Source organism: Kitasatospora sp. NPDC057940 (genome assembly GCF_042887425.1).
GTDB lineage: Bacteria > Actinomycetota > Actinomycetes > Streptomycetales > Streptomycetaceae > Kitasatospora.
The window spans coordinates 1-55,593 of the sequence record NZ_JBHVPH010000028.1; the positions used below are offsets into that span (position 1 = coordinate 1).

Sequence of the window (55,593 nt, forward strand, 5' to 3'; positions counted from 1 at the left end):
ACCTCCGCCGCGAACGGAGCGATCTTCGCCTCGGCCAGCGAACGCACCGCCTCACGGAGCATCTCGTGCTCCTCGGAGATACGGAAGAGATCGAAGTCAGCCGCCCCTGCGCTGCCCGCCATGATGCCCGCCTCGTCCAGTGATCGAAGTCAATCCGGGGTTAACTACCGTTCAGTAGAGATCCTAGGGCTCCGACCTGCGGCTGCCTAGCGTCCCCGGCGCACAGGCGATCGAGGTCGGATCCGTCAGGGCGGATAGCATCAGACGCACCCGTACAGGTCGAGTCCGCACAAAGGGGAACCCGTGACCCTCCGCATCTCCGTGATCGGCACCGGCTACCTCGGCGCCACGCACGCGGCCGCGATGGCCGAGTTCGGCTTCGAGGTGCTGGGCCTGGACATCGACCCCGACAAGATCGCCACGCTGACGGCCGGCCGCGTCCCGATGTACGAGCCGGGGCTGTCCGAGCTGCTGCTCAAGCACGTCGCCGGGCACGAGGGTTCGACCGGCCGGCTGCGCTTCACCAGCTCCGTCCAGGAGGCCGCGGAGTTCGGCGACGTGCACTTCGTCTGCGTCAACACCCCGCAGCGCAAGGGCGAGTTCGCCGCCGACATGTCGTACGTCGACGCCGCGATCGACGGCCTCGCCCCGTACCTGACCCGCCCGGTCCTGGTGGTCGGCAAGTCCACCGTGCCGGTCGGCTCGGCGAGCCGGCTCGCCGAGCGGCTGGCCGCGCTGGCACCCGTCGGCGCGGGCGCCGAACTCGCCTGGAACCCCGAGTTCCTGCGCGAGGGCTTCGCCGTCCAGGACACCCTGCGCCCGGACCGGATCGTCGTCGGCGCCCACAGCGAGCGCGCCGAGCAGCTGCTGCGCGAGGTGTACGCCGAGCCGATCGCGGCCGGGGTGCCGTTCCTGGTCACCGACTACGCGACCGCCGAGCTGGTGAAGGCCGCAGCCAACTCCTTCCTGGCCACCAAGATCTCCTTCATCAACGCGATGGCCGAGGTCTGCGAGGCGGCCGGCGCGGACGTCACGCTGCTCTCCACCGCGCTCGGGCACGACGAGCGGATCGGCCGCAAGTTCCTCAACTCCGGCCTGGGCTTCGGCGGCGGCTGCCTGCCCAAGGACATCCGGGCGTTCATGGCCCGGGCCGGCGAGCTCGGCGCCGACCAGGCGCTGACCTTCCTGCGCGAGGTCGACTCGATCAACATGCGCCGCCGCTCCCGGATGGTGGAGCTGGCCCGCGAGCAGTGCGGCGGCGGCTTCCTGGGCCGCCGGGTGGCCGTCCTCGGCGCCGCGTTCAAGCCCAACTCGGACGACATCCGGGACTCCCCCGCGCTCAACGTCGCCGCCCAGATCCAGCTCCAGGGCGCCCAGGTCACCGTCTACGACCCGAAGGCCGTCGACAACGCCCGCAAGATGTTCCCCTCGCTCGCCTACGCCGACTCGGCCCTGGAGGCCGCCGAGGGCGCCCACGTCGTCCTGCACCTCACCGAGTGGGCCGAGTTCCGCGAGCTGGACCCGGCCGTCCTCGGCGCCGTGGTCGCCGAGCGCCGCCTGCTCGACGGCCGCAACGTCCTGGACGCCGACGCCTGGCGCGCCGCCGGCTGGACCTACCGCGCCCTCGGCCGCCCCAGCTGACGCCCGAGGGAATCCGGCGCCCGTGGTCGTCGTTGGCACCGGCATGACGAGCTACGGCGACGACGCGACGGTTCGCGAGATCCTCACCGGCACCGGCGACACCTGGGCGGTGGTCGGCCTGTCCGACAACACCGCCCGGGCCGCCCACGGGGTGGCCGGGGTGCTCCAGCGGTACGGCAAGCGCGTCGTGCCGGTGCACCCGAAGGCCGAGACGGTCCTCGGCGAGCCCGGCTACGCCTCGCTCGCCGAGATCCCGTTCCCGGTCGACGTGGTGGACGTGTTCGTGAACAGCGCGCTGGCCGGGGAGGTGGCCGACCAGGCGGTGGCGGCCGGGGCGAAGGCCGTCTGGTTCCAGCTGGGCGTGGTCGACGAGGCCGCGTACGCGCGGACCAGGACGGCCGGGCTCGCCATGGTGATGGACAGGTGCCCGGCCATCGAGATCCCGCGGCTGGGCTGACCCAGCCCTTCGCGCCGTCCGATCTCAGCCCTTCACGCCGTCCAGCTGCGCGATGGTGGCGATGGACGGGCGGCGGCTTGCCCGCAGCCCGGCGGCGACGGACTCGGCGTCGCGCAGGACCCGGACGGCGTTGTGCCAGGTGAGCTTGGCGAGGTCGGCCTCGGACCAGCTGCGGCGCAGGAGTTCGGCGATCAGGTTGGGGTAGCCGGCCACCGAGCCCAGGCCGTCGGGCAGGAAGGCGGTGCCGTCGAAGTCGCCGCCGATGCCGATGTGGTCGATGCCGGCGACCTCGCGCAGGTGGTCGAGGTGGTCCGCGACGGTGGCCGGAGTGGCGATCGGGCGCGGGTTGGCGGCCTCGAAGGCGCGCTGGCGCTCCATCGCGGGCGGGGTGGTGTCGAGCGGGTGGAAGCCGTGGGCGCGCATGTTCTCGTCGGCGGCGAGGGTCCACTCGATGGCGGCGGGCAGGATGAACTTGGGCACGAAGGTGGCCATCGCCACGCCGCCGTTGGCGGGCAGCTGGGCGAGCACGTCGTCCGGGATGTTGCGCGGGTGGTCGCAGACGGCGCGGGCGGAGGAGTGCGAGAAGACGACCGGCGCCTCGGTGACCCGCAGGGCGTCGCGCATGGTGTCGGCGGAGACGTGCGAGAGGTCGACGAGCATGCCGAGCCGGTTCATCTCCCGGACGACCTCCTCGCCGAACCGGGTCAGCCCGCCGGCCGCCGGCTTGTCGGTGGCGGAGTCGGCCCACGGCACGTTGTCGTTGTGGGTGAGCGTCAGGTAGCGCACGCCGAGCTCGTGGAGAGCGCGCAGGGTGGCGAGCGAGCAGTCGATGGAGTGGCCGCCCTCGGCGCCCATCAGGGAGGCGATCCGACCCTCGGCGCGGGCGGCCTCCATGTCGTCGGCGGTGCGGGCGAGCCGGAGCCGGTCGGGGTAGCGCTCGACCAGGGCGTGGACGAAGTCGATCTGCTCCAGGGTGGCGCTCACCGCGTGGTCGCCGGCCAGCCGGGTCGGCACGTAGACGGACCAGAACTGCGCGCCGACCCCGCCCTCCGCGAGGCGGGCGAGGTCGGTGTGCAGGCGGTCGCTCTGGTCGGCGGCCAGGTCGACCGCGCCGAGGTCGTACCCGGCCTGCTCGCGCATCGCCCACGGGAGGTCGTTGTGGCCGTCGACCACGGGGGCGGTGCGCAGCAGGGCCTTGGCGCGGTCCAGCGGGGTGGGGGAGTCCAGCTCGGTAGTCATACCGGCTGTTCTACCCCACCGCCGGGGCTACTTGCCGAAGCCGAAGGAGGAGGATCCGGCCACCTTGGCGCGGAGCTTCTTGCCCTTCTCGGTGGCCTGGTTGTTCAGCTCGGCCTGGAAGTCGGCCATCCGCTCGGTCAGTTCGGGGTCGAACGCGGCCAGCATCCGCACGGCAAGCAGGCCGGCGTTGCGCGCGCCGGCCACCGAGACGGTCGCGACCGGGACGCCGGCCGGCATCTGGACGATGGACAGCAGGCTGTCCATGCCGTCCAGGTAGCGCAGCGGCACCGGCACGCCGATGACGGGCAGCGGGGTGACGGAGGCGAGCATGCCCGGCAGGTGGGCGGCGCCGCCGGCGCCCGCGATGATGGCCTTGAGGCCGCGCCGGTGGGCGTTCTCGCCGTACGCGACCATCTCGCGGGGCATCCGGTGCGCCGAGACGACGTCGACCTCGTAGGGGATCTCGAACTCGTCGAGGGCCTGGGCGGCGGCCTCCATGACGGGCCAGTCGGAGTCCGAGCCCATGACGATGCCGACGAGCGGGCTCGAAGGGGAGGAGGTCATTCGGTGATCGTTCCTCGCAGGTAGGCGGCCGCGTGGCGGGCGCGCTCGCGGACGTCGTCGAGGTCGTCCCCGAAGACGTTGACGTGGCCGACCTTGCGGCCGGGCTTCACGTCCTTCCCGTACATGTGGATCCGCAGGCCGGGGTCACGGGCCATGCAGTGCAGGAAGGCGTGGTACATGTCCGGGTAGTCGCCGCCGAGGACGTTGACCATGACGGTCCACTTGGCGCGCGGCCGGGGGTCGCCGAGCGGGAGGTCGAGGACGGCCCGCAGGTGGTTCTCGAACTGCGAGGTGACGGCGCCGTCCTGGGTCCAGTGCCCGGAGTTGTGGGGGCGCATGGCGAGCTCGTTGACGAGGATCCGGCCGTCCCTGGTCTGGAACAGCTCGACGGCGAGGTGGCCGGTGATGCCGAGGTCGCCGGCGATGCGCAGGGCCAGCTGCTGGGCCTCGTCGGAGAGGGCCGGGTCGAGGTCCGGCGCGGGGGCGGTGACCTCGGCGCAGACGCCGTTCTCCTGGACGCTCTCCACCACCGGGTAGGCGACGGCCTGGCCGCTGGGCGAGCGGACGACGTTGGCGGCGAGTTCGCGGACGAAGTCGACCTTCTCCTCGGCGAGCACCGGGACGCCGGCCAGGAACGGCGCGTGCGCGTCCTCCTCCCCGTCGACGACCCAGACGCCCTTGCCGTCGTAGCCGCCGCGGACGGTCTTCAGCACGACCGGGTAGCCGGAGCCCTCGTTCGCGAAGGCGGTGACGTCGGCCGGGTCGGCGACGATCCGGTGGCGGGGGCAGGGCACGCCGATGGAGTCGAGCTTGGCCCGCATGACGCCCTTGTCCTGGGCGTTGACCAGCGCGTCCGGGCCGGGCCGGACGGCGATGCCGTCGGCTTCCAGGGCCCGCAGGTGCTCGGTGGGGACGTGCTCGTGGTCGAAGGTGATCACGTCGCAGCCGGCCGCGAAGCGGCGCAGCGTGTCGAGGTCGCGGTAGTCACCGAGGACGACATCGGAGACCACCTGTGCGGCGGAGTCCTGGGGCGTGTCGGCGAGGAGTTTGAACCTGACCCCGAGCGGGATGCCCGCCTGGTGTGCCATGCGGGCCAACTGCCCGCCGCCGATCATGCCCACCACTGGAAAATTCACATTGCCCGGGGAAGTCACCCCGCCAGGATATCCGGGCCGGTCGGGGGCGGTGGAACCGCTGGGGTGGGCTGGGCGTCCCAGTCAACCCGGAGCCCTGGGGGCTGAGCCGTTCGGTGGAAGCGGGTAGCCTGGACGGCTAGGTCCTGGTCTGCGCAGTCCGATCATGTGCGTGCACGCAGGGCTCAAGGGGTGGACGCGTCCACGCGATCCGCTCTTCGACCCGCAGGCACATGGAGGCAGCCCGGTATGGCGACGTCCGCAGCTTCGAGCCCTTCGCTCTCGCAGAAACTGCGGGGGCTGTCAGGCGAAGTGGTGAAGTTCGGCCTGGTCGGCCTGAGCGGCGTGGTGGTCAACTTCGCCGTGTTCTGGGTGTGCCTCAACGGGCTGGGCCTGGCCTCGCTGCGGTCCAACATCGCGGCGACGCTGATCGCCATCGCCACCAACTACCTGGGCTACCGCTACTGGCTGTACCGGGACCGCGACGCCGCCTCGCGCAAGCGGGAGATCACGCTGTTCCTGGTGTACAGCGGCATCGGCATGCTGATCGAGACCGGGGTGCTCGGCTTCTCGGTGTACGTGCTCGGCCTCGACTCGCACTACGAGCAGCTGGGCGCCAAGGTGGCCGGCCTCGCGGTGGCCACCGTGTTCCGCTTCTTCTCGTACCGGACCTGGGTGTTCAAGGCGCTGCCCGAGCCGGTCGCACAGGAAGCGAGCAGCGCCGGCGACACCGGCGGCGCCAGCGGCCAGGAGCTGGCCGCCCAGGCCGAGCTGATGCTGGCCGCCGAGCAGATCCGCTACGCCAAGGCCGAGTAGCAGGCCCTCCGGGGCGCTCCCCGCGCGCCCCACCCGCCCCCGGCTCAGTCCGTGTGGCTGCGGCCGAGGAAGAGCGCGAACACCGCGGGCTTCAGCGAGAGCAGTTCGAGCCGCCCGCCGTCCGCCTCCGCGAGGTCACGGGCGACGGCCAGGCCGATGCCGGTGGAGTTGCGGCCGCTGACGGCGCGCTCGAACACCCGGTTGCCGAGGTCCGGCGGCACGCCGGCGCCCTGGTCCTGCACCTCCACCACCACCGAGGTGCCGGAGGGCCGGACCCGCAGGGTGATCGTCCCGGCCCCGTGCATCAGCGAGTTCTCGATCAGGGTGGCCAGCACCTGGGCGACGGTGCCCGGGGTGCCGACGGCGGTGACCCCGTGCAGGCCCTCCAGGGACAGCACCCGGCCGGTCTCGCGCAGCGACGGGCCCCACTCCTCGACCTGCTGCTTGATCACCTCGTCCAGGTCGAAGGCCACCGCGGTGGGGCTGCGCGGGTCGCGCTGGGTGGTGAGCAGCCGCTGGACGACGTCGGTGAGCCGTTCGACCTGCTGGAGGGCGATGGTCGCCTCCTCCTTGACGGTCTCCGGCTCCTCGGCAAGGGCGGTGATCTCCTCCAGCCGCATGGAGAGCGCGGTGAGCGGGGTGCGCAGCTGGTGCGAGGCGTCGGCGGCGAGCCGGCGTTCGGCGGTGAGCATCCGGGCGATCCGCTCGGCGCTGGTGTCCAGCACCTCGGCGACCCGGTCGAGTTCGGGCACCCCGTAGCGGCGGTCGCGGGGGCGCGGGTCGCCGGAGCCGAGCCGTTCGGCGGTCTCGGCCAGGTCGGTGAGCGGCCGGGCGAGCCGTTTGGCCTGCCAGACGGCGAGCGCCACGGCGGCCTGGACGGCCAGCAGGGCGACCACGCCGAGCAGCAGCAGCATGTTGGCGATCTCGTGGTCGACGTCCGCGCGGGACTGCTCGACGGTGACGACCTCGCCGCTGTTGCCGCGTTCGACGGCCTTCAGCAGGTGGCCGCCGGCCAGGCGTTCGCCGCTGGAGACGACGTCCTGGCCGGGGATCTGCACCTCGACGTAGCTGCCCTCGGTGACCTGGTTGTCGAAGGCCCGGCCGGTGACCGACTCACCCGCGGAGAGCCGGTTCTCGACCAGCGCGAGCACCCGGACGGCGGCCGCGTCCACCCGGTCCTGGGCCGAGTTGACGATGGTGCGCTTCTCGACCAGGGCGAGCGGCACGCAGAACACCACGACCACCACCAGGACGACGCCCAGCAGCGAGTTGATCATCCGGCGTTTCACGCTGCCGCTCCCCGAGGTGCTCCGCTTCATCGGCCGACTCCCGGCCGCGTTCTCCGTACGGGGCTAATTCTTCTCGAACCGGAACCCCACTCCGCGCACGGTGGCGATGTAGCGCGGGTTCGCCGCGTCGTCACCGAGCTTCTTGCGGAGCCAGGAGATGTGCATGTCCAGGGTCTTGGTGGAGGTCCACCAGGTGGTGTCCCAGACCTGCCGCATGATCTCCTCGCGGGTGACCACCCGGCCGGCGTCCCGGACGAGGACGCGCAGCAGCTCGAACTCCTTGGCGGAGAGGGTGAGCTCCTCCTCGCCGAGCCAGGCGCGGTGGGACTCGATGTCGATCTTCACCCCGTGCGCGCCGGTGGTGAGCTGGTCGACGTTGCCGCGCCGGAGCAGGGCGCGGACGCGGGCGAGCAGTTCGGCCAGGCGGAAGGGCTTGGTCACGTAGTCGTCGGCACCGGCGTCGAGGCCGACCACGGTGTCCACCTCGTCCGCGCGGGCGGTGAGCACCAGGACGGGGCAGCTCTTGCCGTCGGCGCGCAGGCGACGGCAGACCTCCAGGCCGTCCATCTCGGGCAGGCCGAGGTCGAGGACGACGAGGTCGACCTCCTCGGTCAGGCCCGCGGCCAGTGCGGTCGGACCGTCCTCCCGGACGAGCACCTCATAGCCCTCACGTCGCAGGGCTCGGGCGAGCGGTTCGGAGATCGCCGGATCGTCCTCGGCGAGCAGCACACAGGTCATGTGGTGATGGTAGTCCGCCCGGGTATGGCGGACTGCCTTGTGAGGTAGTTCACAGAGCGTGATCGTTACACAAGAGCACCTTCGGGCTCAACACGCCGTCGCAGACCGCTCGTTCGGCGAAGAATCCGGCCTTCAATCTTGAAATTGAAGGGAAATTTGCCTGTCTACCATGGATAGATCGGGCAGATCTGTCACGGACTTTGCCATTCCCATACCTGATTCGTGGCTTTTGTCATCTGATAACGCTAAATATCGCCACGTAGAGTGGTTCCGTCCACGTCCGCCGCCACCCCCCTTGGCGGACGCTGTCAGGCAAGGAACCCCTACTCATGGCGTCTACCACCCTGGAAGCCGGCCTCACCCCGGCCTCGCCCAGCGGCAAGACCTTCCTCGGTCACCCCCGAGGGCTCGCCACGCTCTTCCTGAGCGAGATGTGGGAGCGCTTCAGCTACTACGGCATGCGCGCCCTGCTGGTGCTCTACATGACCGCCTCCGTCACGGACGGCGGCCTCGGCATGAAGCTGGCGACCGCCGGCGCCGTGTACAGCGTCTACACGGCCATGGTCTACCTGCTGGCCCTCCCGGGCGGCTGGATCGCCGACCGCTTCCTCGGCGCCCGCAAGACGGTCGCGATCGGCGGCACGATCATCATGGCCGGCCACTTCCTGCTGGCCGTGCCGTTCACCGGCTCGTTCTTCGCCGGTCTGGTCTGCATCGCGGTGGGCTCGGGCCTGCTCAAGGCCAACATCTCCACGATGGTCGGCCACCTCTACGACGGCCCGAACGACCCGCGCCGCGACGGCGGCTTCACGATCTTCTACATGGGCGTCAACCTCGGCGCCTTCTTCGCCCCGCTGGTGGTCGGCACCGTCGGCCAGAAGGTCGACTGGCACCTGGGCTTCGCCCTGGCCGGCATCGGCATGGCGCTCGGCCTGCTCCAGTTCCTGCTGGGCACCCGCCACCTGAGCCCCACCAGCGACATCGTGACCTCGCCGATCGGCGCGGACGAGAAGCGCAAGATCTTCCGCAAGGCCGGCATCTGGCTGGCCGCGGCGGTCGTCTTCTACGGCATCGTCGTCTCCACCGGCCACTTCACCATCGACTGGGCGGTCTGGCCGCTGTCCATCGCCGGCCTGGCGATCCCGGTCTTCGTGTTCGCCAAGGTGAAGCGCGACAAGGACCTCAGCACGGACGAGCAGTCCAAGATGAGCGGCTACATCTGGTTCTTCGTCGCCGCCGCCGTGTTCTGGATGATCTACGACCAGTCCGGCTCGACGCTGAACGTCTTCGCCAAGGACCACACCGCCTCCACGCTGTTCGGGATCAACTTCCCGTCCAGCTGGTTCCAGTCGCTCAACCCGCTGTACATCATGGCGCTGGCCCCGGTCTTCGCCTGGCTCTGGGTCGCCCTGGCCCGCCGGTCGAAGAACCCCAGCACCACCATGAAGTTCGCCTTCGGCCTGCTGATGATCGGCGCGTCCTTCCTGGTCATGATGGCGGCGATGGGCGCCGCCTCCGGCGACGCCAAGGTCACCCCGCTGTGGCTGGCCACGGTCTACCTGGTCCAGACCGTCGGCGAGCTCGCCCTCTCCCCCGTCGGCCTGTCCGTCACCACCAAGCTGGCCCCCACCAAGTACGCCAGCCAGATGGTCGGCGTCTGGTTCCTCGCCGTCACCGCCGGCGACTGCGTGGCCGCCATCTTCCAGCTGGTGCTGGGCGACAAGGTGGTCGGCAGCACCTGGTACTTCGCGGTCCAGGGCGCCATGGCGATCGCCGCCGGCATCGCGCTGGCGATGTACCGCAAGCGGGTCGTCACGCTCATGGGCGACGTCCACTGACGCCCACGCCCGCCCGAGCCGGGGCCGCCGCGGATTCCTGAGGTCCGCGGCGGCCCCGGCCGTTTTCCGCTCGACAGCGCCGCTATGGCCGTGCCTATGGTGCCCGGCATGACGACCAACCCGTTACCGCGCCAGCTCGCCCGCACCCGGTGCTTCACCCTGGGCGCCCCCACCCACCCGGGCCTCACCGCCGACGGCGCCGCCGTCCTGTTCCTGCGCAGCCGCGGCGGCACCGACCCGCTCGCCTGCCTCTGGGCGCTCGACACCGCCACCGGCAGGGAACGGCTGATCGCCGACCCGGCCGCGCTGGGCGCCGTCCCCTCCACCGACGGCATCACCGGTTACAGCACCGACGCCACCGGCCGGCTCGCCGCCTTCGCGCTCGACGGCGCCCTCTGGCTCGCCGACACCGCCTCCGACACCGTCCGCGCCGTCCCCACCGCCACCGGCGTCCACGACCCGCGGCTCGACCCGACCGGCCGGCGGATCGCCTACGTCGGCGCCGGCGCCCTGCGCGTGGTCACCGTCAACGGCCCGGACGGCCCGGACAGCCCGGACGGCCCTGCCGACGGGAGCACCGCGGACGACCGGGCGCTCGCCGAGCCCGAGGCCGAGGACGTCGCGTACGGCGTCGCCGAGTACGTCGCCGCCGCGGAGATGCACCGCACCCGCGGCCACTGGTGGTCCCCCGACGGCACCGCGCTGCTCGTCACCCGCGTCGACGAGCGCCCCGTCCACCGCGTGCACCTCGCCGACCCGGCCGACCCGCAGCACCCGCCGCGCGTGATCCGCTACCCGCTGGCCGGCACCGCCAACGCCGAGGTCTCGCTCCTGCTGCTCGGCCTCGACGGCACCCGCACCGAGGTCCGCTGGGACCGCACCGCGTTCGAGTACGTCACCGCCGCCGGCTGGGACGCCCACGGCCCGTACGCCGCCGTGCAGAGCCGCGACCAGCGCACCGTCCGCACCCTGGCGATCGGCTCCGACGGCGCCACCCGGGTGCTCGCCGAACGCCGCGACGAGCACTGGGTCGAACTCCTCCCCGGCCTGCCCGCGCGCACCGCCGGCGGAGCCCTGGTCGACACCGCCGACCTCGGCGACACCCGGCACCTCACCGTCGACGGCGAGCCGGTGACGCCGCCCGGACTGCAGCTGTGGGAGGTGCTCGGCACGGACGGCGAACAGGTCCTGTTCACCGCCCTGGAGGACCCCACCGAGACCCACCTCTGGCAGTACGAACCGGGCCGCGGCATCCGGCGGCTGAGCAGCGGCCCCGGCGTCCACACGGGCATCCGGCGCGGTGCCGCCCTCGTCGTCACCACCCGCTCCGAGGGCTTCCCGGCCGGCCGCATCACCGTCCACCGCGACGACCGGACGGCGCACCCGGTGGCCTCGTACGCGCAGCCGCCCGTCCTCACCGCACACCCCGAACTGCTCCGCCTCGGCCCCCGCGAGCTGCGCGCCGCGCTCTTCCTGCCCGCCGGCCACCGCCCCGGCGGCGCCCCGCTGCCCGTCCTGCTCGACCCGTACGGCGGGCCCGGGATGCACAAGGTCACCAGCAGCGGCGCGTGGTGGGACCGGCTCTCCCAGTGGTTCGCCGACCAGGGCTTCGCGGTGCTGGTCGTCGACGGCCGTGGCACCCCCGGGCGCGGACCGCGCTGGGACAAGACGATCTACGGCGACAAGGCCGGCCCCGCCCTGGCGGACCAGGTCGAGGGCCTGCACGAGGCCGCCCGGCTGCGGCCCGGACTGCTCGACCTCGACCGGGTCGGCATCCGCGGCTGGTCCTACGGCGGCTACCTCGCCGCCCTCGCCGTCCTGCGCCGCCCGGACGTCTTCCACGCCGCCTCCGCCGGCGCCGCCCCCACCGACTGGCGGCTCTACAACACCCACTGGCAGGAGCGCTTCCTCGGCCACCCCGACGAGCACCCCGCGCACTACGACGACGGCTCCCTGATCGCCGAGGCGCCGAAGCTGAGCCGCCCACTGCTGCTGATCCAGGGCCTCGCCGACGACAACGTCCTCCCCGCGCACACCCTGCGGCTCTCCCACGCCCTCCTCGCCGCCGGACGCCCGCACGAGGTCCTACCACTACGCGCCACCGGCCACCGGCCGACCGACGAGGCGGTGGTGGAGCACCTGCTGCTGCATGAACTGGATTTCCTGCGGAGATCGTTGGGCGTGGGCTGAGCGGCGCCCGCGCCACCGAACGCCGCAGCCTGGTCACTGGCGCGTAGAAAGCACCTGAACGCGCAGGAGGTCGGCCGGGCCGACTTCCTGCGCCAGGTAACCGGGCCGGTCGGTCTGTGGTCAGGGCTGCCGCAGCGGGCACGGTGCGCCGCAAACCGGACGCGCGTTCCCTGCACACGTGCAACCGCGAGACGCTCGCTCTGGGGGGACGCCGTTGGCGAATGCTTGACCAACAGCGTCCCGTTTGGAGCGAGCCCCAACTCCGCTGAGCATCGCTACCGTTGTCCCATGACGGATCTGCGCCGGGCACCGGTGGACGCGGTGCTGGTACGTGTCGAGACGGCCTTGGGCACGCAACTCGACAGGGCGACAGTGGTCCGCAAACGCCGATCCGTGGGAGCCGGCACGGCGCGTGGCACGTGGGTACGCATCGAGCGGCGAGGGCTCGATCGAATCGGCGTCCAGAGCTGGGACGGCACCCCCTCCGCCGAGGCCCTGCGAGGGATTGCGAAGCCCGCGTGGCTGGCCGGCACCGCCTGGCGGGATGAGGCCGAGCCAGTGATGTGGCGGGCCGATGAAACCGAACTACTGCCATCCGCCCCAGCGGGGTCCGCAGTTGTGGCCGAGGGTCCCGACCTGCCACCCAGCTGGTGGCCGGAGCTGAACGCCTCTCTCGATGCGCTCGCGGGGCAGCGAACGAATCGGATCGCCACGCCGGACACGAAGACGATCACCCAGGAGCTGGTGACTCGGACGATCCGCCAGGTGTTCCCGGGCATCGACGCCACGGTGAGCGAGTGGTGTCCGGCGCATGCGGATCTGAACTGGGCGAACGTGACGGCGCCCGAGTTCCGCGTCTTCGACTGGGAAGACTGGGGTATGGCCCCGCGTGGCCTGGACGCTGCCACGCTGTGGGCGGCGTCGCTTGCCGTGCCTGCGCTGGCTGATCGTGTCCGTGTCGAGCGGAACGGCGACTTCGCCAGCCGGGACGGCAAGCTGATGACCTTGTTCGTCGCGGCGAAGATCCTCGGACCGTACGCGCATCCCGAGGACCCTCGCCTTCAGGGCGCCCGCGTGTTGGCGGAGCAGGTGGTGAAGGAGCTTCAAGCGGACTGACGCTGAGCGGGCGCCCGCGAGGCCCTCGCCCGGGTGGGCGAGGGCCTTCGCGCGGTTCAGTGCTGGTCGTCGCGGTCGTCGGGGTGGGGCATCTTGAGGGTGGCGAGGACGCCGAGGGCGACGGTGGTGATGGCGAGGGCGAGGAGGGCGAGGAGGATCGCGCCGACGAAGAACTTCACCGGTGCCGCTCCTCGTCGTCATCGTCCAGGTCGCGGAGCAGACGGAGGAGGTTGAGCAGAGTGCTGACCGGCGCGTTCCCGAAGTCGATCAGGATGCGTCCGTCGATGGTGGTCCCGCCCGTCGAGGCGGACCCCCAGAGGAGCCCGTGCGGCAGGCCGCGCCTATGCAACTCCCCTAGGAGAGACATGATTTGGGGCTTGGTGTAGTCGCGCATCCGGGGGTCCTCCGGCACGATGGGGTCGCGGGTCACGCGCGGGAGTCCAGCTCGTACCAGATGGTTTTGCCGCGCTTCTGCGGGTCGACGCCCCAGCGGTGGGTGAGGCCGTCCACGAGCTGGAGGCCCCGACCGGTCTCGGCGAGGTCGGCGGGCGTGCGCGGCTGCGGGAGGGCGTCGCTCTCGTCGGAGACGGTGACACGGAGGGTGCGGTCGAGGATGGAGAACCAGACGACGGGCGCGGGGGTGTCGCCGTGCCGCCAGGCGTTGACGATGAGCTCGCAGAGGGCGAGTTCGGCGTTGAAGACGGCGTCGGCGTCCCAGCCGCTGCGGGTCATGGCGTCCCGCAGGGCCTGGCGGGAGAGGGTGAGCGAGGGGGTGTTACGGGTGCACACGGGAACCTCCGGGAGGCTGTGGTGTGGGAGTAAGGGGAGACGACGGATACGTCGCCGTGAGCCAGGCCAGGATGGGGCCGGCTGCTCTGCGGCGCGCAGGCAGAAGGCGCCTACTGCCCTGAACACAGCCATTACTGACGATCCGTCTGATCGAGCTGAGAATGACGATAGCGCATCGACTCTTTAATTAAAGTCGAATGGGAGGAGGTTCCTCCTCACGGGCGACAAGCGCCGCCGAGCCCGGATGGATCCACCGGCGACCGGCGCGGCACACTGGCCTCTGCACCAGCTGAGAGGACGCCATGGCCCTTCGAGTCCCCACCCTCCGTCAGCGACGCCTCGGCGCCGAACTGCGGAGGATGAGAGAGCAAGCCGGCTTCGGCGGCAGCCACCTTGCCCGTCTGCTTGGGGTGACTGCTGCCTTGGTGAGTCAGATGGAGAACGGGAAGTCGGCCGTCAGCGAGGAACGTCTACGTGAGATCGCGGCGGTCTGCGCGTGCGCCAACGAGCCCCTGATCGCCTCACTCGCTGACATGACCCGGGAGCGAGAGACTGGCTGGTGGGAGGAGTACAGCCCGAGGCTGACGACCGACCTGCTCGATGTGGCGGCGATCGAGGCCCACGCCTGCCGGATCTCCACCTACTCGATCACCTTCCTACCCGGGCTGCTCCAGACCCCGGCCTACGCCGCTTCGGTCTTCGCTCGCGCGATCCCGCCACTGCCGCAGCCCGATGTCGACCTCCGCTTGGCCTTCCGCTTGCGGAGGCAGCAGGTCGCACGGGACGGCGTCACGCCCTACACCGCGTTCATCCACGAAGCCGCACTCCGCATGCAGTTCAGCGGACCGGCGGCGCTCGCCGAGCAACTCGGCGCCCTCATCGAGCATTCCGAGAGCCCCGGCATCTCGGTCCGAGTCGTGCCGTTTAAGATCGAATCGCTGCCTGGCCCCAGCGAGAACTTCGTCCATATCGCGGGCCCGGTGCCTGAGCTGGACACCGTGCAGATCGACATCAGCTTCGGGTGTCCGCTCTTCGACGCACCCTCGGACCTGGCAAGTTACCGCGAGATCCTCGACAGGATGGCGTCTGTGGCTCTCTCCGAAGATGACTCGCGAGACTTCATCCGATCCATCAAGAAGGAGATAGAGGGCAATCATGAGTAGCCCTGCATGGCAGAAGTCCAGCTACTCCGGCTCCAGCAACGCATGCCTTGAGGTCCGGGCTGCCGATGGGGTCGTTGAACTCCGAGAGTCCGACGAGGGCGAGGTGATCGTCCGCACCACACCCACCAAGTTCGCCAACTTCCTCCAAGGCGCCAAGGCGGGCGAGTTCGACCACCTCATCGCCAACCCCTGAGCGAATCGTTCCGGCGGCCTCTTGCGGGAAGCAAGAGGCCGCCGGTGGAGAGGATGTAGCCAAGTTGGCAGAGGCGGGTACCAACTACGCTCAGAAGCCTCACCCTTGACGGTGGCTGCCGAGTCGGGAATCGTCATGCAAATCCACGCAACCGAGTTGCAAGGGGAAGTTGCCATGGCACTACGGTTCATCGGGATCGACCCCAACACGGGGGACGACGAGTGCCCGACCGTCTGGTACGACGACGAGGCTGACGAGATCGTCGTGCAGGGCTGGAAGGCTACCGAGAAGCTGCGCGCCAAGTGCCGGGAGACCGGGAGCATCCCCGATTCGGAGGATGTGGTCCGGCTGCCGGCCCGCATGGTGCCGATCTTGAGGAAGGCATGCGATGCCGCCGAAGGTGCCGACGTTCGCTGAGCAGCTGACTGCTACGCGCTCCAGCGCGGTTCACCTGGAGATGCGTGACTCCTACAGCGTAGTGAAGGAGGCGGAGGCGGTCGCCGCTTGGCGGGACGGTTTCCGCTACGACCCGGCCGACCGTGCGTCCTGGTGGCGTCCGTGGCTGACGCTGATCGAGAAGACCGTGAGCCGGGGCGTCGAGGTTCGCCGTGCCCGGATCGTGTCTGAGCCGGTCTCGGAGTACATCCGGTTCGAGCACTCCGGGACGTTCACCAACATCGCCGCGGGCGAGCAGATCCGCTGGCTGCCGCGACGGCAGGCAGCGGACCTCGCCCTGCCGGGCTGCGACTTCTGGCTGTTCGACGGCGAGTTGGTGCGGTTCAACCACTTCACCGGCGACGGGGAGAGTGCTGGGCCGTCCTTCAGCGACGACCCTGCGGTGGCCCTACTGTGCGCCACCGCGTTCGAGGCGGTCTGGCAACGGGCCGTACCACACGAGAAGTTCAGCATCTGACCGCCACCGGTTTCGAGCGCCCCAGTGACGATGCCGATCTCCCCGTCCTCCAGCGTCCAGGCGGCCCGCGCGACCCTCGCTACCCGCCTCGGCGAGCTGATGCGGAACGCCGGCCTGAAAGGCAGGGAACTGTCCGCCCTCTGCGGCTGGCACCCCGCCAAAACCTCCCGCATCCTCAACGCCAAGGCCGCCCCGTCCGACTCGGACATTCGCACGTGGTGCCGCGCCTGCGGCGCCGACGGCCAAGCGCCCGATCTGATCGCCTCCAACAGGGCGGCGGACTCCCTGTACGTCGAGTGGCGGCGCATCACCCGGACCGGCCTGCGTCACGCCCAGGAAGCCCGGGTGCCTCTCTACACCCGCACCCGCCATTTCCGTGCCTACTCCTCCCGCGTCGTTCCCGGTGCCCTGCAGACCCGGGAGTACGCCGGCGCCCTGCTGCGCACGGTGGCCGACGTCCGCCAGACCCCGGACGACGTGGCGGACGCGGTCGAAGCCCGGCTCGCCCGTTCCAGCGTCGTCTTCGAGGGCGGGCGCCGCTTCGTCGCAGTCATCGAGGAATCCGTGCTGCGCTATCGGATCGGCGACGACACGGTGATGGCCGAACAACTCGGCAGCCTGCTCAGGGTCATGTCGATGCCTTCGGTTTCGCTCGGCGTCATCCCGTTCACAGCCTCCCGCACCATGTGGCCCACGGAGACCTTCAACCTGTTCGACGACCGCCAGGCCGGGGTGGAGCTGTTGTCGGCCCAGGTCACCGTGACCGCGCCCAGCGACCTCGCCCTCTACGCGCAGGCATTCGTGCGCTTCGGCGCCCTGGCCGTTCACGGCGGCGCCGCCCGTGCACTGATCACCGCCGCGATCGACTCACTGGGGTGAGGCATCCGCAATTCTCCGCAACTTCCTTGAGCAATAAGAGAATTGGTCCGTAGATTCCACAGAGCCGCCGGGCAGCGCCCGGCGTCACCAGGTGCCCCAACAACAGTCGGAGGAACCATGGCAACCGCAGTTGCACCCGCCGACCCGATCGTCGGCCCGCTCCGGAACGTGCGCGACCACATCCCCGCCGACCTGTGGGACAAGCAGATCGGCCTCCTGATGCGCGACTACCCCTACGACACCATCATGGCCGCCCGCGTCCTCGGCCAGGGCTACGCCTACCTGCTGACCGCGATGGCCCACCGCAGCGAACACCTGGGCCTCGGCCCCAGCTCGCTGGTGGACATCGGCGTCCACACGATCATCCTGGACACCGTCGCCTACGCCGAGCTGTGCCAGAAGCACAACAACGGCCACTTCCTGCACCACGTGCCGGCCGTCGAGTACAAGGACGACGGCACCGTGCTGCGCACCGCCCAGCTCATAGCAGCAGACGGCTGGGACGTGGACCTGCCGCTGTGGGCGGATGCCTCCAAATGCAGCCCCTGCCACCCCGGCAACGACTCGCACTGACCGGACAGTTGCGGTGGCCCCGAGCTCAGTCCGGGGCCACCGCGACCCGGAAGGGTGGAGTTCACCCAAACCCCTGCGCCGGCGCACGCCGGACGCGAGGATGACCCGGGTGACGACCACCTCACCCGTCCACTCCGGTGTGCCGGACCTCTGGCATCACTACGGCCGCACCCGCGCTGACACCAACCGGACCGTCCCCGGCGCCTTCCACTGGGTCTGGGCCCAGGACGGCGGGCCTGAAACCGAGGTGCTGGGGGACATCACCGGCCTCGTCGTGGCGGACCTCGGCGCGGGTGCCGCCCGTCATGCCGCGCACCTCGTCGCCCACCACTCTCCGGCGCGGGTCGACGCGATCGACGCCTCCCCCGCCCAGCACGCGATGGCCTGCGACCTCTACGGCCACCTCGTACCGCGCCTGCGCACGGTGCGCGCCGGCGCGACCGCGCACCTGGAGGCGCATCCAGACGAGTACGACGTGCTCTACTCGGTGTTCGGCAGCCTCGACTTCGCCGACCCTCGCCAGCTGCTCCCGGCCGCTGCCCGCGCCCTGCGACCCGGCGGACTGCTGGCCGCCTCCACCTTGGGCCACTACCTCGGTGGAGCCCCCGCTGAACCGGACGTCCAGCACGCCGACGTTCCGGCCCGCACCCCGGACGGCGCCCCGGCAACCATGCGCCGCTGGGTTCTCCAGGAGACCGTCTGGACGAAGCTGTTGGACGAGGCGGGGTTCACGAAGATCAGTGTCGACCGGCTCCCTCCCACCGTGCCGAGTACACGCGCTGCAGACACCCTGCTTGTCCGCGCCTACCGTCAGCCCTGACGACCTTGGGAGAAATCGGCATCGGGGCATGCTGGCCGTTCCGGCTGCCGCATCACTTCACGTCGCCCCGTCGAGCAGCGGCTCGACGGGGCGACGTGAAGTGATGCGGCTACTCAGACCTCCCGGACGCCGGCTCGCCAGACCGCGGCCGTCAGGGGGACACCCGGGCGGTAGGCCAGGTGCACGTGCGAGGGCGCTTCCAGCAGCAGCAGGTCGGCGCGGGCGCCGACCGTGACGGTGCCGACGTCGCTGCGCCGCAGCGCGTGGGCGCCGCCCAGGGTTGCCGCCCAGACCGCCTCGTCGGGGGTCATGCCCATCTCGCGCACCGCGACCGCGATGCAGAACGCCATCGAACTGGTGAAGCTGGAGCCCGGGTTGCAGTCCGTGGAGAGCGCCACCATGGCCCCCGCGTCCAGCAGCCGTCGCCCGCTCGGGTACTCGGCCCGGGTGGAGAACTCCGCCCCCGGCAGCAGCGTCGCAACCGTCGCCGAGCCGGCGAGCGCCGCCACGTCCTCGTTGGTCAGGTGGGTGCAGTGGTCCGCCGAGGCGGCCCCCAGCTCCACCGCGAGCTGCACGCCGGGCCCGTACGTGAGCTGGTTGGCGTGCACCCGGGGGGTGAGGCCGCGGGCGATCCCCGCCGTCAGAACGGCCCGCGCCTGGTCGCCGTCGAAGGCGCCCTTCTCGCAGAACACGTCCACCCAACGGGCGTGCGGCGCACAGGCGTCCAGCATCTCGCCGGTGACGAGATCCACGTACCCGGCCGGGTCGTCGGCGTACTCGGGCGCGACCACGTGCGCGCCCAGGTAGGTGGTCTCCGGGGTGTGCCGCGCGGCGATCCGCAGCGCCCGCGCCTCGTCCTCGACCGTCAGCCCGTAGCCGGACTTGCACTCGATGGTGGTGGTGCCCTGCCGCAGCGCCTCCCGGACGAACCCGGCCAGGTTGGCCTCCAGTTCGGCGTCGCTCGCGGCCCGGGTGGCCGCCACCGTCGTCCGGATGCCACCCGCCGAATACGCCTGCCCGGACATCCGGGCGTTGAACTCGGCCGTACGATCCCCCGCGAACACCAGGTGGGCGTGCGAGTCGACGAACCCGGGCAGCAGCGCCCGGCCCTCGGCGTCGAAGCGCTCGTCCGCCGCCGGGGCCTGGGCTGCCGGGCCGACCCAGGCGACGGTGCCGCCGTCGATCACCACGGACGCGTCGGTGAGCAGGCCGAGCGGCCCGGTGCCGTGCCCGGGGTCGTTGGTGACCAGGCTGCCGATGCCCGTGATCAAGGTGGTCCTGGTGCTCAAGACAACGCCTTCCGAAGGGAATTGAACAAAGAGGTCAGTGGTCCAGCGCGCCGATCGAGTCCCGCAGCGCGCCCGGCACGTCCGCGACGAGCTGGTGCACGCCGTCCCGGACGACCTGCCGGCCGCCGACCACCACGTGCCGCACGTCGGCCGCCGAGGCCGCGAAGACGGCGGTCTCGGCGCCGAGGCGGGGCGGCGGGCCCGCGGTGCGCACCGAGTCCAGGGCGATCACGGTGAAGTCGGCGAGCGCGCCGGCCTCGACCCGCCCCGCCTCCGGCCAGCCGAGCGAGGCGTGCCCGTCCTCGGTGCCGGCCCGCAGCAGGAGGTTGGCCGTCCAGTGCCCGCGGGTGCGGGTGCGCAGCCGCTCGTTCAGCTCCAGGGCGCGGGCCTCCTCGAACGGGTCGATGACGGCGTGGCTGTCGCTGCCCAGGGTGACCGGGCAGCCCGCCGAGGCGAGCCGGCGGGCCGGGCCGATGCCGTCCGCGAGGTCCCGCTCGGTGGTGGGGCACATGCAGATGGTGGTGGAGGTGTCGGTGAGGAGCCGGACGTCCTCGTCGGTGAGGTGGGTGGCGTGCACGGCCGAGGTGCGCGGGCCGAGCACGCCGTGGTCGGCGAGCAGCCGGGTCGGGGTGACGCCGTGCGCGGCGAGGCAGGCGTCGTTCTCGGCGGTCTGCTCGGACAGGTGGACGTGCAGCGGCGCCTCGCGCACCGCCGCCCACTGCGCGACGGTGCCCAGCTGCTCGGCCGGGACGGCCCGCACCGAGTGGACGGCGGCGCCGATCCGGGCGTGCTCGCGGGGCTTGAGCGCGTCCGCCCGCACCGCCCAGGCCTCGGCGTCGCCGTCGCTGAACCGCTGCTGCGGCCTGGTCGGCTCGGCGCCGAAGCCGGCGGACAGGTAGCAGGTGTCGAGCAGGGTGATCCGGATGCCGGCCCGGGCGGCGGCCTCGATCAGCGCCTCGCCCATCGCGTTGGGGTCGTCGTAGCGGGCGCCGCCGGGGGCGTGGTGCAGGTAGTGGAACTCGCCGACGGCGGTGACCCCGGCCAGCGCCATCTCGGCGTAGACGGCGGTGGCGAGCGCCAGGTAGCGGTCCGGGTCGAGCGCCCCGGCGAACCGGTACATGGTGTCGCGCCAGGTCCAGAAGGTGCCGGAGCCGACCTGGACGTGGCCGCGCAGCGCCCGGTGGAAGGCGTGCGAGTGGGCGTTCGCCTGGCCGGGCAGCAGCAGCCCGTCGAGGCGGACGGCCCCGGGCGGGCAGGGCCCGCTGTCCGGGGTCACCGCGGTGATCCGGCCGCCGGGGCCGACGGTGATCAGCACGTTGCGCTCGACCACCGGCCCGTTGGGGTGCGGCAGCCAGGCGTACTGCGCCCAGTACGCCACCGGCTCGGTCCCCGAGGTCAAGGGGCTCAGCGACACGCCAGGTCCTCCAGTACGTCGGCGAGGGCGGCGACCCCGGCCAGGCAGTCGGCCTCCTCGGCGTGCTCGGCCGGGGAGTGCGACACCCCGCTGGGGTTGCGCACGAACAGCATGGCGGTCGGGACGGCCGACGCCAGGATCCCGGCGTCGTGTCCGGCGCCGGTGGGCAGCACCGGGGCGTCCAGCAGCTTGGCGAGCCGGTCGCGCAGCGGGCCGTCGAAGTCCACCACCGGGGTGTAGGACTCGCGGGTCAGCTCGACCCGGACGCCGTCGCGCCCGCCGCGCTCGGCGGCGGCCTGCTCGATCTCCTCGACCAGCGCGGTGAGCGTCGCCTCGTCGGCGGCCCGGGAGTCCAGCCAGCCGCGCACCAGCGAGGCGATCGCGTTGGTGCCGTTGGGCTCGACCGCGACCTTGCCGAAGGTGGCCAGCGCGCCCGCCTGCCGGGCCTTCTTGCGGGCCGCGAGCACGGTGTTGGCGTACGTCAGCATCGGGTCGCGGCGGTCCTCGATCCGGGTGGTGCCGGCGTGGTTGGCCTCGCCGTGGAAGTCGAACCGCCAGCGGCCGTGCGGCCAGATCGCGCTGGCCACGCCGACCGGCCGGTCCTCGGTGAGGAGGCGGCCCTGCTCGACGTGGAGTTCGACGAAGGCGCCGATCCGGGCCAGCCGGTCGTCGTCCGCGCCGATCGCGCCCGGGTCGTAGCCGGCCCGCTCCATCGCGTCGGGCAGCCGGACGCCGTCGGCGTCGCGCAGCTCGTACGCGGCCTCGCGGGAGAGCACGCCGGCGGACAGGCGGGAGCCGATGCAGGCCACGCCGAACCGGGCGCCCTCCTCGTCGCCGAAGTTGGTGATCGCCAGCGGGCGGGTGAACTCGGCGCCTCGGGAGCGGAGTTCGTCCAGGGCCGCGAAGGAGGAGACCACGCCGAGCGGGCCGTCGAAGGCGCCGCCGTCCGGGACGGAGTCCAGGTGCGAGCCGGTGACGACCGCCCCGCCCGCGTTCGGATCGCCCAGCCAGGCCCACTGGTTGCCGTTGCGGTCCAACTCGTAGGCGAGGCCGCGGTCCCGGGCCTGCTGCTCGAACCAGGCCCGGCACTCGGCGTCGGCGGAGTTCCAGGCGAAGCGGCGGTAGCCGCCGGAGGCGGCGGAGCGGCCCACGGGGAGCAGCTCCGCCCACATCTCTTCGAACGAGGACGTCACAGCTCACCCATGGGGACGCGCACGCCGCGCTCGGCGGCGACCTCGGTGGCCCGGTCGTAGCCGGCGTCCACGTGCCGGATCACGCCCATGCCCGGGTCGTTGGTGAGCACCCGGCGGATCTTCTCGCCGGCCAGCGCGGTGCCGTCGGCGACGGTGACCTGCCCGGCGTGGATCGAGCGGCCGATGCCGACGCCGCCGCCGTGGTGGATGGAGACCCAGGACGCGCCGGAGGCCACGTTGACCATGGCGTTGAGCAGCGGCCAGTCGGCGATCGCGTCCGAGCCGTCCAGCATCGCCTCGGTCTCCCGGTACGGGGAGGCGACCGAGCCGCAGTCGAGGTGGTCGCGGCCGATCACGATCGGCGCGGACAGCTCGCCGGAGGCGACCATGTCGTTGAAGCGCTCGCCGGCCTTGTCGCGCTCGCCGTAGCCGAGCCAGCAGATCCGCGCGGGCAGGCCCTGGAAGTGCACCTTCTCCTGGGCCATCTTGATCCAGCGGTGCAGCGACTCGTTCTCCGGGAAGAGGTCGAGGACGGCCTTGTCGGTCTTGTGGATGTCCTGCGGGTCGCCGGACAGCGCCGCCCAGCGGAACGGGCCCTTGCCCTCGCAGAACAGCGGCCGGATGTACGCGGGGACGAACCCGGGGAAGGCGAACGCGCGGTCGTAACCGGCCAGTTGGGCCTCGCCACGGATCGAGTTGCCGTAGTCGAAGACCTCGGCGCCCGCGTCCTGGAAGCCGACCATCGCCTCGACGTGCCGGGCCATCGACTCGCGGGCCCGCTGGGTGAACTCGGCGGGCTTGGCCGCCGCGTAGTCCGCCATGTCGTCGAAGGCGACGCCCACCGGCAGGTAGGCGAGCGGGTCGTGGGCGCTGGTCTGGTCGGTGACGATGTCGATCGGCGCGTCCATCGCGAGCAGCTGCGGGACCAGCTCGGCGGCGTTGCCCAGCACGCCGATGGACAGCGGCTGCCGCTTGTCGCGGGCCGCGGTGGCCAGTTCCAGCGCGTGCCCGAGGTCCTTGGCCTCGACGTCCAGGTAGCGGTGCTCGATCCGGCGGGCGATCCGGGACGGGTCGCAGTCGATGCAGATCGCCACGCCGCCGTTCATGGTGACGGCCAGCGGCTGGGCGCCGCCCATCCCGCCGAGGCCGGCGGTGAGGGTGATGGTGCCTTCCAGCGTGCCGTCGAACCGCTTGTTGGCGACGGCGGCGAAGGTCTCGTAGGTGCCCTGCAGGATGCCCTGGGTGCCGATGTAGATCCACGAGCCGGCGGTCATCTGCCCGTACATGGTGAGCCCGAGGCTCTCCAGCCGGCGGAACTCCTCCCAGTTGGCCCAGTCGCCGACCAGGTTGGAGTTGGCGATCAGCACCCGAGGCGCCCACTCGTGGGTCTGCATGACGCCGACCGGCCGCCCGGACTGGACCAGCATGGTCTCGTCCTGCTTCAGCCCCTCCAGCGTCCGCACCATGGCGTCGAACGAGCGCCAGTCCCGCGCCGCCTTGCCCGTCCCGCCGTACACCACCAGCTTCGACGGGTGCTCGGCGACCTCCGGGTCGAGGTTGTTCATCAGCATCCGCAGGGCCGCCTCCTGCTGCCACCCCTGCGCCGTCAGCCCCGTCCCCCGCGCCGCCCTGACCTCACGCGGCCCGCTCGCCTGCTGCACCATGTCCTGGCCTCCCTGCGGATGGATTCATTCAGATTCAGCTCGACTGAATATATCCAAACAACCACCTCCCGACCAGACCCCGAACCCATCCGATCAGCAGCCGCCCGCAGGCGCACCCAGGCACGCCGAAGCCCCCGTACCGCTTGGCCGGAACGGGTCGTACGAGCGCCCTCAGGCCGCGGCGTCGCCGTCCCAGTCGATGCCGATCTCGGCGAGCCAGCGGCGGTCGGCGGCGTCGGGGGTGGGTGGGGTCGGCGGGCGGGGGATGTTCTGGACCGGGCCGAGGCCGTACTTCTCGGCGGCAGCTGCGGCGGCGCGGGCGTCGGGTTCGATGACGCCGACGTGCACGGCGGACTCGTCTCCCGGGTCGAGGACGGTCAGTTCGGGATCGGGCAGGCGCCGCAGGGTGACGCGGCGTCCGCAGGTGGGGCAGGACCATTCGTCGACACCCGAGGCCAGGCGGGCGACGAACTTCATCTCGTGGATCACGCGCATGGGCGGCACCCCCTGCTGTAGGGGATGCCCGGGTTCGTGACGGCTACTCCCCGCCGTGTCTACTCCAAAAACAGGCCACGTGCCGCGGCGGACTGCTCGATGGCCTCCAACCGGGCCTCCGCGCCCGGGAGTTCGTCGCACATGCGCTGCAACAGCACCCGGCCGAGCATCATCGGCGCGCACGCGGTGTCGAAGACCAGCCCGGTGCCGACGGCGGCCGGCAGCATCAGGTCGGAGAGCTTGGCGACCGGCGCGAAGGCGCTGTCGGCGACGGTCAGCACCGTCAGCCCGCACTCGCGGGCCACCACCAGCGCGTCCATCAGCTCCCGCGGGTAGCGCGGCAGCGCGAAGCAGAGCAGCGCGGTGGCCCCGGCCGCGGCGGCCTGTTCCAGCCGGTCGGCGAGCATGCTGCCGCCCTCGTCGAGGAGGCGGATGTCCGGGTGCACCTTGGCGGCGAAGTAGGCGAAGCCGCGCGCCTGCGCGGAGGCGGCCCGCAGGCCGAGCACCGGCAGCGGGCGGGAGGCGGCGAGCAGCCGGGCGGCGCGGGTGATCGGCTCGGGGTCGGCGAGGAGTTCGGCGAGGTGGCGCAGGTGGGCGATCTCGGCGAGCACGGCCTGCTGGTGCTCGTTGCGCACCGCGTCGTCGGGGGTCTCCGGCGCGGCGGTCTCGCCCGCGCCGAGTTCGCGCAGCTGTTTGCGCAGCGCCGGGTAGCCGTCGTAGCCGAGGGCGACCGCGAAGCGGGTGACGGACGGTTGGCTGACGCCGGCGAGTTCGGCGACCTCCACGCTGGAGAGGAACGGCGCCTCGGTGGCGTGCCGGACCAGCGAGTGCGCGATCCGCCGCTGGGTCGGCGTCAGTCGGTGGCCTTCGAACAGCTGGAGCAGCCGGGCGGAGGGGCCGACCGTGCCGGCCTCGTCGGTGGCGGTCATCAGCGGTACCTCCGGATGCGAGCGATTCGGACGACGACTGTGCAGCAGTGCGTCGCGCCTGGCAAAGACGTCTCGTACGGCGGGATGCCGGGCGAGACGGCCCGAGCGGGTCGGGAGCTCGGGGTAACCCTGAATTCTCCCTGAACCCGCCCGGATTCCCCCACCGACGGATGGACCGCGCTCCGGCGCGGGCCCAGGCTGTTCCCATGGACACTCGCCAGGACGACCTGCGGCGCGACCTCGACGCCGCCCTGCACGCTCGCAAGGAACTCGGCAAGGAGTACGAGCCGGAGCTGGTCGACTCGTTCCTGAGCCGCCTGGACGCCCGTCTGGACGCCCGGGTCGAGCGCCGGGTGGCCGAGCGGATGGACGACTACGAGCCCGCGCAGCGGCGCCGGCCGCACCACCCGGGGCCGGGGCCGGGGCTCGGCCGGCCCGGCAACCGGCTGGCGGTGATCTCGCTGGCCCTCGGCATCCCGCTCACCGCGATCGCGGCCAGCCCGCAGGGCGGCGGCTTCTTCGGCCTGCTGGTCAGTTGGGCGGGCATCGTCGGGGTCAACTTCGCCGCCGCGTTCGGCAACCGCCGGGACCGGGACGAGCCGCGGTCCCGGTCCCGGTCCCGCGACGACTGGGACTGAGCCCCGCCGCCCGCACCAGCCGTCCCGCCGCCCGCACCGGACCCGACGGCCCGTCACACCGATCGCACCGTGTCAGCCCAGCTCACGCCGGCTCAGGCCAGCGGCCCGGTGACCCGCTCCACGGCCCGTACCAGCTCCCCGGAGGCGACCAGCGCGGCCGCCGCCTCCAGGTCCGGCGAGAGGAAGCGGTCGCGGCCGGCGCCGCCGACCCCGGCCTCCCGGGCGGCGGCCATGGCGGCCGTGGTGGCCGGGGCCGTCCGGCCCGCGCCGTCGGCCTGCTGGCGGATCTCCAGGGCGCGGGCGGCGGCGGTGAGTTCGACGGCGAGGATCCGGCCGAGGTTGTCGACGGCCTGGCGCAGCTTGCGGGCGGCGGACCAGCCCATCGACACGTGGTCCTCCTGCATCGCGGAGGACGGGATCGAGTCGACCGAGGCCGGGACGGCGAGCCGCTTGTTCTCGCTGACCAGCGCCGCCTGGGTGTACTGGGCGATCATCAGGCCGGAGTCCACGCCGGGGTCGTCGGCCAGGAAGGCCGGCAGGCCGTGCGAGCGGGCCTTGTCGAGCAGCCGGTCGGTGCGGCGCTCGGAGATCGAGCCCAGGTCGGCGGCGGCGATGGCGAGGAAGTCCAGCACGTACGCGACCGGGGCGCCGTGGAAGTTGCCGTTGGACTCCACCCGGCCGTCCGGCAGCACGACCGGGTTGTCGACCGAGGCGGCGAGCTCGCGGGAGGCGACCAGCTGGGCGTGGGCGAGGGTGTCCCGGCCGGCGCCGGCCACCTGCGGGGCGCAGCGGATCGAGTAGGCGTCCTGGACCCGCGGCGCGTCGTCCTGGTGGTGGCCGGTGAGGCCGGAGTCCTTGAGGACGGCCAGCATGTTGGCGGCGCTCAGCGCCTGGCCCGGGTGGGGGCGGATCGGGGCGTGCAGTTCGGGGGCGAGCACCTTGTCGGTGCCGAGCAGCGCCTCCAGGGTCATCGCGGCGGTGATGTCGGCGATGGTGTACAGCCGCTGCAGGTCGGCGATGGCCATCACCAGCATGCCGAGCATGCCGTCGGTGCCGTTGATGAGGGCCAGGCCCTCCTTCTCCAGCAGTTCGACGGGCTCGATGCCGGCGGCGGCGAGCAGTTCGGCGGCGGGCTTCTCCACGCCGTCCGGGCCGGTGGCCACGCCCTCGCCCATCAGGACCAGCGCGCAGTGCGACAGCGGCGCGAGGTCGCCGGAGCAGCCGAGCGAGCCGAACTCCCGGACGACCGGGGTGATGCCCGCGTTGAGCAGGGCGGCCATGGTCTGCGCGACCAGCGGGCGCACGCCGGTCCGGCCGGAGGCCAGCGTCTTCATCCGCAGGAAGACGAGTGCCCGGACGACCTCGCGCTCGACGGCCGGTCCCATCCCGGCCGCGTGCGAGCGCACCAGCGACCGCTGGAGCTGTGCCCGCAGTTCGGGGCTGATGTGCCGGACGGCGAGCGCGCCGAATCCGGTCGACACGCCGTAGACGGGGCGCGGTTCGGCCGCGAGGGCGTCGATCCGCGCCCGCGCCGTCGCCATCTCGGCGAGGGCGTCGGGGCCTATCTCGACCCGGGCGTTCCCCCGGGCGACGGCCAGCACGTCCTCGGCGCTGACGTCGGCCTTGCCGACCTGGACCAGCGGAGCGTCGGGGGCCACAGCACTGTGCATATCCATATACACCATCACATCAGGTGAATGAAGATATGACAACAGGTGGTCGCCATCCGGAACGGCCACGATCGCACGCCCCGTACCGGCCGACAGGATTTTCGCCCGGGCCGCCCCGTGCCGCACGCTGGTGGCCACGGACACGCACGGAGGTGGCAGGGCGATGACGCGGGCGACGGCACGGCGCCGGGTGGTGCGGCTGCGGGGGGACGAGCGCGGGGTGCGGCCGGACTCGCTGGCGGCGGAGGAGCCGCTGGAGATCCGGCTCGGCGGCGAGCCGCTGACCGTCACCATGCGCACCCCCGGGCAGGACTTCGACCTGGTGGCCGGGTTCCTGGTCGGCGAGGGGCTGGTGCACACCGCCGAGGAGCTCGCCGCCCTGCGGTACTGCGCCGGGACGGACGAGTCCGGCGCCAACACCTACAACGTCGTCGACGCCACCCTGCGCGGCGCCGCCCGCGCGCTGCCGCTGTCCGCGCACCGCAACCTGCTCACCACCAGCGCCTGCGGCCTGTGCGGCCGGGACACGGTGGACGCCGTCCGCACCCACGTCCGCCACCCGGTGGGCGAGGACCCGCTCACCGTCCCGCCGTCCCTGCTGTACGGCCTGCCGGACCGGCTGCGGGCCGCCCAGCGCACCTTCGAGTCCACCGGCGGCCTGCACGCGGCCGGCCTGTTCGACGCCGCCACCGGCGAACTGCTCTGCGCCCGCGAGGACGTCGGGCGGCACAACGCGGTGGACAAGGTGGTCGGCTGGGCGCTGCGCGAGGGCAGGCTGCCGCTGACCGGGCACGTCCTGCTGGTCAGCGGCCGGGCCTCGTTCGAGCTGACCCAGAAGGCCGCGCTGGCGGGCATCCCGCTGCTGGCGGCCGTCTCGGCGCCGTCCTCGCTCGCGGTGGACCTCGCCGAGGAGCTGGGCCTGACCCTGGTGGGCTTCCTGCGCGGGGAGGGCGCGAACGTCTACACCCGGCCGGACCGGATCGCCTCGCCCTCCCCCGCCACGCCCTCGACAGCGGCGCCCTCCCCCGCCGCGCCGGTCACCCCCTGAGCTCGGCCTCGATCAGGTCCGCCGCGCGGGCGGTGCCGCCCTCGGCCCGGCCGGCGGCGGCCAGCGCCTTCAGCCGCTCGGCCACCGCCGGGTCGCCGACCAGCTCCAGCAGCGCGCCGCGCAGCGCCTCCGGGGTGGCCTGCGCGGTGTCCAGGCGGCGGGCGGCGCCGAGCCCCACCAGCGCGTCCGCGTTGGCGAACTGGTCGACGGCCTGCGGCACGGCGATCATCGGCACGCCGTGGTACAGCCCCTCGCTGGAGCCGCCCATGCCCGCGTGGGTGACGAAGGCGTCCGCCTGCGCGAGCACCGACAGCTGCGGCACCCACCGGTGCACCTCGACGGTGTCCGGCACCTCGCCCAGGTCGGCCAGGTCGGTGTGCGCGCCGACCTGGAGCACCGTGTGCCAGCCGGGCAGGCCGCCGAAGGCCTGGACGCAGGCCCGGTAGAACGCGGGCTGGTGGGTGAAGGCCGAGCCGAGCGAGACCAGCAGCACCTTCTCCGCGTGCGCCGGCCGGTGCCACGCGCCCTGGTGGGCGCGGTCGCCGAAGCACGGCCCGACGAAGGTGACGCGCCGCTCGTCGACCCGGTCCGCGTTGAGCTGCAGGGCGCGCGGGATCAGGGCGACGGACCGCGCCGGGCGGCCCTTGAAGGCGTCCACGTCGCGCTCCACCGTCCCGGCCTCGGCCAGCCAGTCGGCGAACCGCCGGTAGTGCTCGGCGCCGCCGGGCCCGCTGCGGATCGCCTCGTACACCTCCGCCATGTCCTGCTCGAAGCCCTCCCAGCCGACGTAGGTGGGCGACAGCTGCACCACCGGCACGCCCAGCCGCTCGCCGAACGCCCGCCCGGCGAAGCCCGCGATGTCGCAGAGCACCAGGTCGGGGCGGTCGTCCGCGAAGGCCTCCAGCAGGACGGGGTACATCGCGAGGGCGTCGTCCAGGAACAGCTCCTGGAGCGCCACCGGGTCCTCCTCCCAGGCGTCCGGGCCGCCGGCGCGCGGCAGCCTCGTCGGGTACGGGACGAAGCGGGCGCCGGTCGACTCGACGGCCCCGGCGAAGGAGGCGTCGTTGACGTAGCTGACCCGGTGGCCCCGGGCGACCAGTTCGGCGATCACGGCGAGGCTGGGGTTGACGTGCCCGTGGGCCGGGATCGAGACCATCAGGATGTGGGCGGGGTGCGCGGAGCGGGTCATGGGGGCCTCCAGGGCTAGGAATGAGACGAGACGATCCGTCTCGCTGGCACCGCTCCAGCATGATCCAGAGTCCGACGCCACGTCAAGACGATACGGTCCGTCTCGTTGCTTCGCTTAGAATTTCCGCTATGGCCCACAGAACCGCCCCCGACCCGGCCCGCCGCAGCGAACGCTCCCGCGCCGCCGTCCTCACCGCCGCCGCCGAACTCGTCGCCGACGTCGGCTTCGGCAAGCTCACCATCGAGGCGATCGCCGCCCGGGCCGGTGTCGGCAAGCAGACCATCTACCGCTGGTGGCCCTCCAAGGGCGCCGTCGTCTTCGACGCCTTCCTCGCCGCCAACGAGCACGAGGGCAGCCTCGCCCTCCCCGACACCGGCGACCTCGCCGCCGACCTGCGGGCCGTCCTGCGCCCCGCCGCCGACGAGCTCGCCGACCCCGCCCTCGACCGCACCTACCGCGCCCTCACCGCCGAACTGCTCAACGACCCGGCCCTGTACGCCGACTACCGCACCCGCCTGCTGGACCCGCTCCTCGACGTCACCCGCGAGCGCCTGCGCAGCGCCCGCGAGGCCGGCCAACTCGCCCCCGACGCGGACCTCGACCTCGCCCTCGAACTCCTCTACGGCCCGCTCCACTACCGCTGGCTCTACCGCCTCGGCCCGCTCGACCACGCCCACGCCGACCGCCTGGTCGAGGCGGTCCTGCGCGCCCTCGGGCAGGCCTGACCGCGCCGACCACCCGCCCCGGCCTCACAGCACCGGGGGCGAGGCCGCGCCCGCCAGGGCGACGGCCACCAGGGCGCGCATGGCGAAGACGGCCTGGCCGAGCGGCAGGGTGGCGTCGTCGGCGAAGAGTTCGACGAGCCAGCCGCCGGCCGGGTTCTGGCCGCCGGCGGCGACCATCCCGCGGTAGCCGGAGACGACCAGCATGGCCTCCTCGGCCGGGTCGTTGCCGGCCGCGCCCGCGCGCAGGGCGAAGGCGCCGCCGCGGACGGCGCGGCGGGTCATCGGGTAGTGGCGCAGGTCGAAGACGGCGTCCGGGGCCTCGATCTGGGCCCGCTGGGTCTCGGCGCGGGTGCTGCTGGGGCCTCTGGTCATCCGGTAGACGGCGTGCTGGGCGGTGCGCATGAGGTGGGAGCCGGGCGGGACGTAGGAGACCCACCAGCCGACGGCGTCGAGCAGCCGGGCGGAGGCCTCGGCGACGACGACGAGCTTGCCGAGGGTGTCGGCGGGGTGGACGGCCCGGGCGGCGGCGGCCTGGTCGAGGGCCGCGAGGACGGCGGTGAGCAGCTGGCCCGGGTCGGCGCTGTGCGCGGCGCCCCGGAAGCGCCGCCGGTCGCCCGCCCCCGCCCGGCCGGGGCGGGCGCGTCCGTCGGCCCGGTGGTGCGGGTCGGCGGCGTCGGCGAGCAGCACGGTGGGGTCGGGCGAGAAGCCGGGGCCGTGGCTGCGCCCGGCGACGACGGGGTGCGCGGCCCGGGCGGCCTTGGCCCGGTACTGGGCGGCGTCGGCGAGCCGGAAGAGCCGGTCGGGGGTGGTGACCGGGCCGATGGAGTCGCCGGTGGAGGCGACGCCGCAGGCGACGCCCTCGCCCTCGGACAGGGCCAGGGCCCGGGCGCAGAGCTCCTCGGCGACGGCGACGACCTCGTCGGCCTTCTGCCCCTCGGCGAGCAGGCAGAACTCGTCGCCGCCGAGGCGGGCGGCGAGGCTGCCGGGGAGTTTGGCCGCGGCGACCGAGAGCTGGTGGGCGAACCGTTCGAGCAGCCGGTCGCCCATCTCGTGGCCGAGCTGGTCGTTGACCCGCTTGAGGCCGTTGACGTCGCAGACGACGAGCGAGACCACGGTGTTGTCCCGGTTGTGCGCCGTGAGGGCGCTCTCCAGCCGGGCGTCGACGGCGCGCCGGTTGGCGAGGCCGGTGAGCGGGTCGGAGAAGGCGAGTTTGCGCAGGTCGGCGAGGCGTTCGGTCTGGGCGAGGCCGGCCGAGATCTGGGCCGCGAGCAGGGTCGCGTAGTCGGCGTCGGCGGCGACGAACCCGGGCTTCCCGACGCTGCGGGCCAGGTACAGCTCGCCCCAGGCCTGCCCGTGCAGGACGATCGGGGCGACCACGCAGCAGGCGCGGCCGCGCCGACGCAGCGCCGCGGCGCGTTCCTGGCAGTACGCGCCGGCGGTCGGGTGGGCGTGCCCGGCGTGCGGTTCGGCGTTCTCGGCGGTCTGCAGCCAGGCCCGGGGGAGGCGCCCGGTGGTCCAGCGCTCCTCCAGATAGGTGACGATCTCGGGGAAGTCGGCGACGGGGTAGGACTCGTCCTCGGGCAGTTCCTCCTCGCCGGGCGCGAGCTCCCCGTGGTTGACCAGGACCCGGAGCCGGCCGGATTCGCGGTCCCAGACGGAGACGGCCGCCATGGTGGCCCCGAGCGCCTCGGTGGCGCGGGCTGCGGCGGCCCGGACGGCCTCCAGCGGGGTGAGCGCGCGGGCCATGTCCTGGGCCAGCTCGACCACGGACTGCAGCCGCAGGTCGGGCAGTTGGCCGGCCGGCTGCGGGCCGCCGCAGTCGCAGTCGCAGCCGCGGTCCGTCATGATCGCCTCACTGCTCACCGGCTCGCCTCGCTCCCTGTGCTCGGTCCTGCCGGACCCCCGACGGCGGCCGCACCCGCCCGGCCGCTTTCACCAAGACTATGGCGGTTTCGGTCGGTTATGCCCCGTTTGCCAGGACGGACCCGCAACCGGCCGTACGGGTTTCAACCGTTCGGCACCCCAAGCATCGGGACCGGCCCGGGGCCACGTCCTGGAAAAGGCCGGGGAAGGCCGGAAAGGCCCGGGAAAAGCCGGGAAGGGCACAGGAGAGGACCGGGAGGGGTCCGGAAGAGGCCGGGAAGGGCCCCGCAGAGGCGCGAGAAGGGCCCGGGAGGGGCGGCGGCGGAGACCTACTCCGGCTTCAGCCGCCGCGACAGCAGCCACGGCTCGACCAGCCCGAGCCCGCGCACCGGCCGGCGCCACATCGGCTGCAGGTGGAACCGGTGCCCGGCGTCCAGGCCCGGCACCGGCAGGCCCGAGGCGGGCATCCCGGCGGCGGCCGACAGCGCCTCGGCGAGGCCGGGGCCGTCCGCGTCCGGCGGGGCCACGCTGCCGTACTGCTCCAGCGCGGCGGCGAACTCGCCGTCGATCAGCACCGCGTCCTTGGGCGCGATCGAGGTGAGCCGGCTGGCCAGGTTCACGGTGGTGCCGAAGACGTCGCCCATCCGCGAGGTGACCGTGCCGAAGGCCATGCCGACCCGCAGCGCGGGGATGGTCTCGTCCTCGGCGAGGGCCTCGATCAGGCTGAGCGCGATCTCGGCGGCGGTGACCGGATCCTCGGAGACGTAGAGGATCTCGTCGCCGAGGGTCTTGATGACCCGGCCGCCCTGCCCGGCGATCAGATCCGAACAGGTGTTCTCGAAGGTCTCGACGAGTTCGCCGAGCTCCTCCTCCTCCAGCCGCCGCGACAGCCGGGTGAAGCCGACCAGGTCGGCGAAGCCCACGGCGAGACGGCCACTGGTGATCTCGTTGTCCTCGGCGGCCTGGACCACCCGGCCGGTGACGGCGGCGAGCTGGCGGCGCCAGACGTACACCAGGAACTGCTCCAGCTCCGGCAGCAGCAGCTCGACCAGCGGGTAGGCGACGTCGGCGCGGGTCAGGCCGGGCTCGACGGCCTGGGTGAGGTTCTCCAGGAAGGTGTCCATCTGCCAGCCGGCCAGCCGGGCGGTGGTCTGGCCGGTGGAGCGGGCCACCTGGATCGCCATCGACTCGCTGAGCAGGCCGGACTCGACCAGGCCGGCGAGCCGGCGCAGGGCGATCACGTCGCCGTCGGTGAGGGCCCGGGACTGGCCGATGTCGGGGAAGCCCATGGCCCGCCAGAAGCGGGTCGCCAGCTCCATCGGGACGTCGGCGGCCCGCGCGGCCTGGTACGGGGTGTAGCGGCGTGGCGCGTCCAGGATCAGGCGTTCCAGTTCGAGCGCGACCGTGGGGTCGTGGGTCCCCGATGTCGCGCCGCTGCTGCCGTCCTCTGCCACCGGTCCGTCCCCGTGCGGTCGCCGCACTCGCCTCGTGTCCTGCCTGTCCGGGCGCGCCCGCCACCCGGCGGGCAGTGGCGCGCCTCACACCGCTGCCAGGTGGAATGTTCGCACGGAATCGCGTGATCCGGGGCATCAGCCCGGGTCAAGGAGAGGTGAAGAGTGCCGTTCAGCGGGGCTCGGGGCGCACGTGGACGACGTCCCCCGCGCCGACCGCCCGGCGTGCGCCGTCGGGGGTGCGGACCACCAGGCGGCCGTCGCCGTCGATCGCCACCGCCTCGCCGACCAGCTCCCGGTCGCCCGGCAGGTGCACCTTCACCTGACGGCCGAGCGTGGTGCAGCGGTCCGCGTAGGCGCGGAGCAGCTCGCTGGTGTGCGGGTCGCCGGCGGCGGCCGTCCAGGTGCGGTACAGCCCGGCGAACTCGCGCAGCAGGGCGCGCAGCAGGGTGGACCGGTCGGTGACCTCGGCGCCGGCCAGCGCGAGCGAGGCGGCGGTGGGGACGGGCAGTTCGGACTCGCGCAGCGAGACGTTGATGCCGAGGCCGGCGACCACGGCGCCGCCGCTCAGCTCGGTGAGGATGCCGCCGAGCTTGCGCTCGGCGCCGTCGATCTCCACCTGGAGGTCGTTGGGCCACTTCAGCCCGACCTCGACCCCGGCGACCCGGCTCAGCGTGCTGGCGGTGGCCACCCCGACCAGGATCGGCAGCCAGCCGTAGCGTTCGACCGGCACCTCCTCGGGGCGCAGCAGGACGGACAGGAACAGCCCGGAGCGGGCCGGGGCGCTCCACTGGCGCTCCAGCCGGCCGCGCCCGGAGTTCTGCAGCTCGGCGACCAGCACCGCGCCCTGCGGGGCGCCGGCCAGGGCGCGGGCGGCGAGGTCGTTGTTGGTGGATCCGGTCGCGGCGACGACGTCCACCGAGGTCCAGAGCCCGTCCGGGACCAGCAGGTCGCGGCGCAGTGCCGCCTCGTCCAGCGGCGGGCGGTCCAGGTCGGTCCACGGCGACGGCCCGGCGTGGCCGAAACCGCGCAGTCCACTGCGGCGGGGGGAGTCGGGTGCGGTCATGGTCCAGAACACTAGGGCGTCCACGGGCGCGTGGGGCGTAGGCCGCCCCATCGTCCCTCAGAACGAGCGTTGACACACTGTGTTGATGGCCATAACGCCAGGACATGACGTCCGGGCCCGTGCGCTGGCTACGCTACCCAACGGTAGTTCGCAGCGCCGCCCTGCCCTCATGCGCGGGCCCCCACTCCGGCCCGCGCGCACTCGAACAGGTCGCGGCCCATGGATCAGGGAGAGCCACCGGATGACCGAGGCGCCGTACGACCCCCACACCACCGCCGGAAAGCTCGCCGACCTGCGGCGCAGGCTCGACGAGGCGGTGCACTCCGGCTCCGCCGCGGCCGTGGAGAAGCAGCACGCCAAGGGCAAGCTGACGGCCCGCGAGCGGGTCGCGGAGCTGCTGGACGAGGACTCGTTCGTCGAGTTCGACGAGTTCGCCCGGCACCGCTCGACGAACTTCGGGCAGGAGCGGAACCGCCCGTACGGCGACGGCGTGGTGACCGGCTACGGCACCGTGGACGGCCGCCAGGTCGCCGTCTTCGCCCAGGACTTCACCGTGTTCGGCGGCTCCCTGGGCGAGGTGTTCGGCGAGAAGATCGTCAAGGTGATGGACTTCGCGCTGAAGACCGGCTGCCCGGTCATCGGCATCAACGACTCCGGCGGCGCCCGGATCCAGGAGGGCGTGGTCTCGCTCGGCCTGTACGGCGAGATCTTCCGCCGCAACGTGCACGCCTCGGGCGTGATCCCGCAGATCTCGCTGATCATGGGCCCCTGCGCGGGCGGCGCGGTGTACTCCCCCGCGATCACCGACTTCGTGGTGATGGCCGACCGGACCTCGCACATGTTCATCACCGGCCCGGACGTGATCAAGACCGTGACCGGCGAGGACGTCGGCATGGAGGAGCTGGGCGGCGCCCGCACCCACAACAGCAAGTCCGGCAACGCGCACTACCTGGCCACCGACGAGAAGGAGGCCGTCGAGTACGTCAAGAGCCTGCTCTCGTACCTGCCCTCCAACAACCTGTCGGACCCGCCGTCCTACCCCGAGCAGGCGGACCTCACCGTCACCGACGAGGACCTCGAACTCGACGCCATCGTGCCGGACTCGGCGAACCAGCCGTACGACATGCGCAAGGTGATCGAGCACATCGTCGACGACGGCGAGTTCCTGGAGACCCAGCCGCTGTACGCGGGCAACATCATCACCGGCTTCGGCCGGGTCGAGGGCCAGTCCGTCGGCATCGTCGGCAACCAGCCGATGGACCTGGCCGGCTGCCTGGACATCAACGCCAGCGAGAAGGCCGCCCGCTTCATCCGGACCTGCGACTCCTTCAACATCCCGGTGCTGACCTTCGTCGACGTGCCCGGCTTCCTGCCCGGCACCGAGCAGGAGTGGGACGGCATCATCCGCCGCGGCGCCAAGCTGATCTACGCCTACGCCGAGGCGACCGTCCCGCTGATCACCGTGATCACCCGCAAGGCCTTCGGCGGCGCGTACGACGTCATGGGCTCCAAGCACCTGGGCGCCGACCTCAACCTGGCCTGGCCGACCGCGCAGATCGCGGTGATGGGCGCGCAGGGCGCGGTCAACATCCTGCACCGGCGGGAGATCGCCGAGGCCGCGGCGGAGGGCGGCGCCGAGCAGAAGCGGGCCGAGCTGATCGCCTCGTACGAGGACACCCTGCTGAACCCGTACCTGGCGGCCGAGCGCGGCTACGTGGACGCGGTGATCCCGCCGAGCGAGACCCGCCGGCACATCGTCCGGGGTCTGCGGGCGCTGCGCGGCAAGCGCGAGGTGCTGCCGCCGAAGAAGCACGGCAACATCCCCCTGTAGGCCCCCGTCGGGAGAGAATTGAGCCATGGCCCCGATCCACGTGCTGCACGGGCAGCCGACCCCCGAGGAGCTCGCCACCGTCCTGGCGGTGGTCCAGGCCCGGGCCGCCGCCGCGCAGGCCGCCGCCGAGGCGGCACGCCTGGCCGGTGCCGGCCCGGCCGCCCCCTGGAACGACCGCTCCCGCCTGTTCCGCCAGGCCGTCCACCCGGGCGTCAACGCCTGGCGGACGTCCGGCTGGGCGAGCTGAACCGCCGGGTGCGGAGCGGGAAGTCGGCCCGTCCGACCTCCCGCTCCGCACCCGTTCGGGCCCGTCCGCCCGGATTGCCCGAAAGCTGAGTACGGATACTCAGGCGCCCGGGGCCGGGCGCGGCGCACCCTGGACGTGTGCTCTGGTCAGACCCCCGCGACGAGCCCTCCCCGGAGGCCCGCCGGATGATGGAGCGGCTGCACCGGGCCGGCCGGGTGCTCGCCGCCCTCGCGATGGTGGCCGCCGTCCTCCTCCTGCTGTGACCGCCGTTCACCCGACCGCGGCGACCGCCGTTCACCCGAACGGCGGACACCGGTACCCCCTACCCTGAGGGGCATGACCGACCAGCGCATCCTCGTCCTCGCCTCCGCCTCCCCCGCCCGCCTCGGGCTGCTGCGCCAGGCGGGCCTCGACCCGCGCGTGGTGGTCAGCGGCGTCGACGAGGACGCGATCAGCGCCGCCACCCCGGCCGAACTCGCCCTGGTGCTGGCCGAGGCCAAGGCGAAGGCGGTCGCCGCCGCACTGACCGGCGGCGAGCTGGTGATCGGCTGCGACTCCGTCCTGGAGCTGGACGGCCAGGCCCTCGGCAAGCCCGCCGACGCCACCGAGGCGCTCGCCCGCTGGCAGTCGATGCGCGGCCGCGCCGGGGTGCTGCGCACCGGCCACTGCGTGATCGACACCACGACCGGCCGGCAGTCCTCGGCGACCGCGTCCACCACCGTCCGCTTCGGCACCCCGGACGACGCCGAGATCGCCGCCTACGTGGCCTCCGGCGAGCCCCTGCACGTCGCCGGGGCGTTCACCCTGGACGGGCGCTCGGCGCCGTTCATCGAGGGCATCGACGGCGACCCGGGCAACGTCATCGGCCTCTCGCTGCCGCTGCTGCGCGCCCTGCTCGCCGACCTGGACGTCCGGCTGGTCGACCTCTGGGCCTGACGGCCGGGCCCGCGGGAGCGCGGCGGCCCGCCGCCCGTTCCACCGCCCTTCGAGCCCGCCGCGCGAGAGTGTGTCCGATGCCACCGGGGCACCGAACGGCGCCCCGTCACCCGCTGTGGATCCGGCCGGTTCAACCGCACCGGCCGCGACCTGCGGCGTCACCGAACAGGCGGTCGACGGGCCCTCGAAATTCATCACCGTCCGTGTGGGATAGTTCACAACCTGGGGCTACTCGCCGGTACCGCCCAGGAATCCATAAACTCGACCAGGTTCAAGAAGGGAGCCACAGTGCGCAAGGTGCTCATCGCCAACCGCGGGGAAATCGCCGTCCGCGTCGCCCGGGCCTGCTCGGACGCCGGTATCGCCAGCGTCGCCGTCTACGCCGAGCCGGACCGGGATGCGCTGCACGTCCGCGCGGCCGACGAGGCTTACGCGCTGGGTGGAGACACCCCCGGCACCAGTTACCTGGACATCGCCAAGGTCCTGAAGGCCGCAGCGGACTCCGGGGCCGACGCCATCCACCCCGGCTACGGGTTCCTGTCGGAGAACGCCGACTTCGCCCAGGCCGTCCTCGACGCGGGTCTGACCTGGATCGGCCCGCCCCCGCAGGCCATCCGCGACCTCGGTGACAAGGTCACCGCCCGGCACGTGGCGCAGCGCGCCGGCGCGCCGCTGGTCGCCGGTACCCCGGACCCGGTCTCGGGTGCCGACGAGGTCGTCGTGTTCGCCCGGGAGCACGGCCTTCCGGTCGCCATCAAGGCGGCCTTCGGCGGCGGCGGCCGCGGCCTCAAGGTCGCCCGCACGCTGGAGGAGATCCCGGAGCTGTACGACTCCGCGGTGCGCGAGGCCGTCGCCGCCTTCGGCCGCGGCGAGTGCTTCGTCGAGCGCTACCTGGACAACCCGCGGCACGTGGAGACCCAGTGCCTCGCGGACAAGCACGGCAACGTGGTGGTCGTCTCCACCCGTGACTGCTCGCTCCAGCGCCGGCACCAGAAGCTGGTCGAGGAGGCGCCCGCGCCGTTCCTGACCGCCGAGCAGAACGCCGAGCTGTACCGGGCGTCCAAGGCCATCCTGAAGGAGGCCGGCTACGAGGGCGCAGGGACCTGCGAGTTCCTGGTGGCGCTGGACGGCACGATCTCCTTCCTGGAGGTCAACACCCGGCTGCAGGTCGAGCACCCGGTCACCGAGGAGGTCACCGGACTCGACCTGGTCCGCGAGATGTTCCGGATCGCCGACGGCGAGGAACTGGGCTACGGCGACCCCGAGGTGCGCGGCCACTCGTTCGAGTTCCGCATCAACGGCGAGGACCCGGGCCGGGGCTTCCTGCCCGCGCCCGGCACCGTGACGCTGTTCGCGCCGCCGTCCGGCCCGGGCGTCCGGCTGGACTCCGGCGTGGAGACCGGCTCGGTCATCGGCCCGGCCTGGGACTCCCTGCTTGCCAAGCTGATCGTCTCCGGCCGGGACCGCAAGCAGGCCCTGGAGCGGGCCCGCCGCGCGCTGAACGAGTTCAAGGTGGAGGGCATGGCCACCGCCATCCCGTTCCACCAGGCGGTCGTCACCGACCCGGCGTTCGCGCCCGAGGTGCACGGCGGCGAGGGCCCGTTCACGATCTACACCCGGTGGATCGAGACCGAGTTCGACAACACCATCCCGCCGTTCGCGGGCGCGGCCGGCGACGGCGAGGAGGCCGAGGGCCGCGAGACCGTCGTGGTCGAGGTCGGCGGCAAGCGGATCGAGGTCTCGCTGCCGTCCTCGCTGGGCGTCTCGGCGGCCCCGGCGGCCGGTGCCGCGGGTGCCGCGAAGGCCAAGCGCCGGGTGGGCGCCAAGAAGGCCGGTTCGGCCGTCAGCGGTGACACCCTGGCCTCGCCGATGCAGGGCACCATCGTCAAGGTCGCCGTCGAGGAGGGCCAGGTCGTCGCCGAGGGCGAGCTGATCGTGGTCCTGGAGGCGATGAAGATGGAGCAGCCGCTGAACGCGCACAAGGCGGGCACCGTCGTCGGTCTCAAGGCCGAGGTGGGCGCGAGCGTCAGCAGCGGCGCCGCGCTGTGCGAGATCAAGGACTGACACGCTCCCTGGAGCGCCGGCCGGCCCGTACCCCCTCGGGGGTGCGGGCCGGCCGCGTTCGCGCGGCCGTACGGGCCCTCAGCGCCCGCGCGGGAGGCCCAGCTCGGCCAGCCGGGCCGGCATGCCGCCCGGCCCGACCGGACCGCCGTGCGCGCCCGGCCGGCGCTGGCCGGGCAGCGGGGCGCCGCCGGGGGGCGGGGCGGGCCGGCGCGCCAGCGGGCCGGGCTGGGTCTGGTGGACGGGCCCGCTGCCGGTGCCGTGCACCGGGGCGTCCCCGGTGGGGGCGGCGCCGAGCGGCGCCAGGTCGATCTGCACCCCGCAGTCGGCGATCGCGTCGAGTTCCCTGGCGGTGCCGTCGTCGGCGGTCGCCTGCTCGTCCGTGACCAGCCGGGTGATGTTCTCGGTGGGCACCGTCTGGAACATGGAGTCCGCGCCGAGCTTGGTGTGGTCGGCGAGGACGATGACCTCGTTGGCCGACTGCACCAGCGCCCGGTCCACGCTCGCGGACAGCATGTTGGCGGTGGACAGGCCCCGTTCCGCGGTCAGCCCGCTGCCCGAGATGAAGGCCTTGGAGACCCTCAGCCCGTGCAGGGACTGCTCGGCACCGCTGCCGACCAGCGCGTAGTTGGAACCCCGCAGGGTGCCGCCGGTCATCACCACCTCCACCCGGTTGGCGTGCGCCAGCGCCTGGGCGACCAGCAGCGAGTTGGTGACCACGGTGAGGCCGGGCACCCTGGCCAGCCTGCGGGCCAGCTCCTGGGTGGTGGTGCCGGCACCGACCACCACCGCGTCCCCCTCCTCCACCAGGCCGGCGGCGAGGTCCGCGATGGCGCTCTTCTCCGCCGCGGAGAGGTGGGTCTTCTGCGGGTAGCCGGGTTCGCGGCTGAAGCCGCCGGGGAGCACCGCGCCGCCGTGCCGGCGGTCGAGGAGCCCTTCTGCCTCCAGGGCCCGTACGTCGCGGCGCACGGTCACTTCGGAGGTCTGGACGACGCGGGCCAACTCCCGGAGCGAGACCGCTCCGTTGGCGCGCACCATTTCGAGGATCAACTGGCGACGTTCTGCTGCAAACACAGAACCGACGGTAACGTGCGTGACCGTCTGCTTTCAGGCGTTTGCAGCTAGTAGCTGGAATTGCTCACGCAAGAGCGGCGCGTGACCGTACAATACGCGCCGTCAGCAGCCCGGGGCCGCGCCCGCCGTCCGGGTGACGATCACTCCTGCGCGAAGGGCGGCCGCCGATCGGCAGCCGCCCTCAACTGTGCGCCGGAGGTTCAGGATTCGCCCTCGACCCGCTTGCGGATGTGCAGCTGCCGGGCGGCCTCGGCGGTCGAGCCGGAGACCGACGGGTAGACGGTGAAGGCGCTGGCCACCTGTTCGACGGTCAGATTGGCGTCCACCGCGAGCGCGATCGGGTGGATGAGCTCGCTGGCCCGCGGGGCGACGACCACGCCGCCCACCACGATGCCGGTGCCCGGGCGGCAGAACAGCTTCACGAAGCCGTCCCGGATGCCCTGCATCTTCGCCCGCGGGTTGCCGCGCAGCGGCAGCTTGACCACGACCGCGTCCATCTTGCCGCACTGCACGTCGGCCGCGGTGTAGCCGACGGTGGCGATCTCCGGGTCGGTGAAGACGTTGGAGGCGACGGTCTTCAGGTTCAGCGGCTGCACCGCGTCGCCGAGCGCGTGGTACATCGCGATCCGGCCCTGCATGGCCGCCACCGAGGCGAGCATGAAGACGCCGGTGCAGTCGCCGGCCGCGTAGACGCCCGGGGCGCTGGTGCGGGAGACCCGGTCGACCTGGATCTGGCCCCAGTCGTTGAGCTTGACCCCGGCCTCCTCCAGGCCCATCTCCGCGGTGTTGGGGATCGAGCCGACCGCCATCAGGCAGTGCGAGCCCTCGATCACCTTGCCGTCGGCGAGGGCCACCTCGACCCGGTCGCCGATCCGCTTGACGCTCTCGGCGCGCGAGCGGCCCATCACGTTCATGCCGCGGCGGCGGAAGACGTCCTCCAGCACCTCGGCGGCGTCCGGGTCCTCGCCCGGCAGCACCCGGTCACGGCTGGAGACCAGGGTCACCTTGGAGCCGAGCGCCTGGTAGGCACCCGCGAACTCGGCGCCGGTCACGCCGGAGCCGACCACGATCAGCTCGCGGGGCAGCTCCTCCAGGTCGTACACCTGGGTCCAGGTGAGGATCCGCTCGCCGTCCGGCTGGGCGTCCGGCAGCTCGCGGGGGTGGGCGCCGGTGGCGATCAGCACCGCGTCGGCGCGCAGCGACTGGACGGTGCCGTCCGGCGCGTCCACCAGCACCTCGCGGGAGCCGTCCACCGCCTGTCCGCCGCCGCCGAGCCGGCCGCGGCCGCGCAGCACGGTGACCCCGGCCCGGGTGACCGACTGGGTGATGTCGTGGGACTGCGCGATCGCCAGTCGCTTCACACGGCGGTTGACCTTGCCCAGGTCCACGCCGATGACCTTGGCCGCGTCCGCGGCCTCGTCCTGCGCGACGGTGATGCCCAGCTCCTCGTACGAGCTGTCGAAGGTGGTCATCACCTCCGCGGTCGCGATCAGGGTCTTCGACGGCACGCAGTCGGTGAGCACCGCCGATCCGCCCAGACCGTCGCGGTCGACGACGGTCACCTCCGCGCCGAGCTGCGCGGCCACCAGCGCAGCCTCGTAGCCGCCGGGTCCGCCACCGATGATCACGATCCGAGTCACGTGCACCATTGTCCCGCACGCCGGGAGCGCCGCCACGCCGGGGTCCGGGCTTCTGTGCGATCGCCCAGTCGCCACGGACCGTCCATCGGCCGGGCTAGTCTTCCCCCCATGCCCCTTTACGCCGCGTATGCCACCAACCTCGATGCACGGCAGATGACCCGCCGCGCCCCGCACTCACCCCTGCGCGGCACCGGGTGGCTGGACGGCTGGCGGCTCACCTTCGGCGGTGAACAGCTCGGCTGGGAGGGCTCGTTGGCCACCGTCGTCGAGGACGGCAAGGACCAGGTCTTCGTCTCGCTGTACGACGTCGCGCCGATGGACGAGGAGGGCCTGGACCGCTGGGAGGGCGTCCAGCTCGGCATCTACCGCAAGATCAAACTGCGTGCGCAGACCCTGGACGGCGACACCCCGGTCTGGACGTACGTGCTCAACGACTACGAGGGCGGCCTGCCCGCGGCCCGCTACCTCGGCCTGGTCGCCGACGCCGCGGAGAGCGCCGGCGCCCCGCACGACTACGTGATGGACCTGCGCCGCCGCCCCTGCTAGCCCCTTGGCCCCGCGGGCCCGCGGGCCCGCTAGCCCTGGCCCGCGGCCCAGCCGCGGGCCGTCTGCGCCAGCACCCCGGCCACCACCGCGCGGCGGGCCGGCTCGGTGCGCAGCCCGTTGCCCAGCTCGACGTGCAGCCACGGCACGCCGAGCCCGGCCGCGAACCGGCCCTCGACGTTGGTGGTGCCCCCGAGCTGCCCGCACTTCTCCCGCCAGGCCCGGCAGGCCGCGTACCCGGCCCGGCCCAGCCCGGCGGCGGTCAGCTCGGCGGCCGGGCCCGGCTGGCCGGCGCCGCTGGAGACCACCGCGTCCTGCCCGGGCAGGCTGCCCTCGTCGAAGCCGTGCACCTGGATGCCGGGCAGGCCGCGCCCGGTGAGCGCCTCGACCACCGCCGCGAAGACCGTGTCGGCGCGGTGCGCGACGTCCGAGGCGCCGTCCGCCCCGGCCCGGCGGTGCGCCCCGGCGAGCACCAGCACCCCGCCCGGCTCGGCCCGGAAGAGGTCCACCCCGAGCGCCTCGGTGCGGGCGTCCGAGACCGGGTGGGGCACCTGCACGGACCAGCCCGCCCGGGCCGAGAGGTCCAGGTAGACCCGGCCCCAGCCGCGGCCCCCGGCGTCCGCGCCGTCGGCGATCTCCGCCACCCGGCGGCCGGTCGCCGCCTCGGTGAACTCGGTGAGCCGGTAGCCGACCCGCGCCAGCGAGCGCCCGGCCTGCTCGGCCTGCCCGTCCAGCGCGCCGAGCACGCCGTCGGCGATCGCCCGGCGCTGCCCGGCGTCCGGCACGGTGTACGGGCCGCCCGGGGTGAACCCGGCGGTGTACCCGTCGACCAGGGCCGCCAGGTCCACCGGGGCGGGCCCGGTCGGTCCGCTCCGGCCCGCCGCGGTGCCCGCCGCCGACGGCCGCCCATCGGATCCGCGCACGGCCAGCGTCAGCACCGCCGCGAGCGCCGCCAACACCAGCAGCACCGCCGCCGCCAGCGGCAACGGGCGTCGCGAACCCCGAGTCTCCATGGCCGTCGAACCTACCGTGCCGCCCGCCGCGGACCACCGGGGGCCGCCCGGGGCCGTGCACCACGCCCGGTCCGCGGAAAGAGATCCCTAAGCGGCATCCGATCGACACCGGAACGTGACAACTTTTCGAAATCTCCTTCGTACGCTGTTCCGGCTTGACCAACTCTTGATCAGCGTTTGACCCGACGAGAAGGCCGGCGGACCTCCCGGGGACAGGTACGCCGAGCCCCGAGAAGAACGAGGCCCCGTGAGCACGGCACCCAACCCGCCGCGGCAGCACCGCTATCGCCGCCGGGCCGACATGCCGCTGCTGGGAGGCATCCGCCCGCCCATCGCGCTGCTGCTGGTGCTGCTGCTCGCCGTCGCCGCCATCACCGCGCTCGCCGTCGGCGGGCTGCGCGTCGACGACACCCCGCAGGCCGTCCGGGAGTCCCACCAGTACGCCGCCCAGGACACCGCGGCCTCGCTGCGCGCCGGACTGCACGAGAGCGCCACCGACCTGCGCCGGGCCGCCGCCCGCTACGACGCCGCGCCCGCCGAGCCGGCCGCGGTGCTGTCCGCGCTCGGCCAGGCGTACCACAAGTGGCGCGGCACGGCGGTGGTCCGCCCCGACACCGGCCGGCTGCTCGCCGCCCGCGGCGAGACGGTGCCGCTGGCCGGCCTCGACCTCAGCCGGGTCACCGACACCGCGCCCGCGCCCGTCCTGGTGCCCTCCACCACCGGCACCCGGCTGCTCACCTTCGCCCTGGTCGCCACCAAGGCCGACGGCCGCGCCCTGCTGGTCGCCTCCGACAACCTGCGGCTGCCCGGCATCGCGACCCGCAAGGAACAGACCATCCAGGTCCTCGACGCCGCCGGCGCCGTCCTGGACAGCACCGGCGCCGAACTCGGCGCCGAGGCCGACCGCGCCGTGGTCACCGGTGCCCGGGAGCGCGCCGCCCGCGAACGCCCGGCCCCCGGCGGGACGGCCGCCGGCAGCCTGTCCGGCAGCCCGGACGCCAAGGGCGTGCGCCGGGTCGCCGGCTACGCCGCCGTCGGCACCGCGGGCGGGCACGACCTGGCCGCCCCGCTCGGCCTGACCGTGGTCTCCACCAGCACCGTCGACGGCAAGCCCGGCAGCCTGCGCCACCCCGCGCTCGGCCTGGCCGCCGCCGGCGCGCTGCTCGCCCTGGCCCTGCTGCTCGCGTGGTACCTGAGCCGCAGCCTCCAGCGGCCGCTGCTGCGGCTGTTCCTGGAGTCCCGCCGGCTCACCCGCGGCGAACGGCTCGACGTCCCGGTCCGCGGCCCGAAACGGAGGGAGGCCGGCCGGATCGCCCGCGCCCTGGAGGAGCTGCGGCTGCAACTCCTCGACCCGGCCCGCCCGCCGGCCCCCGCCGCGCCGAAGCGCCGCCCCGGCACCGCGCTGCCGCTGGCGCTGTGCGCCGTCCTGGTGCTCGGCTGGTCCGGCCCGCTGCTGTTCCTTGGCGGCAACGACCCGACCGTACGGGTCCCCACCCAGGTGGTGGCGGGCCAGCGCGACCGCACCGACACCGCCGCCGACCGGATCCGCCAGGCACTCAACGAGGGCTACGCGGACCTGCGTTCGCTCGCCCCCGAACTCGCCGGCGCCTCCGTCGGCAAGGCCGACGCCCTGCTGCGCGCCACCCTCGCCGAGCACGACCGCTACCGCGCGCTGTACGTCCTCGGCGCGAACGGCGAGGTCCTCGCGCGCGCCGGCGACACCCCGCACCGCACCGGCCCGCAGGCCCTCGGCGCGAGCGGCGTGCTGCTGCTCAACAGTTCCGGCCGGGAGCCCCGGATCGCCGCCCGCGCGGCCCTCACCGCCGCCCCCGCCGACGCGGAGGCGGAGGGCGCCGCCGAGCCGCCGGGGCCCGTACTGATCGGCGAGTTCAAGACGGACTTCCTCAGCGGGCTGCTGGTCCGCCCCGGCCTCGGCCGGGTCTGGCTGGTCGACGACCGGCAGCGGGTGCTCGCCGCCAACGAGGGCTACAGCTCCTTCGGCGAGCTGCCCGAGGGCCGCGCCAGGGCCCTGCTGGCCCAGGCGAAGAAGTCGGCCGCCGCCGAGGTGCTGCGCGGCGGCGGCGACCCGTCGGTGTTCGCCGCCGCCCCGCTCGGCGGCAACGGCAGCGTGGCCAAGCTGGGCTGGTCGGTAGTCACCGCCCACCCGGTGGCGTGGCTGCACCTGGACGAGAACCGGGCCGACCGGCGGACCGTGCTGGCCGGCATGCTCGGCCTGGCCGCGGCCGCGCTCTGCCTCGGCTGGCTGTTCATCGCGGTCGGCCTGCCGCTGCGCCGGCTCGCGGCGAGCGCCGAGGCGCTGGCCGCCGGGGACCGCCGGACGGTGCTCTACCCCGTCCACCACGACGAGGTCGGCGCCGTCGCCCGGAGCCTGGAACTGATCCGCCAGGAACTGGTCCGCCAGGAGCCGGCCCGCCCCCGCCGCACCGCCGCCCCCGAGTCCGCCCCCGTGCCCGCGCACGCCCGCTGAGCCCCGCCCGAAGGACCTCCCGTGCTCTTCCTCTACGTCGTGCTGCTGGTGTGCTGCGCCGTGCTGCTGGTGGCCGGCATCGTCGAGCAGCGCCGGCACTTCGCCGCGCTGGAACAGATCCCGACCCGGGTGCTGGTCAACGGCATCCGCGGCAAGAGCTCGATCACCCGGCTCTGCGCGGGCGCGCTGCGCGGCGGCGGCCTGGTGACGGTCGCCAAGACCACCGGCACGGCGGCCCGGTTCATCCACCCGGACGCCACCGAGGAGCCGGTCTACCGCAAGTTCGGCATCGCCAACGTGGTCGAGCAGATCGGCATCGTCCGCCGCGCCGCCACCTACCGGCCGGACGCCCTGGTGATCGAGTGCATGGCCGTCATGCCGGCGCTCCAGGAGGTCAACCAGACCAAGCTGATCCGCTCCACCATCGGCGTGCTGTGCAACGTCCGCGAGGACCACCTCGCCGAGATGGGCCCGACCCTGGACGACGTCGCCCGCTCGCTGTCCCGCTCGATGCCGGTCGGCGGGGTGTGCGTCACCGCCGAGCAGGAGCGCGCGCACATCCTGCGCGCGGAGGCGGCCCGGCGCGACTGCGAACTGATCGTGGTGGACCCGGAGTCGGTCACCGACGAGGAGCTGCGCGGGTTCAGCTGGTTCACCTTCAAGGAGAACGTGGCGATCGCCCTGGCCGTCGCCGAACTCCTCGGCGTTGAGCGGCGGACCGCGCTGCGCGGCATGTGGGCGGCCCCGCCGGACCCGGGCGTGCTGTCGGTCGAGCGCTACCGCACCGAGGACGGCAAGCGGCTGCGCTTCGCCAACGTCTTCGCCGCCAACGACCCCGAGTCCACGCTGATGAACGTCCGCCAGCTGGAGGGCCTGGGCGCGATCCACCGCCCGCTCAACGTGGTGATCAACTGCCGCCCGGACCGGGTGGAGCGCAACGGCCAGATGGGCCAGATCGTGCCCGACCTCGACCCGGACGCCGTGTTCCTGATCGGCCACCCCACCAGGAGCGCCCGGGACGGCATCCCGGCCGGGTGGTCCGGCCGGGTGGTCGACCTCGGCGGCGACAAGCGCGACCCGGCCCGGCTCACCGCCGACCTGCTGGCCGAACTCGGGCCGGACTCCTCGCTGGTGGCCGTCGGCAACATCCACGGCCAGGGTGAACTGTTCCTGGAGGAGCTGGCCCGGCTCGCCCCCGACGAGGCCCCGGACGCGCCCGACGCCCCCGAACTCCCGTACCACGAGCCCGAACCGCTCTACCCCGAGCCGGTCTACGACTCCGCGTACCGGCCCGTCCACCACCCCGAACCGCTCCCCGACTCCTGGTTCGAGCCCCACCACCACACCCCCCACCACGGAGACCAGCAGTGATCCCCACCGAGCTCACCCCCGAGATCGCCGCCATCGGCATCGCGCTCGGCCTGGTCTTCTCGCTCGTCTGCTACCTGACCACCAACCTCTCCCCCGGCGGCATGATCACCCCCGGCTGGCTGGCCCTCACCCTGGTCGAGGACCTCCAGCGGGTGGCCATCGTGATCGGCGTGACGGTGCTGACCTACCTCGCCACCCGGGTCGTCCAGAAGCTGGTGATCCTGTACGGCAAGCGGCTGTTCGCCGCCGTGGTGCTGATCGGCGTGCTGCTGCAGGCCACCGTGATGCTGGTCCTCCAGCGCGAACTGCCCACCCTGTACGCCAACCAGACGCTCGGGTTCATCGTCCCCGGCCTGATCGCCTACCAGCTGGTCCGCCAGCCCCGGGCGGCCACCCTGATGGCCACCAGCACGGTGACGCTCGCCAACTACGTGGTGCTCACCGCCGGCGTCCTGCTCGGCGCCCTGCCCGGCACCTGATCCCCCCGTTCGGGAACCCCCGCCCGGAATCCCCTCAGGAAGACCCCGATGCCCGTCACCCGCAAGTCCCTGCTCAGCGGCGGCCTCGCCGTGGCCCTGCTGGCCGCCAGCGGCTACCTCACCGTCCAGCTGCGCGACCGCGGCCACGACCGGCCGTCGGACCAGGGCGGCGGCGCACCGCTGATCACCACCACCGCCGTGCCCGGCCCCGCCCAGGGCACCGCCGCCGAGTACCGCTACGAGCGGCTGGGCGGACCCGACCGCACGGTGGTCCGGGACGCCCGCGGCGGCGTGGTCGCCACCCTGACCGACAGCGCCCGCACCGCCGTCCTGGCCGGCCCGAGCCGCACCTTCGCCGAGCCGGGCACCACCACGGCCACCGTGGTGACCGACACCTGGGTCCGGCTGATGCCGCAGCCGTGGCGGCCGGGCGCCGAGCAGGAGGGCTGGTTCCGCACCTGGTTCCAGCAGTCGCTCGGCTCCACCGCGGACGACGTGCTGGCGGTGGCCACCCAGTACCTGGCCGGCGCGGCGCCGGAGAAGGACGCCAAGGGCGTGCGGTTCAAGGGCGACGCCTCCTTCGGCCCGCTCAACCCGAACGGTTCGGTGGGCAACGACCTGCGGCTGGAGCAGACCGACTTCCTCGACTACCTCGGCGTTCCGTACACGTTCGCCGACAAGGTGGCCAAGCAGCCGGACAGGACGCGGTACGGCGCCTTCGACTGCTCCGGGTACGTCCGGATGGTCTACGGCTACCGCTCCGGCTACCCGCTGCTCTCCAAGGACGTGGCCGGCCCCGGCCTGCCGCGCAGCGCCAACGGCCTGGCCCGGGTCGGCCCGGGCGTCCCGGTGCTGCCGCTGACCACCGCGCCGGGCTCCGACACCACCCTGCGACCGGCCTCGATCGACCCGCTCCAGCCCGGCGACCTGGTGTTCTTCGAGATCGACGCCCGCACCGGCGCCCGGCTCGACCACACCGGCATCTACCTGGGCCTGGACACCGACGGCCACCCCCGGTACATCTCCAGCCGGGAGGAGGCGGACGGCCCGACCTTCGGCGACAAGGGCGGCACCGCGCGACTGGACGACAACGGCCTGTACGCGAAGGGGCTGCGCAGCGCGAAACGGCTCTGAACCGGGGCCCGGCTCCCGGCCCGCACCGACCGCGCGCCGGCCTCGCACCGATTTGTACGTACCGACGAGCGGCGTCACCCGAAAAGCGCCACCGAGCTGTGCTTTCGGGTCAACCGGGTAACGATCCGGCATGCCGCGCCGGATTTTCTACGCGCGTAGCCGAAACCCGTCTATCCTCGGAGCCGTGAACGCATCTCCTCAGTCGGTCGTCTCCGCCGACCCCTACGCCGCCGCCCAGGCCGCCGCCGAGCGCCTGCGCGAGCTGACCGGTGCCGAGCGGCACGACGTCGCCCTGGTGATGGGCTCCGGCTGGGTGCCGGCCGCCGACGCCCTGGGCGAGACCGTGGCCGAGTTCCCGGTCACCGAGCTCCCGGGCTTCCCCGCCCCCGCCGTCGCCGGCCACGCCGGCACGATCCGCTCGGTGAAGATCGGCGACAAGCGCGCCCTGATCTTCCTCGGCCGCAACCACTACTACGAGGGCCACGGCGTGGCCACCGTCGTCCACGGCGTGCGCACCGCCGCCGCGGCCGGCTGCGGCATCATCGTGCTGACCAACGGCTGCGGCGGTCTGCGCGAGGGCTGGGTCCCCGGCCAGCCGGTCCTGATCAGCGACCACATCAACCTGACCGCGGACTCCCCGATCGTCGGCGCCAACTTCGTCGACCTCACCGACCTGTACTCCAAGCGCCTGCGCGCGCTCTGCCGCGAGGTCGACCCGAGCCTGGACGAGGCCGTCTACGTCCAGTTCCGCGGCCCGCACTACGAGACCCCGGCCGAGGTCAACATGGCCCGGGTGATCGGTGGCGAGCTGGTCGGCATGTCCACCACCCTGGAGGCCATCGCCGCCCGCGAGGCCGGCTCCGAGGTGCTCGGCATCTCGCTGGTCACCAACCTGGCCGCCGGCATCACCGGCGAGCCGCTCAACCACGCCGAGGTGCTGGAGGCCGGCAAGGCCTCCGCCGAGCGCATGGGCGAGCTGCTCGCGAAGGTCCTTGAGCGGATCTGACGCCCGGCTGGCGCACAATCATGAGCGACGGGGCCCTCGGGCGGCCGTGATCCGTTGATCACGCCCCGCGGGCCCCGTCCGCATGTGCACCCCCCTTCTTTGCGGAACCCTCCGGCCTACCAACCGACGCACTTCCCGATGGAGCAGGCAGCCATGACGCAGGCAACCACCACCGACCTCCTCGCCCGGGCCCGAACCTGGCTGGCCGAGGACCCCGACCCGCAGACCCGCGAGGAGCTGACGGCCCTGCTCGCCCGGGCCGAGGACCCGGCGGCCGAGACGGACGGCAAGCTCGCCTGGGCGGACCTCGCCGAGCGCTTCGCCGACCGGCTCCAGTTCGGCACCGCCGGCCTGCGCGGCGAACTGGGCGCGGGCCCGATGCGGATGAACCGCGCCGTGGTGATCCGGGCCGCCGCCGGCCTGGTCGCCTACGTCAAGCAGCAGAACCTGGGCGACCTGGTCGTGATCGGCTACGACGCCCGCCACAAGTCCTACGACTTCGCCCGGGACACCGCCGCCGTGGTGGTCGGCGCCGGCCTGCGCGCCGCGCTGCTGCCGCGCCCGCTGCCGACCCCGGTGCTCGCCTTCGCCGTCCGCCACCTGGGCGCGGCCGCCGGCGTCACCGTGACCGCCAGCCACAACCCGCCGCAGGACAACGGCTACAAGGTCTACCTGGGCGACGGCTCGCAGATCGTCCCGCCGGCCGACGCCGGGATCGCCGCCGAGATCGACGCGATCGACTCGCTCCACGACGTCCCGCGCGCCGAGGACGGCTGGGAGGTGCTCGGCGAGGACGTCATCGAGGCCTACCTGGCCCGGGCCGTCTCGATCGTCGACGAGCACAGCCCGCGCAACCTCGACGTCGTCTACACCCCGATGCACGGCGTCGGCCGCGACACCCTGGTCGCCGCCTTCCGCCGGGCCGGCTTCCCGGCGCCCACCGTCGTCGCCGAGCAGGCCGAGCCCGACCCGGACTTCCCGACCGTGGCCTTCCCCAACCCGGAGGAGCCGGGGGCGATGGACCTCGCCTTCCGCACCGCCGCCTCGGTCGGCCCCGACATCGTGATCGCCAACGACCCGGACGCCGACCGCTGCGCGGTGGCCGTCCCGGCCCTCGCCAACGCGGCCGGCAGCGGCAACGGCACCTCCGGCTGGCGGATGCTGCGCGGCGACGAGGTCGGCGCGCTGCTCGGCGCGGCCCTGGTCGCCAAGAAGGCCGAGGGCGTCTTCGCCACCACCATCGTCTCCGCCACCCTGCTGGGCCGGATCGCCGAGGCCGCCGGCCTGGGCTACGCCGAGACGCTGACCGGCTTCAAGTGGCTCTCCCGCGCCGAGGGCCTGCGCTACGGCTACGAGGAGGCGCTCGGCTACTGCGTCGACCCGCAGGGCGTCCGGGACAAGGACGGCATCACCGCCGCCCTGCTGGTCGCCGAACTGGCCGCCACCCTCAAGACGTCCGGCCGCACCCTGACCGACCTGCTGGACGACCTGGCGCTGGAGCACGGCCTGCACGCCACCGACCAGCTGTCCGTCCGCGTCCAGGACCTCTCGCTGATCGCCGACGCCATGCGCCGGCTGCGCGAGCAGCCGCCGACCGTCCTGGCCGGCCTCCGGGTCACCCGCGCGGACGACCTGTCGGCCGGCTCCGCCGAGCTGCCGCCCACCGACGGCCTGCGCTACTACCTGGCTGGCGAGGCCGTCCGCTCGGCCCGCATCGTGGTCCGCCCGTCCGGCACCGAGCCCAAGCTCAAGTGCTACCTGGAGGTCGTCCTCCCGGTCGCCACCGCCGCCGACCTCGGCGCCACCCGCGAGCGGGCCGCCGAGCTGCTCGAAGCGATCAAGCGCGACCTGGCCGAGGCCGCGGGCATCGCCGTCTGACGCCCGCCCGTACGAGAAGGGGCCCGCCGGTCGCGTACCGGCGGGCCCCTCGCGTGCTCCGGCTCAGACCGCGATCACCGTGATCAGCGCGGCCAGGCCGGCCAGCGTCGGCGCGATCACCCACCAGCACCACGCCACCTCGACCGGGCCGGCCGCGTCGGGGCGGCGGGCGTTGCGCTCGGCCATCTCCTGGAGCACGTTGGTCACCTGGTCGGACCAGGCGCGGGTCGGGTCGGGCGAGCCCTGCACCACCGGGTTGGTCTGGCGGCCGAACACCATCCCCATCCGGGAGGCGTGCTCGGCGCCGCCGCGCTGCTGGGCCCGGGTCGCCCGCTTGCGCTGCCGCAGCGACACCGGCACCGCCCACACCTGGTACTTCTTGCCCCCGGCCAGCAGCTCGACCGAGTACCCCGCGCGCAGCGCGTCCACCGAGGCCCACGGCGCGGTGATGGTCCGCCACGGGTTGCGCACCAGCAGCCGGCTGCGGTCCGCCAGCACCGCCGGGCGCAGCGTGTAGGCGATCACCGGGAAGGCGAACAGCGGCACCGCCGCGAGCGAGACGTACGGCGTCTTCCCCGTCCCGTTCAGCACCGCGTCGCCGATCAACCAGCCGGCGACGGCCAGCAGCAGCACTCCGGAGATCACACCGGGGACAGAGCGGTACACGCGGTCCGCGTACGCGGGATCCCCGTCGGGGGCGGCGGAACCCTGGCGGGGCTTGCCGTCGGAATCGGTCATGCCGTCGATTCTGCCCCATGCCCCTCACCGAGAGGTCTCGGTCCGGCATCGAATGCCACCCCCGGACCACCCGGTCGCCGGTCACCGCGCGGCCCGGCCGTACACGCCCCCTGCCACCCCTCCGCCGTCTCCGAGGTCTCGGTCCGGCCACGAAAGGCAGGGCCCCTAGCGGTCGACTACGCGCGTAGATATGCTGCTCTGGTGACTATGTCCACTGTTGCAGCCAATGCCCTCGGCGTTGCGGGCAGCGGCCTTCAGGACGTTGCGGCGTCCGAGGCCTCGCTCCGCCGCTTCCTGCACGGCCTGCCCGGCGTCGACCAGGTCGGCCTTGAGGCGCGTGCCGCCACCCTCGGTACCCGCTCGATCAAGACCACGGCGAAGGCCTACGCCATCGACCTGGCGATCTCGATGATCGACCTGACCACGCTGGAAGGCGCGGACACGGTCGGCAAGGTGCGCGCCCTGTGCGCCAAGGGCAGGACCCCCGACCCGACCGACCCGACCACCCCCCGCGTCGCCGCCATCTGCGTCTACCCGGACATGGTCGCCACCGCGAAGGACGCCCTGCGGGGCACCGACATCCAGGTCGCCTCGGTGGCCACCGCCTTCCCGGCCGGCCGCGCCGCCCTCCCGGTGAAGCTCGCCGACACCGCCGACGCGGTCGCCGCGGGCGCCGACGAGATCGACATGGTGATCGACCGGGGAGCCTTCCTCTCCGGCCGCTACTACGACGTCTTCAACGAGATCGTCGCCGTCAAGGAGGCGTGCAAGCGCCCGGACGGCACCAGCGCCCACCTCAAGGTGATCTTCGAGACCGGCGAGCTGCAGACGTACGACAACGTGCGCCGCGTCTCCTGGCTGGCGATGCTGGCCGGCGCCGACTTCATCAAGACCTCCACCGGCAAGGTCGCCGTCAACGCGACCCCGCCGGTCACCCTGCTGATGCTGGAGGCGGTCCGCGACTTCAAGGCGCAGACCGGCGTCCAGGTCGGCGTGAAGCCCGCCGGTGGGATCAAGACCACCAAGGACGCGATGAAGTACCTGGTGATGGTCAACGAGACCCTCGGCGACGACTGGCTGAGCCCGCACTGGTTCCGCTTCGGTGCCTCCAGCCTGCTCAACGACCTGCTGATGCAGCGCCAGAAGCTCACCACCGGACGCTACTCCGGCCCCGACTACGTGACGGTGGACTGATCACCATGGCCAAGAAGAAGAACATCGAGGAGCCCGCGAAGGCCTCCGGCCTCTTCGCCTACGCCCCGGCCCCCGAGTCCCCCGCCGCCGCGGGCGACATCGCCACCTCCTACGGCCACTTCATCGGCGGCGAGTTCGTCGACTCCTCCGGCAGCGAGGCCCTGAAGACGGTCAACCCGGCCACCGAGCAGGTGCTCGCCGAGTTCGCCCAGGGCACCGACGAGGACGTGGACCGCGCGGTCGCCGCCGCCCGCAAGGCCTTCGCCGACTGGTCGGCGCTGCCGGGCAGCGAGCGCGGCAAGTACCTGTTCCGGATCGCCCGGATCATCCAGGAGCGCAGCCGCGAGCTGGCCGTGCTGGAGTCGATCGACAACGGCAAGCCGATCCGCGAGACCCGCGACTTCGACATCCCGACCGTCGCCGCGTGGTTCTTCTACTACGCCGGCTGGGCGGACAAGCTGGACTACGCGGGCTTCGGCCCGAACCCGCGCCCGCTGGGCGTGGCCGGCCAGGTCATCCCGTGGAACTTCCCGCTGATGATGCTGGCGTGGAAGATCGCGCCCGCCCTGGCGACCGGCAACACCGTCGTCCTCAAGCCGGCCGAGACCACCCCGCTGACGGCCCTGCGCTTCGCCGAGATCTGCCGCCAGGCCGGTCTGCCGAAGGGCGTCGTCAACATCGTCACCGGCGACGGCCGCACCGGCGCCGCGCTCACCGCGCACCCGGACGTCAACAAGGTCGCCTTCACCGGCTCCACCCCGGTCGGCAAGGCGATCGCCCGGCAGCTGGCCGGCAGCCGCAAGAAGCTGTCGCTGGAGCTGGGCGGCAAGGCCGCGAACATCGTCTTCGACGACGCGCCGATCGACCAGGCGGTCGAGGGCATCGTCAACGGCATCTTCTTCAACCAGGGCCACGTCTGCTGCGCGGGCTCGCGCCTGCTGGTCCAGGAGTCGATCCAGGACGAGCTGCTGGACG

52 protein-coding genes and 2 pseudogenes (1 of these 54 only partly in view) are annotated in these 55,593 nt (G+C 73.1%); 30 read left to right on the plus strand and 24 right to left on the minus strand.

Going from position 1 to position 55,593, the window contains the following annotated elements; genetic code table 11:
* Nucleotides 1-122, minus strand: a pseudogene (locus tag ACFVTF_RS30995) (acyl-CoA dehydrogenase family protein); the annotation flags it as partial.
* A gap of 181 nt (nt 123-303) precedes the next feature.
* Here ACFVTF_RS30995 and ACFVTF_RS31000 point away from each other — a divergent pair.
* Complete coding sequence (locus tag ACFVTF_RS31000) at nt 304-1,641, plus strand: UDP-glucose/GDP-mannose dehydrogenase family protein (protein WP_371518569.1); 1,338 nt, start codon at nt 304-306, stop codon at nt 1,639-1,641.
* 43 nt (nt 1,642-1,684) lie between these two features.
* Nucleotides 1,685-2,098: a CoA-binding protein gene (locus ACFVTF_RS31005; RefSeq protein ID WP_371522804.1), complete on the plus strand. Its 414-nt coding sequence runs from the start codon at nt 1,685-1,687 to the stop codon at nt 2,096-2,098.
* Between the two features lie 24 nt (nt 2,099-2,122).
* On the opposite strand, the gene ACFVTF_RS31010 is transcribed toward ACFVTF_RS31005, so the two are convergent.
* From ACFVTF_RS31010 to ACFVTF_RS31020, 3 genes are read right to left on the minus strand one after another with little or no spacing between them, the layout of a single operon-like run.
* Complete coding sequence (locus ACFVTF_RS31010; RefSeq protein WP_371518568.1) at nt 2,123-3,337, minus strand: dipeptidase; 1,215 nt, start codon at nt 3,335-3,337, stop codon at nt 2,123-2,125.
* A gap of 27 nt (nt 3,338-3,364) precedes the next feature.
* Nucleotides 3,365-3,901, minus strand: a complete 537-nt coding sequence (gene purE, locus ACFVTF_RS31015) for a 5-(carboxyamino)imidazole ribonucleotide mutase (protein ID WP_371518567.1) — start codon at nt 3,899-3,901, stop codon at nt 3,365-3,367.
* Entirely contained in the window at nt 3,898-5,037 is a 1,140-nt protein-coding gene (locus ACFVTF_RS31020) for a 5-(carboxyamino)imidazole ribonucleotide synthase (protein WP_371518566.1), read from the minus strand. The genes purE and ACFVTF_RS31020 overlap by 4 nt, the downstream gene beginning before the upstream one ends.
* A gap of 246 nt (nt 5,038-5,283) precedes the next feature.
* On the opposite strand from ACFVTF_RS31020, the gene ACFVTF_RS31025 reads away from it, so the two are divergent.
* On the plus strand, nt 5,284-5,850 hold the full coding sequence (locus tag ACFVTF_RS31025) for a GtrA family protein (protein ID WP_371518564.1): 567 nt from the start codon (nt 5,284-5,286) through the stop codon (nt 5,848-5,850).
* A 44-nt stretch (nt 5,851-5,894) separates the two neighbouring features.
* Here the strand turns inward: ACFVTF_RS31025 and ACFVTF_RS31030 are convergent, their stop codons facing one another.
* The gene (locus tag ACFVTF_RS31030; protein WP_371522802.1) at nt 5,895-7,139 is read right to left on the minus strand and encodes an ATP-binding protein; all 1,245 of its coding nucleotides are present in this window, start codon (nt 7,137-7,139) and stop codon (nt 5,895-5,897) included.
* Between the two features lie 63 nt (nt 7,140-7,202).
* The gene (locus tag ACFVTF_RS31035; protein WP_030290974.1) at nt 7,203-7,877 is read right to left on the minus strand and encodes a response regulator transcription factor; all 675 of its coding nucleotides are present in this window, start codon (nt 7,875-7,877) and stop codon (nt 7,203-7,205) included.
* Between the two features lie 329 nt (nt 7,878-8,206).
* On the opposite strand from ACFVTF_RS31035, the gene ACFVTF_RS31040 reads away from it, so the two are divergent.
* The 3 genes from ACFVTF_RS31040 to ACFVTF_RS31050 all read left to right on the plus strand — a co-directional run bounded on the left by ACFVTF_RS31040 (nt 8,207) and on the right by ACFVTF_RS31050 (nt 13,021).
* Nucleotides 8,207-9,715 (plus strand): peptide MFS transporter, encoded by a 1,509-nt coding sequence (locus ACFVTF_RS31040; RefSeq protein WP_387817582.1) that lies wholly within the window; start codon nt 8,207-8,209, stop codon nt 9,713-9,715.
* A gap of 108 nt (nt 9,716-9,823) precedes the next feature.
* Entirely contained in the window at nt 9,824-11,905 is a 2,082-nt protein-coding gene (locus ACFVTF_RS31045) for a prolyl oligopeptidase family serine peptidase (protein WP_387817583.1), read from the plus strand.
* Between the two features lie 288 nt (nt 11,906-12,193).
* Nucleotides 12,194-13,021 carry a phosphotransferase gene (locus ACFVTF_RS31050; protein ID WP_387817584.1) on the plus strand — a complete coding sequence of 276 codons (828 nt, stop codon included), beginning with the start codon at nt 12,194-12,196 and terminating at the stop codon, nt 13,019-13,021.
* A gap of 56 nt (nt 13,022-13,077) precedes the next feature.
* On the opposite strand, the gene ACFVTF_RS31055 is transcribed toward ACFVTF_RS31050, so the two are convergent.
* Genes ACFVTF_RS31055 through ACFVTF_RS31065 form a run of 3 tightly spaced genes read right to left on the minus strand, consistent with a single transcriptional unit; the run spans nt 13,078 to nt 13,810 of the window.
* Entirely contained in the window at nt 13,078-13,200 is a 123-nt protein-coding gene (locus ACFVTF_RS31055) for a hypothetical protein (RefSeq protein ID WP_363369142.1), read from the minus strand.
* Nucleotides 13,197-13,451 carry a hypothetical protein gene (locus ACFVTF_RS31060; protein ID WP_371518557.1) on the minus strand — a complete coding sequence of 85 codons (255 nt, stop codon included), beginning with the start codon at nt 13,449-13,451 and terminating at the stop codon, nt 13,197-13,199. Before ACFVTF_RS31060 ends, ACFVTF_RS31055 begins: the two co-directional genes overlap by 4 nt.
* A complete protein-coding gene (locus ACFVTF_RS31065) occupies nt 13,448-13,810 on the minus strand; it encodes an ATP-binding protein (protein WP_363369146.1) in 363 nt (120 codons plus the stop codon). The genes ACFVTF_RS31060 and ACFVTF_RS31065 overlap by 4 nt, the downstream gene beginning before the upstream one ends.
* A 302-nt stretch (nt 13,811-14,112) precedes the next feature.
* Here ACFVTF_RS31065 and ACFVTF_RS31070 point away from each other — a divergent pair, with 302 nt between their 5' ends.
* From ACFVTF_RS31070 to ACFVTF_RS31100, 7 genes are all read left to right on the plus strand, one after another.
* The gene (locus ACFVTF_RS31070; RefSeq protein ID WP_380345478.1) at nt 14,113-14,973 is read left to right on the plus strand and encodes a helix-turn-helix domain-containing protein; all 861 of its coding nucleotides are present in this window, start codon (nt 14,113-14,115) and stop codon (nt 14,971-14,973) included.
* Nucleotides 14,966-15,166, plus strand: a complete 201-nt coding sequence (locus ACFVTF_RS31075; RefSeq protein WP_387817585.1) for a DUF397 domain-containing protein — start codon at nt 14,966-14,968, stop codon at nt 15,164-15,166. The genes ACFVTF_RS31070 and ACFVTF_RS31075 overlap by 8 nt, the downstream gene beginning before the upstream one ends.
* Nucleotides 15,167-15,271: 105 nt before the next feature.
* On the plus strand, nt 15,272-15,583 hold the full coding sequence (locus tag ACFVTF_RS31080; protein ID WP_387817586.1) for a hypothetical protein: 312 nt from the start codon (nt 15,272-15,274) through the stop codon (nt 15,581-15,583).
* Nucleotides 15,555-16,079, plus strand: a complete 525-nt coding sequence (locus ACFVTF_RS31085) for a DUF6879 family protein (RefSeq protein WP_371518551.1) — start codon at nt 15,555-15,557, stop codon at nt 16,077-16,079. The genes ACFVTF_RS31080 and ACFVTF_RS31085 overlap by 29 nt, the downstream gene beginning before the upstream one ends.
* Before the next feature lie 30 nt (nt 16,080-16,109).
* Nucleotides 16,110-16,958, plus strand: coding sequence for a helix-turn-helix domain-containing protein (locus tag ACFVTF_RS31090; protein WP_371522798.1), 849 nt, complete (start codon nt 16,110-16,112; stop codon nt 16,956-16,958).
* Nucleotides 16,959-17,075: 117 nt separating this feature from the next.
* A complete protein-coding gene (locus ACFVTF_RS31095) occupies nt 17,076-17,531 on the plus strand; it encodes a hypothetical protein (protein ID WP_371518550.1) in 456 nt (151 codons plus the stop codon).
* 100 nt (nt 17,532-17,631) lie between these two features.
* Entirely contained in the window at nt 17,632-18,351 is a 720-nt protein-coding gene (locus ACFVTF_RS31100; RefSeq protein ID WP_387817587.1) for a class I SAM-dependent methyltransferase, read from the plus strand.
* A gap of 113 nt (nt 18,352-18,464) precedes the next feature.
* On the opposite strand, the gene hutI is transcribed toward ACFVTF_RS31100, so the two are convergent.
* The 6 genes from hutI to ACFVTF_RS31130 all read right to left on the minus strand — a co-directional run bounded on the left by hutI (nt 18,465) and on the right by ACFVTF_RS31130 (nt 25,335).
* Nucleotides 18,465-19,640, minus strand: coding sequence for an imidazolonepropionase (gene hutI / locus ACFVTF_RS31105; protein ID WP_387817588.1), 1,176 nt, complete (start codon nt 19,638-19,640; stop codon nt 18,465-18,467).
* Nucleotides 19,641-19,674: 34 nt separating this feature from the next.
* Nucleotides 19,675-21,054 (minus strand): formimidoylglutamate deiminase, encoded by a 1,380-nt coding sequence (locus ACFVTF_RS31110; protein WP_387817589.1) that lies wholly within the window; start codon nt 21,052-21,054, stop codon nt 19,675-19,677.
* The gene (locus ACFVTF_RS31115) at nt 21,045-22,226 is read right to left on the minus strand and encodes an allantoate amidohydrolase (RefSeq protein WP_387817632.1); all 1,182 of its coding nucleotides are present in this window, start codon (nt 22,224-22,226) and stop codon (nt 21,045-21,047) included. The genes ACFVTF_RS31110 and ACFVTF_RS31115 overlap by 10 nt, the downstream gene beginning before the upstream one ends.
* A gap of 17 nt (nt 22,227-22,243) precedes the next feature.
* A complete protein-coding gene (gene hutU / locus ACFVTF_RS31120; RefSeq protein WP_371518545.1) occupies nt 22,244-23,911 on the minus strand; it encodes a urocanate hydratase in 1,668 nt (555 codons plus the stop codon).
* A 171-nt stretch (nt 23,912-24,082) separates the two neighbouring features.
* The gene (locus ACFVTF_RS31125) at nt 24,083-24,406 is read right to left on the minus strand and encodes a hypothetical protein (protein ID WP_063349091.1); all 324 of its coding nucleotides are present in this window, start codon (nt 24,404-24,406) and stop codon (nt 24,083-24,085) included.
* Nucleotides 24,407-24,465: 59 nt separating this feature from the next.
* Nucleotides 24,466-25,335: a MurR/RpiR family transcriptional regulator gene (locus tag ACFVTF_RS31130; RefSeq protein WP_363588063.1), complete on the minus strand. Its 870-nt coding sequence runs from the start codon at nt 25,333-25,335 to the stop codon at nt 24,466-24,468.
* Nucleotides 25,336-25,541: 206 nt separating this feature from the next.
* On the opposite strand from ACFVTF_RS31130, the gene ACFVTF_RS31135 reads away from it, so the two are divergent.
* Nucleotides 25,542-25,973, plus strand: coding sequence for a hypothetical protein (locus tag ACFVTF_RS31135; protein ID WP_387817590.1), 432 nt, complete (start codon nt 25,542-25,544; stop codon nt 25,971-25,973).
* A gap of 92 nt (nt 25,974-26,065) precedes the next feature.
* Here ACFVTF_RS31135 and hutH read toward each other — a convergent pair whose 3' ends face one another.
* Nucleotides 26,066-27,643, minus strand: coding sequence for a histidine ammonia-lyase (gene hutH / locus ACFVTF_RS31140; protein WP_387817591.1), 1,578 nt, complete (start codon nt 27,641-27,643; stop codon nt 26,066-26,068).
* Between the two features lie 163 nt (nt 27,644-27,806).
* Between hutH and fdhD the strand changes: the two genes are divergently transcribed.
* Nucleotides 27,807-28,691, plus strand: coding sequence for a formate dehydrogenase accessory sulfurtransferase FdhD (fdhD, locus tag ACFVTF_RS31145; RefSeq protein ID WP_387817592.1), 885 nt, complete (start codon nt 27,807-27,809; stop codon nt 28,689-28,691).
* Here fdhD and ACFVTF_RS31150 read toward each other — a convergent pair.
* A complete protein-coding gene (locus ACFVTF_RS31150; RefSeq protein WP_387817593.1) occupies nt 28,681-29,880 on the minus strand; it encodes a macrolide family glycosyltransferase in 1,200 nt (399 codons plus the stop codon). The two genes, fdhD and ACFVTF_RS31150, sit on opposite strands and share 11 nt — an antisense overlap.
* A gap of 128 nt (nt 29,881-30,008) precedes the next feature.
* Here ACFVTF_RS31150 and ACFVTF_RS31155 point away from each other — a divergent pair, with 128 nt between their 5' ends.
* The gene (locus tag ACFVTF_RS31155; RefSeq protein ID WP_387817594.1) at nt 30,009-30,605 is read left to right on the plus strand and encodes a TetR/AcrR family transcriptional regulator; all 597 of its coding nucleotides are present in this window, start codon (nt 30,009-30,011) and stop codon (nt 30,603-30,605) included.
* A 606-nt stretch (nt 30,606-31,211) separates the two neighbouring features.
* Here ACFVTF_RS31155 and ACFVTF_RS31160 read toward each other — a convergent pair.
* The 3 genes and pseudogenes from ACFVTF_RS31160 to ACFVTF_RS31170 form a co-directional block, all read right to left on the minus strand.
* Nucleotides 31,212-32,351 (minus strand): annotated as a pseudogene (locus tag ACFVTF_RS31160) (diguanylate cyclase domain-containing protein); the annotation flags it as partial.
* A 446-nt stretch (nt 32,352-32,797) separates the two neighbouring features.
* Nucleotides 32,798-33,922: an adenylate/guanylate cyclase domain-containing protein gene (locus ACFVTF_RS31165; protein WP_363588075.1), complete on the minus strand. Its 1,125-nt coding sequence runs from the start codon at nt 33,920-33,922 to the stop codon at nt 32,798-32,800.
* A 169-nt stretch (nt 33,923-34,091) separates the two neighbouring features.
* Complete coding sequence (locus ACFVTF_RS31170; RefSeq protein WP_371518533.1) at nt 34,092-34,985, minus strand: biotin--[acetyl-CoA-carboxylase] ligase; 894 nt, start codon at nt 34,983-34,985, stop codon at nt 34,092-34,094.
* Nucleotides 34,986-35,226: 241 nt separating this feature from the next.
* On the opposite strand from ACFVTF_RS31170, the gene ACFVTF_RS31175 reads away from it, so the two are divergent.
* The 5 genes from ACFVTF_RS31175 to ACFVTF_RS31195 all read left to right on the plus strand — a co-directional run bounded on the left by ACFVTF_RS31175 (nt 35,227) and on the right by ACFVTF_RS31195 (nt 40,063).
* The gene (locus ACFVTF_RS31175) at nt 35,227-36,816 is read left to right on the plus strand and encodes an acyl-CoA carboxylase subunit beta (RefSeq protein ID WP_371518531.1); all 1,590 of its coding nucleotides are present in this window, start codon (nt 35,227-35,229) and stop codon (nt 36,814-36,816) included.
* A gap of 25 nt (nt 36,817-36,841) precedes the next feature.
* Nucleotides 36,842-37,063 carry an acyl-CoA carboxylase epsilon subunit gene (locus ACFVTF_RS31180; protein ID WP_387817595.1) on the plus strand — a complete coding sequence of 74 codons (222 nt, stop codon included), beginning with the start codon at nt 36,842-36,844 and terminating at the stop codon, nt 37,061-37,063.
* A gap of 137 nt (nt 37,064-37,200) precedes the next feature.
* A complete protein-coding gene (gene mmpB / locus ACFVTF_RS31185) occupies nt 37,201-37,326 on the plus strand; it encodes a morphogenic membrane protein MmpB (RefSeq protein WP_279634918.1) in 126 nt (41 codons plus the stop codon).
* A gap of 73 nt (nt 37,327-37,399) precedes the next feature.
* Nucleotides 37,400-37,999, plus strand: a complete 600-nt coding sequence (locus ACFVTF_RS31190) for a nucleoside triphosphate pyrophosphatase (protein ID WP_387817596.1) — start codon at nt 37,400-37,402, stop codon at nt 37,997-37,999.
* A gap of 288 nt (nt 38,000-38,287) precedes the next feature.
* Nucleotides 38,288-40,063, plus strand: coding sequence for a biotin carboxylase N-terminal domain-containing protein (locus tag ACFVTF_RS31195; RefSeq protein ID WP_371518527.1), 1,776 nt, complete (start codon nt 38,288-38,290; stop codon nt 40,061-40,063).
* A 78-nt stretch (nt 40,064-40,141) separates the two neighbouring features.
* On the opposite strand, the gene ACFVTF_RS31200 is transcribed toward ACFVTF_RS31195, so the two are convergent.
* Nucleotides 40,142-41,098 (minus strand): DeoR/GlpR family DNA-binding transcription regulator, encoded by a 957-nt coding sequence (locus ACFVTF_RS31200; protein WP_387817633.1) that lies wholly within the window; start codon nt 41,096-41,098, stop codon nt 40,142-40,144.
* A 236-nt stretch (nt 41,099-41,334) separates the two neighbouring features.
* Nucleotides 41,335-42,783, minus strand: a complete 1,449-nt coding sequence (locus ACFVTF_RS31205) for an NAD(P)H-quinone dehydrogenase (RefSeq protein ID WP_387817597.1) — start codon at nt 42,781-42,783, stop codon at nt 41,335-41,337.
* 99 nt (nt 42,784-42,882) lie between these two features.
* On the opposite strand from ACFVTF_RS31205, the gene ACFVTF_RS31210 reads away from it, so the two are divergent.
* Entirely contained in the window at nt 42,883-43,320 is a 438-nt protein-coding gene (locus ACFVTF_RS31210) for a gamma-glutamylcyclotransferase (RefSeq protein WP_063349076.1), read from the plus strand.
* A gap of 29 nt (nt 43,321-43,349) precedes the next feature.
* Here the strand turns inward: ACFVTF_RS31210 and ACFVTF_RS31215 are convergent, their stop codons facing one another.
* The gene (locus ACFVTF_RS31215) at nt 43,350-44,330 is read right to left on the minus strand and encodes a hypothetical protein (RefSeq protein WP_371518524.1); all 981 of its coding nucleotides are present in this window, start codon (nt 44,328-44,330) and stop codon (nt 43,350-43,352) included.
* Between the two features lie 247 nt (nt 44,331-44,577).
* Between ACFVTF_RS31215 and ACFVTF_RS31220 the strand changes: the two genes are divergently transcribed.
* From ACFVTF_RS31220 to ACFVTF_RS31245, 6 genes are all read left to right on the plus strand, one after another.
* Nucleotides 44,578-46,818 (plus strand): HAMP domain-containing protein, encoded by a 2,241-nt coding sequence (locus ACFVTF_RS31220; RefSeq protein WP_387817598.1) that lies wholly within the window; start codon nt 44,578-44,580, stop codon nt 46,816-46,818.
* Between the two features lie 21 nt (nt 46,819-46,839).
* Entirely contained in the window at nt 46,840-48,189 is a 1,350-nt protein-coding gene (pgsB, locus tag ACFVTF_RS31225; protein WP_371518521.1) for a poly-gamma-glutamate synthase PgsB, read from the plus strand.
* Nucleotides 48,186-48,668 (plus strand): poly-gamma-glutamate biosynthesis protein PgsC/CapC, encoded by a 483-nt coding sequence (locus ACFVTF_RS31230; protein WP_063349074.1) that lies wholly within the window; start codon nt 48,186-48,188, stop codon nt 48,666-48,668. The genes pgsB and ACFVTF_RS31230 overlap by 4 nt, the downstream gene beginning before the upstream one ends.
* Nucleotides 48,669-48,716: 48 nt before the next feature.
* The gene (locus ACFVTF_RS31235) at nt 48,717-49,802 is read left to right on the plus strand and encodes an NlpC/P60 family protein (RefSeq protein ID WP_387817599.1); all 1,086 of its coding nucleotides are present in this window, start codon (nt 48,717-48,719) and stop codon (nt 49,800-49,802) included.
* Nucleotides 49,803-49,986: 184 nt separating this feature from the next.
* Entirely contained in the window at nt 49,987-50,808 is an 822-nt protein-coding gene (locus tag ACFVTF_RS31240) for a purine-nucleoside phosphorylase (RefSeq protein ID WP_350877297.1), read from the plus strand.
* A 153-nt stretch (nt 50,809-50,961) separates the two neighbouring features.
* On the plus strand, nt 50,962-52,686 hold the full coding sequence (locus ACFVTF_RS31245; protein ID WP_387817600.1) for a phospho-sugar mutase: 1,725 nt from the start codon (nt 50,962-50,964) through the stop codon (nt 52,684-52,686).
* 63 nt (nt 52,687-52,749) lie between these two features.
* Here ACFVTF_RS31245 and ACFVTF_RS31250 read toward each other — a convergent pair whose 3' ends face one another.
* Nucleotides 52,750-53,424: a PH domain-containing protein gene (locus ACFVTF_RS31250; RefSeq protein ID WP_387817601.1), complete on the minus strand. Its 675-nt coding sequence runs from the start codon at nt 53,422-53,424 to the stop codon at nt 52,750-52,752.
* A gap of 207 nt (nt 53,425-53,631) precedes the next feature.
* Here ACFVTF_RS31250 and deoC point away from each other — a divergent pair, with 207 nt between their 5' ends.
* Both deoC and ACFVTF_RS31260 read left to right on the plus strand, forming a co-directional pair.
* Entirely contained in the window at nt 53,632-54,618 is a 987-nt protein-coding gene (deoC, locus tag ACFVTF_RS31255) for a deoxyribose-phosphate aldolase (protein ID WP_350877291.1), read from the plus strand.
* A 5-nt stretch (nt 54,619-54,623) separates the two neighbouring features.
* Nucleotides 54,624-55,593: the 5' portion of an aldehyde dehydrogenase family protein gene (locus tag ACFVTF_RS31260; protein WP_363369190.1), read on the plus strand. Its footprint extends 506 nt past the window's final position; only the first 970 of its 1,476 coding nucleotides appear in the window; its start codon is at nt 54,624-54,626; the stop codon falls past the right edge of the window.

Coding starts and splice junctions, on each gene's coding strand:
- ACFVTF_RS31005 (WP_371522804.1), top strand. CDS start 1,685: ATGACGAGCTACGGCGACGACGCGACGGTTCGCGAGATCCTCACCGGC.
- ACFVTF_RS31010 (WP_371518568.1), bottom strand. CDS start 3,337: ATGACTACCGAGCTGGACTCCCCCACCCCGCTGGACCGCGCCAAGGCC.
- purE (WP_371518567.1), bottom strand. CDS start 3,901: ATGACCTCCTCCCCTTCGAGCCCGCTCGTCGGCATCGTCATGGGCTCG.
- ACFVTF_RS31025 (WP_371518564.1), top strand. CDS start 5,284: ATGGCGACGTCCGCAGCTTCGAGCCCTTCGCTCTCGCAGAAACTGCGG.
- ACFVTF_RS31035 (WP_030290974.1), bottom strand. CDS start 7,877: ATGACCTGTGTGCTGCTCGCCGAGGACGATCCGGCGATCTCCGAACCG.
- ACFVTF_RS31040 (WP_387817582.1), top strand. CDS start 8,207: ATGGCGTCTACCACCCTGGAAGCCGGCCTCACCCCGGCCTCGCCCAGC.
- ACFVTF_RS31045 (WP_387817583.1), top strand. CDS start 9,824: ATGACGACCAACCCGTTACCGCGCCAGCTCGCCCGCACCCGGTGCTTC.
- ACFVTF_RS31050 (WP_387817584.1), top strand. CDS start 12,194: ATGACGGATCTGCGCCGGGCACCGGTGGACGCGGTGCTGGTACGTGTC.
- ACFVTF_RS31070 (WP_380345478.1), top strand. CDS start 14,113: ATGGCCCTTCGAGTCCCCACCCTCCGTCAGCGACGCCTCGGCGCCGAA.
- ACFVTF_RS31075 (WP_387817585.1), top strand. CDS start 14,966: ATGAGTAGCCCTGCATGGCAGAAGTCCAGCTACTCCGGCTCCAGCAAC.
- ACFVTF_RS31085 (WP_371518551.1), top strand. CDS start 15,555: ATGCCGCCGAAGGTGCCGACGTTCGCTGAGCAGCTGACTGCTACGCGC.
- ACFVTF_RS31090 (WP_371522798.1), top strand. CDS start 16,110: ATGCCGATCTCCCCGTCCTCCAGCGTCCAGGCGGCCCGCGCGACCCTC.
- ACFVTF_RS31095 (WP_371518550.1), top strand. CDS start 17,076: ATGGCAACCGCAGTTGCACCCGCCGACCCGATCGTCGGCCCGCTCCGG.
- ACFVTF_RS31100 (WP_387817587.1), top strand. CDS start 17,632: ATGACCCGGGTGACGACCACCTCACCCGTCCACTCCGGTGTGCCGGAC.
- ACFVTF_RS31115 (WP_387817632.1), bottom strand. CDS start 22,226: ATGTGGGCGGAGCTGCTCCCCGTGGGCCGCTCCGCCGCCTCCGGCGGC.
- hutU (WP_371518545.1), bottom strand. CDS start 23,911: ATGGTGCAGCAGGCGAGCGGGCCGCGTGAGGTCAGGGCGGCGCGGGGG.
- ACFVTF_RS31125 (WP_063349091.1), bottom strand. CDS start 24,406: ATGCGCGTGATCCACGAGATGAAGTTCGTCGCCCGCCTGGCCTCGGGT.
- ACFVTF_RS31130 (WP_363588063.1), bottom strand. CDS start 25,335: ATGACCGCCACCGACGAGGCCGGCACGGTCGGCCCCTCCGCCCGGCTG.
- ACFVTF_RS31135 (WP_387817590.1), top strand. CDS start 25,542: ATGGACACTCGCCAGGACGACCTGCGGCGCGACCTCGACGCCGCCCTG.
- hutH (WP_387817591.1), bottom strand. CDS start 27,643: ATGCACAGTGCTGTGGCCCCCGACGCTCCGCTGGTCCAGGTCGGCAAG.
- fdhD (WP_387817592.1), top strand. CDS start 27,807: ATGACGCGGGCGACGGCACGGCGCCGGGTGGTGCGGCTGCGGGGGGAC.
- ACFVTF_RS31150 (WP_387817593.1), bottom strand. CDS start 29,880: ATGACCCGCTCCGCGCACCCCGCCCACATCCTGATGGTCTCGATCCCG.
- ACFVTF_RS31155 (WP_387817594.1), top strand. CDS start 30,009: ATGGCCCACAGAACCGCCCCCGACCCGGCCCGCCGCAGCGAACGCTCC.
- ACFVTF_RS31170 (WP_371518533.1), bottom strand. CDS start 34,985: ATGACCGCACCCGACTCCCCCCGCCGCAGTGGACTGCGCGGTTTCGGC.
- ACFVTF_RS31175 (WP_371518531.1), top strand. CDS start 35,227: ATGACCGAGGCGCCGTACGACCCCCACACCACCGCCGGAAAGCTCGCC.
- ACFVTF_RS31180 (WP_387817595.1), top strand. CDS start 36,842: ATGGCCCCGATCCACGTGCTGCACGGGCAGCCGACCCCCGAGGAGCTC.
- ACFVTF_RS31190 (WP_387817596.1), top strand. CDS start 37,400: ATGACCGACCAGCGCATCCTCGTCCTCGCCTCCGCCTCCCCCGCCCGC.
- ACFVTF_RS31200 (WP_387817633.1), bottom strand. CDS start 41,098: ATGGTGCGCGCCAACGGAGCGGTCTCGCTCCGGGAGTTGGCCCGCGTC.
- ACFVTF_RS31205 (WP_387817597.1), bottom strand. CDS start 42,783: ATGGTGCACGTGACTCGGATCGTGATCATCGGTGGCGGACCCGGCGGC.
- ACFVTF_RS31210 (WP_063349076.1), top strand. CDS start 42,883: ATGCCCCTTTACGCCGCGTATGCCACCAACCTCGATGCACGGCAGATG.
- ACFVTF_RS31215 (WP_371518524.1), bottom strand. CDS start 44,330: ATGGAGACTCGGGGTTCGCGACGCCCGTTGCCGCTGGCGGCGGCGGTG.
- ACFVTF_RS31235 (WP_387817599.1), top strand. CDS start 48,717: ATGCCCGTCACCCGCAAGTCCCTGCTCAGCGGCGGCCTCGCCGTGGCC.
- ACFVTF_RS31245 (WP_387817600.1), top strand. CDS start 50,962: ATGACGCAGGCAACCACCACCGACCTCCTCGCCCGGGCCCGAACCTGG.
- ACFVTF_RS31250 (WP_387817601.1), bottom strand. CDS start 53,424: ATGACCGATTCCGACGGCAAGCCCCGCCAGGGTTCCGCCGCCCCCGAC.
- deoC (WP_350877291.1), top strand. CDS start 53,632: ATGTCCACTGTTGCAGCCAATGCCCTCGGCGTTGCGGGCAGCGGCCTT.